This window comes from Pseudomonadota bacterium (assembly GCA_013285445.1).
Classification (GTDB): domain Bacteria; phylum Pseudomonadota; class Gammaproteobacteria; order Xanthomonadales; family Wenzhouxiangellaceae; genus Wenzhouxiangella.
This window is the reverse complement of sequence record CP053448.1, coordinates 916,489-974,159: the sequence shown is the minus strand read 5'-3', so window position 1 is coordinate 974,159 and position 57,671 is coordinate 916,489. Positions and strand designations below refer to the sequence as shown.

The 57,671-nt window shown below is 64.0% G+C and carries 39 protein-coding genes (2 of these 39 only partly in view); 15 read left to right on the top strand and 24 right to left on the bottom strand.

Annotated elements, in window-relative coordinates; translation table 11 throughout:
• On the top strand, window positions 1–494 hold the end of the coding sequence (locus tag HND55_04485; protein QKK01981.1) for a glycosyltransferase family 4 protein. It extends 1,870 nt beyond the left edge of the window; 494 of the gene's 2,364 nt are visible here — the last part of the coding sequence; the start codon falls outside the window, past its left edge; it ends in the stop codon at window positions 492–494.
• A 28-nt stretch (window positions 495–522) separates the two neighbouring features.
• On the opposite strand, the gene tsaB is transcribed toward HND55_04485, so the two are convergent.
• From tsaB to HND55_04465, 4 genes are read right to left on the bottom strand one after another with little or no spacing between them, the layout of a single operon-like run.
• The gene (gene tsaB, locus HND55_04480) at window positions 523–1,179 is read right to left on the bottom strand and encodes a tRNA (adenosine(37)-N6)-threonylcarbamoyltransferase complex dimerization subunit type 1 TsaB (GenBank protein QKK01980.1); all 657 of its coding nucleotides are present in this window, start codon (window positions 1,177–1,179) and stop codon (window positions 523–525) included.
• Entirely contained in the window at window positions 1,176–3,086 is a 1,911-nt protein-coding gene (locus tag HND55_04475; GenBank protein QKK01979.1) for an ATP-dependent DNA helicase, read from the bottom strand. The genes tsaB and HND55_04475 overlap by 4 nt, the downstream gene beginning before the upstream one ends.
• Before the next feature lie 8 nt (window positions 3,087–3,094).
• The gene (locus HND55_04470) at window positions 3,095–3,610 is read right to left on the bottom strand and encodes a tetratricopeptide repeat protein (GenBank protein ID QKK01978.1); all 516 of its coding nucleotides are present in this window, start codon (window positions 3,608–3,610) and stop codon (window positions 3,095–3,097) included.
• A 38-nt stretch (window positions 3,611–3,648) separates the two neighbouring features.
• A complete protein-coding gene (locus HND55_04465) occupies window positions 3,649–5,895 on the bottom strand; it encodes a penicillin-binding protein 1B (protein ID QKK01977.1) in 2,247 nt (748 codons plus the stop codon).
• 477 nt (window positions 5,896–6,372) lie between these two features.
• On the opposite strand from HND55_04465, the gene HND55_04460 reads away from it, so the two are divergent.
• The gene (locus tag HND55_04460) at window positions 6,373–10,959 is read left to right on the top strand and encodes a glycosyltransferase (GenBank protein ID QKK01976.1); all 4,587 of its coding nucleotides are present in this window, start codon (window positions 6,373–6,375) and stop codon (window positions 10,957–10,959) included.
• Between the two features lie 22 nt (window positions 10,960–10,981).
• Here HND55_04460 and HND55_04455 read toward each other — a convergent pair whose 3' ends face one another.
• From HND55_04455 to hrpA, 3 genes are all read right to left on the bottom strand, one after another.
• Entirely contained in the window at window positions 10,982–13,159 is a 2,178-nt protein-coding gene (locus HND55_04455) for a bifunctional (p)ppGpp synthetase/guanosine-3',5'-bis(diphosphate) 3'-pyrophosphohydrolase (protein QKK01975.1), read from the bottom strand.
• A 48-nt stretch (window positions 13,160–13,207) separates the two neighbouring features.
• Window positions 13,208–16,534: a hypothetical protein gene (locus HND55_04450; GenBank protein ID QKK01974.1), complete on the bottom strand. Its 3,327-nt coding sequence runs from the start codon at window positions 16,532–16,534 to the stop codon at window positions 13,208–13,210.
• 178 nt (window positions 16,535–16,712) lie between these two features.
• Window positions 16,713–20,561 (bottom strand): ATP-dependent RNA helicase HrpA, encoded by a 3,849-nt coding sequence (gene hrpA, locus HND55_04445; protein ID QKK01973.1) that lies wholly within the window; start codon window positions 20,559–20,561, stop codon window positions 16,713–16,715.
• Window positions 20,562–20,734: 173 nt separating this feature from the next.
• Between hrpA and HND55_04440 the strand changes: the two genes are divergently transcribed.
• Entirely contained in the window at window positions 20,735–21,763 is a 1,029-nt protein-coding gene (locus HND55_04440) for a low specificity L-threonine aldolase (GenBank protein ID QKK01972.1), read from the top strand.
• A 320-nt stretch (window positions 21,764–22,083) separates the two neighbouring features.
• On the opposite strand, the gene HND55_04435 is transcribed toward HND55_04440, so the two are convergent.
• From HND55_04435 to HND55_04420, 4 genes are all read right to left on the bottom strand, one after another.
• Entirely contained in the window at window positions 22,084–22,878 is a 795-nt protein-coding gene (locus tag HND55_04435) for a sel1 repeat family protein (protein ID QKK01971.1), read from the bottom strand.
• Between the two features lie 371 nt (window positions 22,879–23,249).
• Entirely contained in the window at window positions 23,250–24,878 is a 1,629-nt protein-coding gene (locus HND55_04430) for a hypothetical protein (protein QKK01970.1), read from the bottom strand.
• Window positions 24,868–25,245: a BlaI/MecI/CopY family transcriptional regulator gene (locus HND55_04425; GenBank protein QKK01969.1), complete on the bottom strand. Its 378-nt coding sequence runs from the start codon at window positions 25,243–25,245 to the stop codon at window positions 24,868–24,870. The genes HND55_04430 and HND55_04425 overlap by 11 nt, the downstream gene beginning before the upstream one ends.
• 388 nt (window positions 25,246–25,633) lie before the next feature.
• Complete coding sequence (locus tag HND55_04420; GenBank protein ID QKK01968.1) at window positions 25,634–26,203, bottom strand: hypothetical protein; 570 nt, start codon at window positions 26,201–26,203, stop codon at window positions 25,634–25,636.
• A gap of 298 nt (window positions 26,204–26,501) precedes the next feature.
• Between HND55_04420 and HND55_04415 the strand changes: the two genes are divergently transcribed.
• A complete protein-coding gene (locus HND55_04415) occupies window positions 26,502–28,127 on the top strand; it encodes a DUF3592 domain-containing protein (GenBank protein QKK01967.1) in 1,626 nt (541 codons plus the stop codon).
• A gap of 183 nt (window positions 28,128–28,310) precedes the next feature.
• Entirely contained in the window at window positions 28,311–29,480 is a 1,170-nt protein-coding gene (locus tag HND55_04410) for a cation:proton antiporter (protein QKK01966.1), read from the top strand.
• Window positions 29,481–29,483: 3 nt separating this feature from the next.
• On the opposite strand, the gene HND55_04405 is transcribed toward HND55_04410, so the two are convergent.
• From HND55_04405 to HND55_04385, 5 genes are all read right to left on the bottom strand, one after another.
• Entirely contained in the window at window positions 29,484–30,905 is a 1,422-nt protein-coding gene (locus tag HND55_04405) for an aminotransferase class V-fold PLP-dependent enzyme (GenBank protein ID QKK01965.1), read from the bottom strand.
• Window positions 30,906–30,934: 29 nt separating this feature from the next.
• Window positions 30,935–32,620: a potassium transporter TrkA gene (locus HND55_04400; protein ID QKK01964.1), complete on the bottom strand. Its 1,686-nt coding sequence runs from the start codon at window positions 32,618–32,620 to the stop codon at window positions 30,935–30,937.
• 7 nt (window positions 32,621–32,627) lie between these two features.
• Window positions 32,628–33,011: a hypothetical protein gene (locus HND55_04395; protein ID QKK01963.1), complete on the bottom strand. Its 384-nt coding sequence runs from the start codon at window positions 33,009–33,011 to the stop codon at window positions 32,628–32,630.
• Between the two features lie 63 nt (window positions 33,012–33,074).
• Complete coding sequence (locus HND55_04390) at window positions 33,075–33,566, bottom strand: hypothetical protein (GenBank protein QKK01962.1); 492 nt, start codon at window positions 33,564–33,566, stop codon at window positions 33,075–33,077.
• Window positions 33,567–33,881: 315 nt separating this feature from the next.
• Window positions 33,882–35,708, bottom strand: a complete 1,827-nt coding sequence (locus HND55_04385; GenBank protein ID QKK03984.1) for a DUF885 domain-containing protein — start codon at window positions 35,706–35,708, stop codon at window positions 33,882–33,884.
• A 261-nt stretch (window positions 35,709–35,969) separates the two neighbouring features.
• On the opposite strand from HND55_04385, the gene HND55_04380 reads away from it, so the two are divergent.
• Genes HND55_04380 through HND55_04365 form a run of 4 tightly spaced genes read left to right on the top strand, consistent with a single transcriptional unit; the run spans window position 35,970 to window position 40,391 of the window.
• Window positions 35,970–36,425 carry a hypothetical protein gene (locus HND55_04380; GenBank protein QKK01961.1) on the top strand — a complete coding sequence of 152 codons (456 nt, stop codon included), beginning with the start codon at window positions 35,970–35,972 and terminating at the stop codon, window positions 36,423–36,425.
• Window positions 36,426–36,448: 23 nt separating this feature from the next.
• A complete protein-coding gene (locus HND55_04375) occupies window positions 36,449–38,482 on the top strand; it encodes a toll/interleukin-1 receptor domain-containing protein (protein ID QKK01960.1) in 2,034 nt (677 codons plus the stop codon).
• Entirely contained in the window at window positions 38,482–40,167 is a 1,686-nt protein-coding gene (locus HND55_04370) for a hypothetical protein (GenBank protein ID QKK01959.1), read from the top strand. The genes HND55_04375 and HND55_04370 overlap by 1 nt, the downstream gene beginning before the upstream one ends.
• The gene (locus HND55_04365; protein QKK03983.1) at window positions 40,164–40,391 is read left to right on the top strand and encodes a hypothetical protein; all 228 of its coding nucleotides are present in this window, start codon (window positions 40,164–40,166) and stop codon (window positions 40,389–40,391) included. The genes HND55_04370 and HND55_04365 overlap by 4 nt, the downstream gene beginning before the upstream one ends.
• Window positions 40,392–40,438: 47 nt before the next feature.
• Here HND55_04365 and HND55_04360 read toward each other — a convergent pair whose 3' ends face one another.
• Window positions 40,439–41,317 carry a hypothetical protein gene (locus tag HND55_04360; protein ID QKK01958.1) on the bottom strand — a complete coding sequence of 293 codons (879 nt, stop codon included), beginning with the start codon at window positions 41,315–41,317 and terminating at the stop codon, window positions 40,439–40,441.
• A gap of 67 nt (window positions 41,318–41,384) precedes the next feature.
• On the opposite strand from HND55_04360, the gene HND55_04355 reads away from it, so the two are divergent.
• The 3 genes from HND55_04355 to HND55_04345 are packed head-to-tail and all read left to right on the top strand — an operon-like array spanning window position 41,385 to window position 42,185.
• A complete protein-coding gene (locus HND55_04355) occupies window positions 41,385–41,630 on the top strand; it encodes a hypothetical protein (protein ID QKK01957.1) in 246 nt (81 codons plus the stop codon).
• On the top strand, window positions 41,623–41,865 hold the full coding sequence (locus tag HND55_04350) for a hypothetical protein (protein ID QKK01956.1): 243 nt from the start codon (window positions 41,623–41,625) through the stop codon (window positions 41,863–41,865). The genes HND55_04355 and HND55_04350 overlap by 8 nt, the downstream gene beginning before the upstream one ends.
• Window positions 41,862–42,185: a YbjQ family protein gene (locus HND55_04345; protein QKK01955.1), complete on the top strand. Its 324-nt coding sequence runs from the start codon at window positions 41,862–41,864 to the stop codon at window positions 42,183–42,185. Before HND55_04350 ends, HND55_04345 begins: the two co-directional genes overlap by 4 nt.
• A 191-nt stretch (window positions 42,186–42,376) precedes the next feature.
• On the opposite strand, the gene HND55_04340 is transcribed toward HND55_04345, so the two are convergent.
• The 3 genes from HND55_04340 to HND55_04330 form a co-directional block, all read right to left on the bottom strand.
• Window positions 42,377–43,075, bottom strand: a complete 699-nt coding sequence (locus tag HND55_04340; GenBank protein ID QKK01954.1) for an alanyl-tRNA editing protein — start codon at window positions 43,073–43,075, stop codon at window positions 42,377–42,379.
• A 185-nt stretch (window positions 43,076–43,260) separates the two neighbouring features.
• Window positions 43,261–43,782: a hypothetical protein gene (locus HND55_04335; GenBank protein ID QKK01953.1), complete on the bottom strand. Its 522-nt coding sequence runs from the start codon at window positions 43,780–43,782 to the stop codon at window positions 43,261–43,263.
• The gene (locus tag HND55_04330) at window positions 43,770–45,485 is read right to left on the bottom strand and encodes a hypothetical protein (protein ID QKK01952.1); all 1,716 of its coding nucleotides are present in this window, start codon (window positions 45,483–45,485) and stop codon (window positions 43,770–43,772) included. The genes HND55_04335 and HND55_04330 overlap by 13 nt, the downstream gene beginning before the upstream one ends.
• Window positions 45,486–45,716: 231 nt before the next feature.
• On the opposite strand from HND55_04330, the gene HND55_04325 reads away from it, so the two are divergent.
• Together HND55_04325 and HND55_04320 are read left to right on the top strand one after the other, a co-directional pair.
• Window positions 45,717–46,034, top strand: a complete 318-nt coding sequence (locus HND55_04325) for a hypothetical protein (protein QKK01951.1) — start codon at window positions 45,717–45,719, stop codon at window positions 46,032–46,034.
• Between the two features lie 148 nt (window positions 46,035–46,182).
• On the top strand, window positions 46,183–47,250 hold the full coding sequence (locus tag HND55_04320) for a hypothetical protein (protein ID QKK01950.1): 1,068 nt from the start codon (window positions 46,183–46,185) through the stop codon (window positions 47,248–47,250).
• A 289-nt stretch (window positions 47,251–47,539) separates the two neighbouring features.
• Here the strand turns inward: HND55_04320 and HND55_04315 are convergent, their stop codons facing one another.
• The gene (locus tag HND55_04315; GenBank protein ID QKK01949.1) at window positions 47,540–49,678 is read right to left on the bottom strand and encodes a hypothetical protein; all 2,139 of its coding nucleotides are present in this window, start codon (window positions 49,676–49,678) and stop codon (window positions 47,540–47,542) included.
• 423 nt (window positions 49,679–50,101) lie between these two features.
• Here HND55_04315 and HND55_04310 point away from each other — a divergent pair, with 423 nt between their 5' ends.
• Window positions 50,102–52,768 carry a hypothetical protein gene (locus HND55_04310; protein QKK01948.1) on the top strand — a complete coding sequence of 889 codons (2,667 nt, stop codon included), beginning with the start codon at window positions 50,102–50,104 and terminating at the stop codon, window positions 52,766–52,768.
• On the opposite strand, the gene HND55_04305 is transcribed toward HND55_04310, so the two are convergent.
• The 3 genes from HND55_04305 to HND55_04295 form a co-directional block, all read right to left on the bottom strand.
• Window positions 52,751–55,714: a hypothetical protein gene (locus HND55_04305; protein QKK01947.1), complete on the bottom strand. Its 2,964-nt coding sequence runs from the start codon at window positions 55,712–55,714 to the stop codon at window positions 52,751–52,753. The two genes, HND55_04310 and HND55_04305, sit on opposite strands and share 18 nt — an antisense overlap.
• A 519-nt stretch (window positions 55,715–56,233) precedes the next feature.
• Window positions 56,234–57,121 (bottom strand): hypothetical protein, encoded by an 888-nt coding sequence (locus HND55_04300; protein ID QKK01946.1) that lies wholly within the window; start codon window positions 57,119–57,121, stop codon window positions 56,234–56,236.
• 462 nt (window positions 57,122–57,583) lie between these two features.
• On the bottom strand, window positions 57,584–57,671 hold the final stretch of the coding sequence (locus HND55_04295; GenBank protein ID QKK01945.1) for a hypothetical protein. The gene runs 887 nt beyond the window's last position; 88 of the gene's 975 nt are visible here — the last part of the coding sequence; its start codon lies off the right edge, out of view; it ends in the stop codon at window positions 57,584–57,586.

Sequence of the window (57,671 nt, the reverse complement as noted above, 5' to 3'; positions counted from 1 at the left end):
ATCAGGCATTGATGATCATCGTCGAGGAAATCCTGCCGCGTTTGGCGCGCCTCGGTCACCAGGCGCAGGTGCTGGCCATCGGCAGCCACCCGCCAAAGGCGCTGTTTCATTCCGACCTGTGTCTGACCGGCAGCCTGCCCGAACTGGCCGGCGCGATCAAGGCCTGTGATCTGGCGATCGTGCCGCTGATCGCCGGCGGCGGCACACGCATGAAGATTCTGGACTATTTCGGCGCCGCCCTGCCCGTGGTGAGCACCTCGAAAGGATGTGAGGGCCTGCCCGTGACCGACGGCCGGGAGCTGCTCATCCGTGACGATTGGGACAGTTTTGCCGAAACCGTGGCCAGGCTGCTTGAGGACCCGGAGCGCTGCCGTGAGCTTGGCGACAACGCCTACCGCTTCGCCAGCGCGCTGAGCTGGCCGGCGATTGCCGCTCGCTACGACAAACTGTTCAGGCAGCTGGCGCGAACCCGAACACCGGCCGAGCTCCGGTAGCCAATACCCCAACAGGGCCGAGGTCAGCTCAGCCGGTTACCCGGTCACGCAGGTACACCGGCTGCAGATGCCCGGCATCAACCGCCTCGACCTCCCCGGCGAGCGCCAGCAGCGCACGTGCGTGTGGATGGGATTCGGGTCGCACCGCCCCCAGCCCGACGCCAAGCGCGTCAGAAATCGCTGTCGGCCCGACCTTCAGACCCGAACCGACGACCAGCCAGGGACCTTCATCGGGCGGCGACAGCGCGCGCGGTGAAATCACCGCTTCGCGGCCGATCAGCCGCCGAGTTCGCCCATCGGTCCTGTACCAGCCGGCATAGACCTCGCCCATGCGTGCATCGAGCACGGCCAGCAACCGGCGAGCGCGACGGTGAGGGTCAGCCGCTTCGGCCAGAGCAGCCAGCGTGGATACCGGGTGAATCGGCAGATCGTGGGCCAGCGCGATGCCCTGCATCACGCCCAGCCCGATACGCAGGCTGGTAAAGCCACCGGGACCGCGCGTTACCGCCAGAGCGTCGAGGGCAGAAAAGCCGATGCCGGCCTGGGCGAGCAACTCGCGAATCCAGGGCACCACGACGGCGGCATGGCGACGGGGCACTGCCCCTTCCCGCACTCGCGTCTGCCTGTCAACCTGCAGTGCGGCCGAGCAAAAGTCGGTGGCCGAATCAAGCGCCAGGGTAATCATGCGGCCAGTCGCTCGCGCAGAAAATCGGCTGCCGCCTGGGCGCTATCGACCGGAGTCAGCGCGGGCAGACTGGCCAGGAACAGTCGCCCATAGCCTCGCGTAACCAGGCGAGGATCGCCCAGGATGAGCACGCCAAAATCCTCGGCCTGGCGGATCAGTCGGCCCGCGCCCTGCTTGAGCGCCAGGACCGCCTGCGGCAGCTGTACGGTCGTAAAGGGATTCTCCCCCGACTCCCGCACCGCCGCGAGCATCGCTTCGAGGACTGGATCATCGGGCGCGGCAAACGGCAGCTTGTCGATCACGACCACGCTCAGCGCGCGTCCGGGAACATCGACACCCTCCCAGAAACTGGCTGCGCCCAGCAACAGGCTGTTGGGTGTATGGCAGAAACGCTCCAGCAGCACATGACGCGGCGCCTCCTCCTGGACCAGCAGGTGAAAACTGCCATGAGCACGCAGCCAGGTCGCGGCTTGTCGCAGGGCGCGGTGCGCGGTGAACAGCAGAAAGGCCCGACCCTCACTGGCGCGCAATACGGGCAGGATTCGCTCCATCAGGGCCTCGGTATGCTCGACCTGACGAGGGTCGGGCAGTCCCGAGGGAATCCAGAGCCGGGTCTGGGTTGCATAATCGAAGGGACTGTCCACGACCAGCTCACGCGCCGACCCCAGGCCCAGGCGTCGCGTGAAATGCTCAAAGCGCTGACCCACGGCCAGGGTTGCCGAGGTCATGATCCACGGCGCATCGGTCCGCCCGCGCAGCTGGGCCAGCGGGCCCGCCACGTCAAGCGGGGTCAGATTGAGCTGGAATCGTCCTCGGCGGGCGCTGAACCAGCGCACGTGGCCTTCCTGACCGGCCAGGAAGGCCGCCAGCTCGCCATGCAGGATCTCCGCGCGCTGCGCGCAGCTGGCCAGGTCGCGGCTTTGCTCGGCGATCGGATCCAGGGCCGCATGCAGCGCCCCGAACGCCTGCATCAGATGCCGGAATTCACCGAGGCACGCCCCCAACAGACCGAACTCGCCGCGGGCCGGCAGCGTACTGCACGCGCTCATGGACTGTTCCAGGGCGCCGCGGGCGGATGCAACCGGCGCACGCAGCGAGTGCAGCGCACCGGCGACCTGACCGCAGGCGGCAAGCGTGTCGCGCAGTAGTTCGCGCAGCTGCCAGGCGCTGACCCCGCGCGAGAAAAAGCGCAGCGCGGTGTCGGGCACCTGGTGAGCCTCGTCGACAATCACCGCATCAGCCCCCGGCAACACCTCGCCGAACCCGCTGCGCTTCAGAGCCAGGTCGGCAAACAGCAGATGGTGATTGACTACCACCAGGTCGGCGTCCTGCGCGCGTCGCCGTGCCTTGACCAAGGGGCAGTCGGCCAGGTGCGGACACTCACCGCCAAGGCAGTTGTCCTGGGTCGAGGTCACCAGCGGCCAGACTGAAGAACCCGCAGGGATGTCGCCGAGTTCGCCAATCTCACCGCTGGTGGTTTGACGCGCCCAGCGAGCGACCTGACGCAGCGGTTCGACCAGGTCCTGATCGACCTGATCCGACGCGTTGAGGTGCCGCTCAAGCCGCTGCGGGCACAGGTAATTGGAACGACCCTTGAGCAGGGCAATCCTGCGCTCGAGGCCCAGCGCACGAAGCGTTAGGGGCAGGTCACGCCGGTACAGCTGATCCTGCAGGTTGAGCGTCCCGGTCGATACAATGGTTCGCACGCCACGCAGCAACACCGGTACCAGATAGGCCAGGGTCTTGCCGGTGCCGGTTGCGGCTTCGGCGACCAGGTCGCTGCCGTCGTCCAGGCATTGATCGATTGCCCGGGCCAGCGCCAGCTGTCCGCCACGTGGACGAAAATGTGGCAGCGTCGCCGCCAGCGGCCCGTCGCTCCCGAAGACACTCGTCAGCTCGTCGCGCATTGCCGCGCTCAAAAGCGCTCCGGCGGCAGCACATCGCACCCCCGCCCGCTTGCACTGGCCTGCTCGGCGGCCCGGGACCGCCCCTGCCGCTCACGCGCGAGCGCCAGCGTCTGCCAGTTGCGCCGGCACAGGACGCCGACACGCGGCCCCAGCTCGTAGGAACGGGTCGCGTAATACTCGGCCTGATCGAATTGGCCGCGGGCCAGGCTGATCTCGGCCAGGTGCTGCAACAGCTCCGGATCGCGCGGGGCAATGCGTAACGCTCGCTCGAGCAGCTCATTGGCGCGCTGATGATCATCCTGCTGCTCGGCCGCCCGCGCCGCCTCGCGCAGCTCGGTCACTGCCGGATTGCGCAATGGGTAGACTTGCAGCCCCCGAGCTTCCTCGCCACCAGGCGGCGCACGGGCAGCGAGCACTTCTGATTCGACGTCGGGCGTGACCGGTCGCCAGCCACAGGCTGCCGCAGCAGCCAGCAAGACGGCGGCAGCGGCGATCCGGACAGCGATCGAGATCCTGCTCATCATTGACTCCTCTTCCGGCAATCGTCGCTGGACCGAGTGGTTCAGCGCGGGCGCCGCGTTGAGCGACAGTCGGACGACACGGTCGGCTGGCTGCCGGCAATGAACGGCAGCGCCAAGGCGCCCGGGCAACCTTCACGCGACAGTTCCGGACGCGGCCAGTCGACCCAGTACCATTCCACATCATCCGGCCAGCCGCGTCGCACCGGCACCATCGGCCAGCCATCAAACAGCCGTGCCCAGATCGGCAACGCTGCCGCCGCGCCGCTGACACCCGCCGGCGCGTGGTCGTCACGCCCGACCCAGACGACACCCAGCGCATCCGGAGTATAGCCGACGAACCAGGCATCCCGGCGGTCGTTCGTGGTGCCGGTCTTGCCGCGCACACCCGGATCATAAGCCAGCAACGCCGGCATGCGCCGCGCCGTGCCGTCGGTGACCGTGTAGCGCAGCGCATAATCGACGAGGGCCAGGGCAGATCGGTCTTGCACCGGCTTCAGCCGCGGTCGATAGCGGGCAATGGTTCGATCTGCTTGATCGACCACCCGGGCGACCGCGTTGAGCGGGGTGGTGAAACCGTCGGCAGCCAGCGGCTGATAAAGCTGGGCAACCTGCAGTGGCGACAGACTGACTGCACCAAGCAGCGCAGCAGGATGCGGGGCGTGATCAATCGCTACACCCGACTGCTGCATGAGCGCATACAGCGGCCCGATACCGATGTCCAGACCAAGCCGGACCGTGGCCTGGTTGTAGGACTGGGCCAGCGCCTCCATCAGCGGCACCGTGCCGTGGCTGAGGCCGTCGTGATTGACCGGTTGCCAGCGGCTGCCGTCTGCAAGCGGCACCCCCAGCGCACGGTCTTGCAGCGGCGTCACCAGCGTGAACCGATCCGGCTGGGACAGGGCCAGAAGGTAAATCAGGGGCTTGATCACGGACCCAACGGAGCGGCGGGCATCGATCGCGCGATTGAACGCCGAACGGCCCGGAACCCGGTCGCCAACCAGCGCCAGCACATCGCCACTGGCCGGCTCGACCACGACAACCGCGCCCTGCAGTGTCGCCGGAACGCGTTCGATCGCAGCCAGCCCCTCCTCCAGCGCCGCCTCGGCTCGCGCCTGCAAAGACGGTGCAAGCGTGGTGAAGATGCGCAAACCGGCGCTGCGCAGATCCTGCTCGCGATAGTCGCGCAGCAGCTGGCGCCGAACCAGGTCAAGCCATGCCGTCGCCTTGCGCTGGCCGCCGCGCGATGGTGCCAGATTGAGGCCACTGGCTCGCGCCCGGGTGTGGGTGCCCTGATCAATCAACCCGGTTTGCAAGAACTGGTCCAGCACCTGGTCCCGGCGTTGGCGCGCCCGCTCCGGGTTGCGCAGGGGATGGTACCAGGACGCACCCCGCACCATGCCGACCAGCAACGCAATCTGCGCAACGTCCAGCGCCTCGACGGGGCGATCAAAGTAGTGCTTCGCAGCCCGACCGAAGCCGTGGATCGCCCGCTTGCCGTCCTGGCCCAGATAGACCTCGTTGAGCCAGGCCTCGAGGATCGCCGCCTTGTCGTAGCGCAGCTCGAGGCTCAAGGCGATGACGGCCTCGTTGAACTTGCGCCACCATGAGCGGCGGTGGTCAAGAAACAGATTGCGAGCCAGCTGCTGGGTGATCGTACTGCCGCCCTGCACGACCTGACCGCTGCGCAGGTTGACCCATGCCGCGCGCGCGATGGCGCGTGTATCCAGACCATGATGGTGCTTGAAGCGGCGGTCCTCGACGGCCTGGGCACCGGTCACCAGCAGTGGCGGAAACTCACTCAGCGGCAGCGGCAGACGATCCCGATTGTCCAGGGGCAGCAATCGATCAAGCTCAGCCGGCGGAAGCCGAACCAGGCTTCCGGCAGAACTGTCCATGTGGGCGACCCGGTCACCGGACAGCGTCAGCCTGACGCGTGATTGCGGCTGATGCTGATCAGGGAAATCAAATCCAGGCAAGTGGATCTCGAAGCTTGCATCACGCCTTTGAAATCGCCCCGGGACATCGGGTGTGCCGGTGCGCAGGCCGGCCGCCTCGAGCTCGATCATCAGGTCGTTTATGGCAATCGGACGCCCTTCATACAGCTCCAGCGGGCGCGCAAACACCTGCCCGGCCTGCGCTGGCGAACGGGCCTCGAAGCGCTCGACCGCCGCATGTGCCAAATACAGCGACCAGCCACCGACGAAACCGCAGATCACGCCCGCGAGCAGGGCCAGAGCTCCAACCACAACCCGCCGCAAGGCACTCAGACCATTGCGCAGTCCAGACATCGCCGCCTCAGTCCCGCACCGCCCGATCTGTGGGCGCCGAAGAGCCCGCGCAGTCCCGGCCCGCCCAGTTGGCCAAGGGCTTTTCTATATCAGCCATAGATCTGAGATAATACCCGGTCAGCCGGTCGAACAGGCCGGCCAGGCGGCAGGGTGCCGCTTGATGATCTCACAATTCAAAACGCTAACACAGACCGGATACATCGTGGACAGCAAGTTACCGAATGCCGGACCTGCGCGGCCCCGTCCTGCTGTGGCCAGGGCGCCACTGAGTGACGCTGCACGGCGACGGTATGCCGGCACACAGCGGCGAGGACGAGCAGCAGGCGGATGGCCGGTAGCGTCATGACACGTGACACTGACGTACCGGCGTCACCATGCGCACCCGATGTTAACGAGAGCTTTGCGCCCGCCGTCTGCTGCCTGCCTGATCGTTCGGGCTCACTGGATCGAAACTGGCAAGCGGGGCTCCAGGCGCAATTGCCAAAATCGCGCCTGATCGATGCCCGCGAGCTGAGCGGGATTGATCGGCACCGCCTGCGCCAGCCATCACTGGCCGACCTGAGTGCGCTGGTCGCTCGCATCGGCGCTTCCGGAACTGCTCACGGGCTGCTGATCATCCGCAGCAAACTGGCGCTTCCGAATCGCTTCGGGCAGCGTCTTGCGTTGCTGGCCGGCGATTCGCAGTGCCCCCCGGTCACGGTATTCCCCGGCAATCACGACCCACGTATCAATCCGGTTGCATGGTATGCGGGCAGCCTGAAACAGATCGACATCGACAGCCTCGTAGCGGCCGCTGCCGACCGATCGCTGACACGGCTGTCCGAGCCCCCGCTCGATATCGCCTACGTGCGCGCCAGCAGCGCTGCGGCTGGCAACAGCCTGCGCGAAAAGGACTGTTTTCTGGCCGATGACTTCTTCATCCTCGACCCCGACCAATCGCTGAGCGCTGACCCGCCGGAAAACCTGGCGGTCGGTCATACGGTCAGCCGGGTTCGCCGGCTGATCGAGGAAGGCATAGACCGGCTGCCGTCCATTTCGCAGGACAGCAAACCGGTCAGCCTGCATATCACGCACTCCTGGGGCGGAGGCATCAAGCGCTGGATTGCCGATCAGATCCGCCACGACACGCACTGCCACCACCTCGTACTGGCCTCGGTTGGCAGCCGGGATGAACATCGGTTCGGAGAGGGCTACAAGCTGTATGCGGCCGGTGTAGACCGTGGCTTGATTCGATGTTTCCATCTATGCGAGTCGATCGCCGACACGGCCGGGAGCAACCCGGAATACCGACAGATGCTGGACTGGCTGATCCGAAGGTACTCGGTCGGCCGAGTGCTGGTCTCTTCGCTAATCGGCCATTCCGTTGACTCGCTCAGGACCGGCTTGCCAACCGGCCAGATTCTGCACGATCACTATCCGGTCTGGCCGATCTTCAATCGTGATCCGCTCGACTACCTGGATCGACAGGGGCGATTGCAACTACGACGCGCAATCAGCGATGAGGGTGGGCGGTTTCGCTTCAGCCACACAGCTACAGCGCACTGGCAGGCGCTGCGCGAGCAGTGGCGTGCCGCATACCGCCGTCATGATGTGCAGTTGATTGCGCCAAGCCGTTCGGTCAGGCAACGCTGGCAGTCACTATTCCACGGGCACGATCTGACGGCCATCCATGTGGTTCCCCATGGATTCACCAGCCCGTACCCGGACACCGCCAAGCGCCGCCGGCGCCGCCCCAGCGCTCCGCTAAAGCTGCTGGTACCCGGCCGGATCGCCGCCGGCAAGGGTGCCGATCTTCTGTGTCAGGTGGTCGATCGCTTACCGGAAGAGGTCTCGATCACGCTGCTCGGTGCCGGCTCTGGTGGCATGGCGTTTTTCGGCAAGCCCCGGATCGACATCATTATGGACTTCGATCAGGCTCGTTTGCCGGAGCTTCTTGATCAACTTCAGCCGGATGCGGCGCTGCTGTTGTCGACCGTGCCCGAAACCTGGAGCTATACGCTAAGCGAATGCCGTGCCCTGGGCCTCGTGCCAATCGCCACTCGCATCGGCAGCTTTGCCGAGCGCATCGAGCACGGGGTCGACGGCCTGCTGTTCGAACCGGACGGCGAGGCGCTGCTGGCAATGCTCGCCCGCCTGGGAAAGAACCCGATGTTGCTTGCCGAATTGTCGCCGCACCGCCCTGGCGAGCCCAGCGTCGCCGAATCCAGTGCGCGCTACAGTGAAATCGTGCCGGCCGACAACAGCGTGCCCAGATATATCCGCTCCAGCGAGTTTGGTCTAGCCGATTTTCGCGCCGCGCTGCAGGCCGACGCGAACAAGGCCATTACCATCGACCGACTGCAGGATCGACTGGAAGCGCTCGAGCAGGATCTGCACCGGCGCACCACCTGGGCATTGAAGCTGGAGCGGCTCAAAGACGACAGAACGCGCTGGGCACAATCGCTGCAGGCCGAATTCGATCGGGCCCGTACCCGGCTCGAGGAGATCCAGACAGAACTGGTCGAGAGAACAAAATGGGCGCGCAGCCAGGAACGCCTGGCCGCGGAGCGCACCGAGTGGGCCAGGAAACTTGATGCGGAACTGGACGAACTCCGCAATCGGCATGGCAAGCTGCAGACCGACCTGGAGCAGTACCAGCACCTAAACGAGCAGCTGCGCCAGGAAATCGAGCAGCGAGACCTGCGGATTGAATCACTCAATGCCGAAGTGGCGCGACTGGAAGAGCAGTATGCCGCTTTCGCAAGACAACTGGCTGAACGAAATGCCGAAATCCAGTCGCTCCAGACCCGGCTTCAGTCCCTCCACACCGACTTTGAGCAAGTCACGGCAGACCGGGACCGTCTGGCCGCGGAACTGACGCTGGTCTACCAGAGCCACTCGTGGCGTTACACCCGCTGGCTGCGGGCATTTCGGCGTGTTCTGACCAATGCCGGCACTGCTCGCGCCTATAGCCCGCTGCGCTGGCCGCGCCTGCTCGGCAAGGCAACACATTTCCTGCGGCTGTACGGTTTCCGGGAAACCGTCAACCTCATGCAACACGTTCGCGAAGCCCCGTCCCATGAGCCGGACGATGTTCCGTTCACCACACCCGGCACCGCGGCCGCAATCAGTCCAATCAGCATACCGACCGCCGACAATCCCCAGGCCAGCGTCATCATCCCGGTTTTCAACAAAGTGCAGTACACGTTCGAGTGCCTGCAATCGATCGTCGAGCATACCGCGCCGGGCATCTGCGAACTGATCGTGGTCGATGACTGCTCCAGCGATGAGACTGCCGCCTTTCTCGACCAGTGCAGCGGCATCCGGGTGCTGCGCAACCCGGACAATCAGGGCTTCATTCGAAGCTGCAATGCCGGAGCCGAGGCCGCGAGGGCACCGGTTCTTGTGTTCCTCAACAACGATACCCTGGTCTCCTCGGGCTGGCTGAACGCGCTGCTGGAGTCCTGGTCGCTATTCCCCGAAGCTGGCGTGGTGGGCGCACGACTGGTCAATGCCGACGGCACCCTGCAGGAGGCCGGCGGCCTCATCTTTTCCGACGGATCCGGCTGGAACTACGGTCGCAACCGCGATGCTGCCGATCCTGAATACAACTTCGCCTGCGAGACCGACTACGTCTCCGGTGCCTGCCTGGCCATCCGTCGTGATCTTTTCAGGCAGCTTCAAGGGTTCGATGAGCACTTCGCGCCCGCCTACTACGAGGATACCGATCTGTGCTTTCGGGTTCGCGCGCAGGGACTGAAGGTCATCTACCAGCCGGCCTGCAGGATTCTGCACCACGAAGGCATCAGCTCGGGCACCGACGAGAGCAGCGGCACGAAGCGGTTCCAGGCGGTCAATCGGGACAAGTTCCTGTCGCGCTGGCGCGATACGCTGAGTGCACACCCGACACCACCCGCTGATGCCGACGCCCTGGACCATGTCCGGCAGGCGCGTCAGCGCTACTGCCGCGGTCATGTGCTCGTGATCGACGCCACCACGCCCGAGCCCGACAAGGATTCCGGTTCCGTGCGCATGCTGGCCATCCTCGAAATGCTGCGGGAAATGGGCTTTCTGGTCACGTTTGCCGCCGAGAACATGGCTCGCATTCCAGGCTACACGCGCAACCTGCAGAAGCGCGGTATCCAGGTGCTCTACCATCCCTGGGTCCGCGATCTCGACCCATGGCTTGCCGCCTTCGGGAGCGGTCTGGATACTGTCTTTTGCAGCCGACATTACGTGCTGGCTCCGCTTATCGATACCATCCGCCGCTTCTGCCCCGGAGCCAGGCTGGTATTCGACACGGTCGATCTTCACTTTCTCCGGGAAGAGCGCAAAGCCAGGCTGGTCAACGACCCGGGTGCACTGCGGGCTGCGCGCAAGACACGCGATGCCGAAGTCGCGCTGATGAGGAAATCCGACCTGTCGCTGGTCGTCAGCCCGGTGGAACAGCAGCTGTTGGCCGAAATTGTCCCGGACGCAGATGTTCGCGTTCTATCCAATATTCACGAGGTCGTCGAAGAGGTACGGCCCTGGCGGGAGCGTCGCGACATCTTTTTTATCGGAGGATTCCAGCACCCGCCCAACATCGATGCCGCCGACTGGCTGGTTGACGAAATCATGCCGGCATTGCGCACAGACAGCCCGGATATCCGGCTGCACCTGATCGGCAGCCGCATGCCAGAGAGAATTCGCCAGTTGCACGCTCCCGGTATCGTGGTTCACGGTTTTGTCGAGGACGTGACCCCGTTCTTGAAATCATGTCGACTGTCCGTGGCGCCGCTGCGATACGGCGCCGGGGTCAAGGGCAAGGTCAATCAGGCCATGGCCTGGGGCGTGCCGGTCGTGGCGACCAGCTGTGCCGCCGAAGGCATGTTTCTGAAAGACGGTACCGATGTGCTTGTGGCCAACGATACCCGGGCTTTTGCCGCCTGTATTCGCCGCGCCTACAGTGACGAAAATCTGTGGAACAGGCTTTCAGCCAACGGACAAAACAACGTCAGGCGTTATTTTTCCCGTCAGGCCGCGCGCCGCGCGTTGCACGATATCTTGGCCGGCGAGGTCGAAACCGTCGCCGCGGATTCCTGATGAAGAACCCGAAGCACCCGCGCTATCGAATGCGGGTCACGTCGAAGACGTTCGGAATCTGCTGCATCCTGGCCATTAGATTCGACAACTGCTCGAAGTCCATGACCTGAACGGTCAGCTCGATCGCCACCCGGTCGCTGGTCGGGTCGTGGCTGGCGTTCATGGCAGTCACGTTCACTTTTTCGCTGGCCAGAAGCGTACCCAGGTCCTTGATCAGGTCACGTCGATCCCAGGCGTCGATGCGGATGGCTGATGGATAGCGGCTGCGGCCGGCATCCGCCCAGTGCACTCCGAGTACGCGCTCGGGGTGCCGCCGCCTCAGGGCAAGGAACTGGCGGCAGTCCTGTCGATGGATGCTCACGCCCCGGGTGCGCGTAATGTAGCCGGCAATCTCGTCGCCGGGAACGGGCTGGCAACAACGCGCCATCTGGTGCATCAGGCTGCCGAGCCCCTCGATCCGGATGTCTTGGTCACTCGACGGTTCGGCGTCGGCCTTGTGCACGGCGATCGAGGCTTCGCCGCGGTCATCGCGGCGAAAATAGCGCTCCACGGCATGGGCGACCTGTGTGGCAGTCAGGTCTCCCGCCCCGATCATGGCATACAGCTCCTCGATGCGATTGGCGTTGAACCGGTCGAGCACATGACCGATCATCCCGGTATCCAGGCTGAGGCGTCTGAACTCGGCCTCGACGGCCTGGCGCCCGGCCGCCTGGTTTTCGCCCTGGTCCTGCTGCCGGAACCACTGGCGGATCTTGGCCCGGGCGCGTGCGGTGCCCACGTAGCCCAGGCTCGGCAACAGCCAGTCACGTGACGGATTGGGTTGCTTGCCGGTCAGGATTTCGACCCGGTCGCCGTTGTTGAGCTGATAGGTCAAGGGCACGATACGGCCGTTGACCCGAGCCCCACGACAGCGATGGCCGACCTCGGTATGGATCAGGTACGCGAAATCCAGCGGGGTGGCACCCGCAGCCAGGTCGCGCACCTCGCCTTTCGGCGTCAGCACGTAGATCCGGTCCTCGGTGGTCAGATTCCGAAATTCTTCCAGCAGGCTATCGTCGTCGCTGTCGTCTCCGTCCGAACGCTCGAGCAGCCTGCGCATCACGCCGATACGGTTTTCCAGCGCGTCATCGCGCGGCCCACCTTCCTTGTATCGCCAGTGTGCGGCCACTCCGAGTTCGGCGTGACGGTGCATTTCATGGGTGCGGATCTGCACTTCGACAACCCGCCCGCTGTCGGTACGCACTGCCGTGTGCAGCGACCGGTACAAATTGGCCTTGGGGTTGGTGATGTAGTCGTCGAATTCACCGGGCACCGGCTGCCAGCGCGTGTGCACCAGCCCGAGCACCGAGTAGCAATGCTCGACGGTGTCAACCAGCACGCGTACGGCGCGCACATCAAACAGCTCGTGAAAGTCCAGCCCCTTGCGCTGCATCTTGCGCCAGATGGAGTAGATGTGTTTGGCGCGGCCGCTGACCTCGGCATCGATGTGCGAATGCCTGAGCATCTGCTCGAGATCATTCATGAAGCGCTGGATGAAGGCCTGGCGATCCGATCGTTTCTCGGCCACGAGTCGAGCGATGCGCTGGTAGGTCTGTGGCTCCAGATAGCGAAAGGAGACATCCTCGAGCTGCCACTTGAGCTGCCAGATGCCCAGCCGGTTGGCCAGCGGCGCGTGAATGAGCTGTGTTTCGCGCGCCAGCTCGCGGCGCAGGTCTTCCGGACCACTTTCGGCAGCGCCCAGGCGGGCAATCTGCCAGGCCAGCGCGACCAGCACGACCCGCACATCGGCCACCAGGGCCATCAACAGCCGGCGCAGCCCCTCGGCGCGACTGTGGTCATCGGGCAGATAGGTGCGGCCGAAGTGGGTCAGCGTGCGCAGCTGGCCGAGCAGCTGCAGGACTTCTTCGGGCAGGTCATCGCGCAGGGACGCGAGTTCGGCCTCGTCATCGAGCGCCAGCGGCAGCACCAGGGTGGCAAGCACCGTGGCGGTGTCCGGCGACAGGGATTCCAGTGCCTTGAGCGAACCGGCGACCAGCTGCAGCTGCTGTTCATCGGTGTGCTCGAACAACCGCTCGCCGGCCCGCAAGGCCAGTGATTGGTCCTTTCCGGCTGCCGGCACCGCCTTGAAGTAACGCTCAAGCCAGCGTTCGACAACCTGCCTTTGTGTGCTACCGGGACGTCCGGTCGAACGGGGTTCCATGAGGGCTCGGGCCACTGCCGGGCGTCGACCGGCCGGCAGCGGCAAATCTCAGGGGACCGCTACGCTGTACTCGTGCGTGCCCGCGCCCAGCCATCCCGGGTTATTGTTGTCGGTCCAGTCGTACAGCGTCAACTCCAGCCGCTGACTGCCGCCCGTAATCGGGGTGACGAGGAAATGCGACGTCGTTCCCCCCGGATCGGTGATGCCGACCGCTCCGGCCGTCACACCCGCCGACGGGCCGAACCACGCAAAACCGCTGCTATCGGTCGGCCCGATCGTCTCGGTTTGCGTGCAGCCCGGGCCATCCATGCAGTGGGTGAACGACTGGCCGACTATGGGGCCGCCCGCGGCATCGGTCAGAACCAGCCCGTAGCGGATCAAGGTCGAGGGATCGAGGTTGCCCTCCGCATCCACCGTCACCGACACAGCGCTTTCGGTGTCCTTGGTCAGTGAACCGAAATCATGGAAGCTGAATGCCGCGGCGCTGACGTCGAACGGGTCACTGTCGACGAAGCGGTTGGGCGAGCTGATCGAGGCCCGCAGCTCGTAGCCCTGACCCGAATCGGGAACGCTGAGGGAAGCGAACGTCGCGACTCCGGCAACGGCGGTCTGGGCGGCCTGGAAGGTGCCGCCACCGTCGATACGTCGCTCGAGGCTGACCGTCAGGGTGCTGCTGGTCACGACGTTGCCTTCGGCATCGACGATCTCGACGGCAACCGGCGGATTCATGGTCTCGTTGGCGACGACATCGCTCGGTTGCCCGCCGTCGGCAAAGCGCAGCTCGTCCGGGGCACCGGGCTCGAGCGTGACAATGGCTGTATTGTCGAAGGCCGAACCATCAAGCAAGGGCACGATCTCGACCGGGTCGGCGATCGTTCCGGCAGTGTAGATCGCGGTGTAGCTGCCGTCACCCAGGTCCGTCACCGGGCCGATACTCCCCTTGCCGGTGTCGAGCGACTGAAAACTGACGGCATCGCCGCCGCTGATCAGCGGGTTGTTGTAGAAATCCCTGAGCTCGACGGTAAGCGCGCTGGTCGAGCTGCCGTCGGCCGTCAGGGTATCCGGCTCGGCCGTGACCGTACTGGTCTGCGTCGAGGCGCTGCCCGGCAGCAGGGTAATGCTGGTGGTATTGGCAAAGTCCACGCCATCAAGTCGCGGAACGATATCAACCGCTCCGGTTACGGTGCCGGCATAGTAGGTGGTCTGGTAGCTGCCGTCACCATTGTCGTCGATCTGGCTGTCTATGCTGCCCTGGGTCGGCGTGACAAAGCTGATCAGGGCGCTATCGCCGCCGCTGTCCAGGTCATTGCCGAATTCGTCCCTGAGCTGGATGTCAAGCTGGCTCGACGACTCGCCGTCCGCGGTCAGCTCAGCGGGTGTGGCGATGACCGTGCTGGTCGTTGCCGATGCTGATGCCGGTTCGACCGAAATCGAGGTGGTTTGGGTAAACGGCGTGCCGTCGAGCAGCGGCACAATCGCAATCTGGCCGGCCACCGTGCCGGTTGTGTAGGTGGCACTGTAGGTTCCATCGCCCTGGTCAATCACGGTGCCGATCGTGCCTTCGCCGGCACCGAGCGGCTGGAATCCGACCGGATCTTCGCCGGCGACGAGGTCGTTGCCGAATTCATCCCTGAGCAGAATCTCCAGCGCGCTGGGGCTTTCGCTGCCCGCAATCAGTCCGTCATTGGGTGATGCCGTGACCTGGCTGGTCAGCGGTGATGCCGGGCCGGGAACGACGTCGAAGTCGGCTGTCCAGACCGGATCGAGACCGCTGGCCTGCAGCCTGAGCGCGTAACCGGAGCCGACCTGGTCGACGCGCACATCCGACAGCGTAATCAGCCCGCAGTCATAGCTCTGGCTGACCGGGTCGATGATGTCGCCGGCGGGATTGCCATCGACCAGGTCGATGCTCAATGCAGGCGGCGTGGCCAGGTCGCAGGCCGTCTGGTTGCCGAACTCGTCCCGCACCATGACCTCGGCGCCGAAAACCTCGCCGGCCTGAACGGAAGCAGGCGGAGAGGCAACCGCCTGCAGGTAGTCCGGCAGGCCGGGCATGAACTCAACCACCACATCGGTCTGGTCGGCGCCACGATCAAATGATGCGTTGAGTCCGGGATCGTTGAGCGAATCGTCGGTGACCTGGAAATCGATCCGGTATTGGCCGGCAACCGTCGCGGCTACCTGGAACTCGGCAACGCCGGTCAGGCCGGTCATGCCGACCCCGGGCGAAACCACGACGTCAAAAGGGCTGACTGGGTCGCAGGTCTCCATTTCCAGGTCGATCCGGCAGACCGAGGCGACCTCGATCTCCAGCCCGACCAGGGGGATTGGGTCATCGCCAACATTGTCACTGTCGAAGGCTTCGACCTGCAGGGTGAGGCCGTCGGCGGTGTCATCGGTCACCACCGACTCATGCGTTCCATCTGCGACACTGATCCAGGAACCGTCACCTACCACCAGAATCTCGGCCTGGGCCGCGGCATTCTGGGGTACCTGGCCAACCCCGTCGAGCGCCACCGCGGCACCGAGCAGCTCGATCGTGCTGCCGCGAGTCGATTCCTGCCATACATCGCGCTCGACCTCGATGACGATCTCCTCACCGGCACCGAGCCGCAGATCCTCGACCCGGATGAACGTCAGCGGGGAACCCTGCGGCGGCGACAGGCCATTGCCACAGGAGCTATCAGGCCCGGCAGTACACTGGATGCTGCTGATGAAGTTCAGCTGCGCGTCGAAAAACTCTGGGTTGGCCGGATAGAGCTCCTGAAAAGCCAGCGGGTCGATCGCGCTGTCGCCCTCGTTGAAAAGCCGGATCTCGTAGCTGGCCGTTCCATCGATACGCGCCTGCTCCGGCGTCGGCGTAATCGTCAACGACAGATTGTTGCTGGGATCATCGCTCTGGAATCTCGAGGTGAACAAAACGCCCGGATCCAGGCTGCCCTGCAGTTTGAAGGTCTCATCCGGTCCCTGCCGGAAAAAGCAGTGCGTACCGGCACTGGTCGGGGCCAGCAGGTCATCATTGACCAGCGCATACTCGAAAAAGTCCTCGAACTCGAAATCGATCACCAGGTGTCCGTTGACATCGGTCACCTCCAGGCGCGGCACGCTACCGGTCTTGCCGGCGTCAAAACAGACCACCGGTCCGACTACGCTGAACTCCACCGTGTTGTCGGCCACGTTATAGGCCACGCCATCCGGCGAGGTCACGGGAAAGCGCGGCGAGTCACTGCCGATCAGCAGCCCGAACGAGGTCTGCTGCAGCCCCAGCTGATCGAACAGGTACCCGGCATCGGGGTGCCGCTGTGAACCCATATCGCCCAAGGCGAGCATCGGCCATGTTGCCAGCAACACCAGGATATAAGAAAAATGCATCAATCGCGGTTTCAAGATTACTCTCACCTATTGAATGACCTGCGTCAAAAATCGCACTTCACACGAATAATCAGTAGTTTAAACAAATGGCTTGTTAAGAAGTTCATTAGTTTTCGACAAAATTCAGTGGTTGAAGCGCCGTTATCGCCAAATGCGCCCGATTTCTTGCAATCCGTCACATTCACGCACGTCCGCCGCTCCTGACAACCTGCTGCCAGGCCGCTTCCAATCGCTGACGTGAAACCTTGACCGATGTCCCGAGCGACTGGGCGAAAGTCTGCACCCGGTACTCCTCGACCAGCCAGCGATAGTCATCCAGCGCGTCGGTATACCAGCCGCCCGATGAAAGATAATCCAGGTAGCGTCGCCACCAGGGCGCAACCGCCTCCATGCGCTGACGATCCCGGACCGGATCGTGCTCCAGGACATTCAGTCGCTGACGCATGGCCGCCAGATAGCGCGGATAGTGCACCAGCCGTTCGGCTTCGATATCGTTAACGAAACCGGCATACATCAGGTCATCGAGCTGATCGCGCATATCGGCCACAGCCCGTGGCACCGCCTGCTCGAGACTGTTCAACCCGATCGACAGTTCGTGCCACTGCCGCAGACTGCTGTCTGCAGTGTTGGCGATTTCGGCATAGCGGCCCAGCAATTCCCGACGAACGGCGGTAACCCGCTGATTGAAGGCTTCGTGATCCCGCACCGCCCAGGCATCGCCCATCAGGTCGCGCAGAACCAGATCGCGCAATGCCCCGGCGAAGGCCAAGACATCCTCGACCCGGGCCCAGGCAAGCTGTGCTTCGCGCGACAGTCCGTGATGCTTGTGCAGGTACTTCCACTTATCACGCAAGGCCATGCGCAGCAGAGCTGCCAAACCCGCTCGATGGGCAAATTGCGCCTCGCTCAGGGTATCGAACAGACGCACGCCGGCGCGCTCACCCTGCCCGACCAGGGCCGGCCAGGCCTCGTGTCCCCCGCGAGTCCTGATGGTCTCGGGCAGTTCCGGAAACTGCTCCGGGCCCAGGGCGTCGCGCTGCCATTGCCCGGCCTGGCGCTCCATGAACTCACGGCGAGCCTGCTCGCTGAAGCGATCGACCAGGTCCCTGGCATCGCGACTCTCACCAAGCACTTTGCCCCCGTCCCCGCGCACCCGTACCCGGAAACTCAGATGCTTCGGCAGTTTGTCGAGCTTGAAATCGCCGGATTCGACGGTCATGCCCGACATGCGCGACAGTTCGGCGGCGAGGCGCTCGAGCAGGCTGCCTTCAGGTGAGCCGAGCGACTCCAGCGCGGCACGAGCGTACTCGGCTGCCGGCACCAGCGAACGGCGCTTGGCCTTGGGCAGGCTGGCGATCAGGGCCGTAACCTTGTCCTCGAGCAGGCCCGGCACCAGCCATTGCATCCGGTCGATATCAAGCCGGTTGAGCAGATGAAGTGGGCAGTCCAGGGTGACGCCGTCACATTCGCTGGCCGGATCGAAGTGATAGCGCAGCCGAAAACGTTCCCCGCCCAGCTCGAAATACTCGGGAAAGGCGTCATGCCCGGCCAGCGGCGCATCGTCTCTGAGCAGCGTGGCGCGATCATAAAGCAGGCGCTCGCGCTCGGCCGAGTCAAGACGCTCGTACCAGCGCGCGAACGCTTTGGTCGTATAGACGCCCGCCGGCAGGCGCTCGTCGAAGAAGGCTTCAAGCTCGCGCTCGGCGGCCAGCACGTCGCGCCGGCGGCGCTTGTGCTCATGCGTGGCCAGCTCCTGCCTCAGTGCGGCGTTGCGTTTGAGAAACGTCGCCTTGGAATCGATCTCGCCGCGCACCAGCGCATGACGAATGAAGATTGCGCGGGCGCTTTCGGGATCACGGGGGCCGTAGTGAATACGCCGCTTCTCGACCAGGACCAGTCCGTGCAGGCTGACCTGTTCGTAGCCCATCACCCGGCCCGAGCGCCGGTCCCAGTGCGGATCGAAAGCGTGGCGCCTGAGCAAGTGGGCGCCCTGCTCTTCCAGCCATTCGGGCTTGACCGGCGCGACCATGCGCGCATAGGGCCGCGCGGTCTCGACCAGCTCCGCGGCCATGATCCATCCCGGATTGCGTCTTGCCAGCACCGAGCCGGGGAAGATGCGGAACTGTTGACCACGCGCGCCCTGGTACTCGCCGGCTTCCTGGTGCTGACCGATCATGCCGAGCAGCCCGGCCAGCAGGCTGCGATGTACCTTGTCGGCCTCGGCCGAGCCGAGATCTCCCGACCGCCAGCGCTCGTCGCGCGCGATCTGCCTGAGCTGGCCGTGGAGCTGGCCCCACTCGTGCAGGCGCTGGGGCGCCAGAAAGTGAGCCCGGGCTCGTTTGTCGGCCTGGCTGCGGGAGTGCTCGGTACGCATCGCCTGCCACCAGCGCCAGATCTTGAGCAAGGTCGAGAAATCCGACTCGGGCACGGTGAACTCGGCGTGGGCCTGGTCGGCGGCCTGCTGCCGGTCGAGCGGCCGGTCGCGCACGTCGGCCACCGCCAGGCCGGCGACCAGTACCAGCACTTCGGCCAGAGCGCCACGCTCGGCCGCCTCGACGAGCATGCGTCCGTGACGGGCGTCGACCGGCAGGCGGGCAAGCCTGCGGCCCAGCTTGGTGAGCTTTCGGCCGGTGTCGACCGCACCCAGTTCGAACAGGCTCTGGCGAGCCTCAGCGATCAGGCGCTTCGGTGGCGCATCGATGAAGGGGAAGTCCTCGGGGTCGCCCAGGCCCAGCGACAGCATTTCCAGCACGACGCCGACCAGGCCGGCGCGCTGGATTTCCGGCTCGGTAAACTCCGGGCGCAAGAGAAAATCGGCCTCGTCGAACAGCCGGATACAGGTGCCCGGGGCGACGCGTCCGCAGCGCCCGGCGCGCTGGTTGCACGAGGCCTGCGAGATCGGCTCCACCGGCAGCCGCAACACCTTCGAGTGGGCCGCGTAGCGCGAGATTCTCGCCAGGCCCGAGTCAATCACGAACCGGATGCCGGGCACTGTCAGCGAGGTTTCGGCGACGTTGGTAGCCAGCACGATGCGCCGCCCCTGGCCGGTGCGGAAGATGCGGTCTTGCTGGGCGGCCGGCAGGCGAGCGTAAAGCGGCAAAACTTCGGTATGGGACAGATTGGCGCGCTTGAGGGCGCGCGAGACCTGGAAAATTTCGCGCTCACCGGGAAGGAACACCAGTATGTCCCCCCGAGCGTCGATGCGGCCGACTGTGTCAACGGCGCGGTGCACTTGCTGCGCCAGGTCCTCGCCCTCTTTCGGTGTCTGGTATCGGACATCGACCGGATAGCCGCGGCCCTCAACCTTGATGACCGGCGCGTCGTCGAAGTGCCCGGCGAATCGCTCGGTGTCGATGGTCGCGGAGGTGATGACGATCTTCAGGTCCGGCCTGCGCTGGATCAGGCGCTTGAGGTAGCCGAGCAGGAAATCGATGTTGAGACTGCGTTCATGCGCCTCGTCGATGATCAGGGTGTCGTAGGCATCGAGCAGGCGGTCACGATGGATCTCGGCGAGCAGAATGCCGTCGGTCATAAACTTGATGTAGCTGTCTGCCGAGACCCGGTCGTTGAAGCGCACCTGGAAGCCAACCGTCTGGCCCAGCTCCGTGCCCAGCTCCTCGGCCACGCGCCGGGCCACCGAGCGCGCCGCTATGCGCCTGGGCTGGGTGCAGCCGATCAGCCCTCGCATGCCCTGACCGGCGTCCAGGCACAGCTTCGGCAATTGCGTCGACTTGCCCGAACCGGTCTCGCCGGCGACGATGACCACCTGGTGGTCACGGATCGCTTTCACGATGGCCTCAGCGCGGGCCGAGATCGGCAGGTTCGGTGGTTGACCGGTGTCAGGCCGGTTTTCGGCGCGCGCACGGCAGCGCGCCACCGACGCGGTCAGGCGCTGCTCATAGTCGCCCAGCAACATCGCGCGCTTGTCGGCCGGACCCCGAAACCGCGCCAGCTGCTTGTGCCGGCGTTTCAGGTCAACGATATCGCGCTGCATGACCTCGGCAGGATCAAAGGTCGGTATCTTGCTCATGGGTGCGTATTGTCACCCGTCGAGATTGGGAGTGCGAACAGGTGGTGCCGGCAAACGGCGGGCTTTAACTCCACCGTTTTCCCCGCGTCTGCCAACCGATGCGCCCACCCGCCACCGATCCCCACACCTTGATACGCTATGCGGCGAGCTCCCGCCCCCCAAGAGACCAAGCGATGAACTTCAAGAGCGACAACGAGGCCCCGGCCCATCCGGCCATGATCGAGGCAGTCACGCGCGCCAACGAGGGCTTCGCCACGGCCTATTCCGAAGACCGCTGGAGCCGCGAGCTGAACCGGCGGTTCTCCGAGCTGTTCGAGACCGACTGCCACGTTCTGCCGATCGCCACCGGCACCGCGGCCAACTGTGCGGCCATCGCCGAACTCAGCCCGCCCTGGGGCGCGGTCCTCTGCCATGAACTGGCGCGTATCCACAATGACGAGAATGGCGCCCCGGAGTTTTACTCGGCCGGCGCCAAACTGATGCCCCTGCCCGGTGAGGCCGGTCGGCTCGACGCCGACGTCGTGGCCCGGGCCGCCGACGGCGCCGGCACGCACGGCGTGCACAACGTCAAACCGTCGGTCGTGTCGATCACCCAGGCGACCGAATGCGGCACGGTATACCCGACCGAGACCGTCGCCGCCATCGCCCGAGCCGCCCATGAGCGCGGTCTGCACCTGCACATGGACGGGGCACGCTTCGCCAATGCCGTCGCCTCGCTGGAGTGCAGGCCGGCTGAAACCACCTGGAAGGCCGGCGTTGACGTACTCTCCTTCGGCGCCACCAAGAATGGCGCGCTGACCGCCGAGGCGATCGTCGTGTTCGACCACCCCGAGTGGCTTGAGGGCATGGAACGGCGCCGCAAGCGGGCCGGCCATCTGCTGTCCAAGATGCGCTATGTGTCTGCCCAGCTCCTGGCCATGCTCGAGGACGATCTCTGGCTGGAACTGGCCAGGCACGCCAACAGGTGTGCCACCGCGCTGGCCGAAGGCATCGAGGCTTGCCCGAACGCCTCGCTGTTCTGGCCAGTCGAGGCCAACGAAGTCTTCATGCAGGCCAGACCGAACATCCTGGCCGCGCTCAAGGCCGAAGGCTTCGAATTTCATATCTGGCCCGGCCACGATGACCTGGCCAGGCTGGTCTGCTCCTGGTCCACCACGCATGAACAGATCGAGCGCTTTCTCGAGGCACTCAAGAGCGGGTAAGGCAGGCCATCACATCGGCTCTTCCCATCGGCACTGACGATTACCGGCTGAAACGGCTCAACTGAAGGGTCCGCCGATTGCCCAATTGCATCGGTCAATGGAAGCGCGCGCCCTAGCCCGCATTATTCATGAATCGCCGCGATGATTGCGCAGGGGATTGTTCGCACAGCGGATTTTCCGACCGAGCGGAATACCAGGCTGTATTTCCGAAGCGCGCGCCCTAGCCCGTAAGCCGGGCAGAACACCGCCATCCCCGGGCAAGATCCCGGGGATGGCGGGCTCAGGGATAATACGGGCAAAACGTCCGGCCCGATCCATTCTCAACGGTTATCGTCTTTCTCGCTATCGGATGCTTCGTCGTCGATCAGCCTGAACTCGCCCAGCCGCACGTCCCCTCTGTGTTCTGCATCGAACAACCGGGATTCGGCGGCAATGACACTGTAGATGTCGAAGTGCGCGGGATCGTAGTACTCATCGCCAGTGAATTGTCTGCCGCTGATGATAATCGCTGTTGAATCCTGCGGCAGTGTACGATTCCAGCGCGCATGATCGACCTCGAAGACCCGCATGTTGCTGCCCCGGAAGCCGACCCGCGACCCGGTGGCGCTGCGCTGCGCCCGGCGCATGAAACTGGCTGTTCTGGGGACCGCGACCGCATCACCGAATCGAGGCATGAGCTCATCGTCGTAGATGCGGCGCGCCTGGGCCCGACCGGGCTCATCCAGACTGGCCCAAACCTGGTCTGCAACCTTTACCATTCGCGGATACCGGCGCTCTGCGGCGAGCTCGAACCACGCCCAAGCACGCGCCGGTTCCGGATCCGAACCCTGACCATTGAGGTACATCACCCCGAGGTTGAACTGGGCCAGCTTATCGGCCCAGCGCGCGGCACTCCTGAACTTGTCCATGGCGCTGAAGTACTGGCCGGCCGCATACGCATCGAGCCCCGCTGAGAGGTGTTTGTGACCGGGCGTGCGTTCGGCATAACCCATGCCGACAACCGCGCCCGGCAGTGACAACACCAGCACGACCATCAAGGTGAGCACGGTAGCGTGACCCGGGAGGTAACGGCGGGTCGAACGTTCTTCGCAGATTGTGTTCGCTTTTTTCCTCATTTCAAATTCCTTTGTTTCAAGACAGGTTCCCGAACGTGGCGGGGCTCCACTGTCGCCGGTACCGCCTGTTTCTTCTATGGAACGGAAGTGAAACCTGGCCAAGATCTGGCTGAAACGCGCTGAAAACAGGGTTTCAGACGCGTCAATCCGGCTGACAATCTGTGGCATATGCAGAGTGCGGCGGCAGCGGCCGATGAGGCCGTTATCAGCCCGGCAATCATATAGATCACATTCAGGGCTGCAGGAATGGCTTCAATGAGATGAATGGAAATGAGGTCGCCGTGTGCACAGCCGAGCAGGTAAGAAGACGGGGCAAGAGCCGCCGCGGGCTACGGTCGTCAGACCGTACGCCCGCGGCGGTCGATGTGCCGCTACCGATTGGTGGCGCGGCGAGTCGCTTCATAGGTTCGACCGATTGGTCTGTCGTGCGGGCTGGTTCCGAAGTCGTTCAGTCCCACCTGGCCCAGCCTGGTATCGAAGTAGAACGACATCAGCATCTCGGACGGCACGGGCTCGCCGTCGATCCGTGCCGGTGCGTATTGCCAGCCCCGGACCGCGCTCAGCGCGAGCCGCTCGTAGCGGCGCACCAGGCCGACATCATTGAGCTGGTTGTCGGCAATCGACGCGTCGACTAGCTGACCGCCCTCGTCGAGCGTCACGCGGACCTTGAGTTCCCAGAGCCCATGCTCCGGCATCCACTCCGGACCGGGCCGTTCTGCATCCGGCATTCCCGGGTAACCCACGAGTCGGGGCTTGGAGCGCGATCTCGGGAAGCTCGGCCGATCGGCCTTGACCAGCTCAGCCGGCTGGACATCGACCATTACGGAGTTTTCGGGACCGGATGAGGTATCAGTCGCCGAAGCGCCCGGAGCTGATGCGGCGGCGACCGGCAGCCGGGGTGCACTCCGGGATTCATCGGCATCACCCGCCGCGGCGACGGCGGCCGGCGGTGGCGCGATGGCAACGTCCGGAAACGGAACTCCAACAGCAGTCAGTGCGGCCGAGCCGCCGGTCATCGAAGCCATGCGCTGATCCTGCCCGGGCACGGCAACTGCCAGCTCCAGCTTCGGCAGATGCGTTGAGGTGTAGAGTCGCTGTGGCTCCTGGGCACTCCAGGCTCCCGCCGCAGCCGCCGAGCTGGCGGCCACGGCCAGAAGCGTCCCGATCAGCAGACGGGTTTTTCCAACGGGATGGGCATAGAGCATGGTAATCCTCCTCTTGAGTGGATGGCCGGTCAGCCAGGTACATCCGACCGGCGGTTGCGTTGAACTGAATTGGGTAAAGAGCATGGCCTCGGCATACTCGCGCCGCAGTCCCGGATAGCGGCGCACCACGGCCGCGTCACAGGCCAGCTCCTGATCGATGCGAAACCGCGGCCAGGCCACGTGCACCAGCGGGTTGAACCAGAACATTGTTCGCATGAAGCAGGCCAACAGCGTGAACTGGGCGTCGCCCCGGCGCAGGTGACAGCGCTCATGCTCGAGAATCAGGGACTGCTGCGGCGGCGAGTAACGCCGGTCGAAGTCGGCGGGCAACACGATCCGCGGCCTGAATGCGCCGACCACGGCCGGGCCGGCTGCATCGGACGCACTCAAAAAGCTGCCGTCAGGCCTTTCAGTCAAGCGGCCCAGGGAACGCAGCAGCCGTCGCTGGCTCGATACCAGCCAGGCGGCCATCAAGACCGCCCCGATCAGCCAAATCGCAATCAGCAGGCTGCTGGTGTCGAGTGCGAACGCGGGCTCCGGAAGCATCACTGGCGCTGCCATCGGCGCTGCCTCCGGCATTTCGCCGAGTGGTTGAATGGCCGCGCCTTCGATCCGACGGACCGGGGCAGGCAACAGCAGTACCAGCAGGGTCGCCGGCACGCTCAGCCATAGCAGAAAGGCGTTGTGCGCACCGAACCAGCGCAGCCAGGGTCGGCGCAACAGCAACACACCAGCAAGCGCCAGGGACAGCATCAGCGTCGAATAGCACAGCAGATTCAGCAGCTCACTGGCCATGATCAAGCGCCTCGATCAACCGGCGCAGCTCGTCGAGGTCGGACCTGGACAGCGCCTGGCGTTCACTGAAATGCGCGACCAGCGGAGCCACGCGCCCGTCGAACAGTCGCTCGACCAGCGAACGGCTCTGTTCGGCCACATAGTCGGCCCGGGTCAGCACCGGGCGGTAGCGATATCGACGACCCTCCCGTTCGGCCTGTATCGCGCCCTTTCGGAGCAGTCGGTTGAGCAGGGTCTTGACCGTTCCCTCCTGCCAGCCGGTGTCTTTGGCAACGGCCTGATGCAGTTCCTCGGCCGTAGCCTCGCCTTGCTGCCACAATACCTGCATCAGGGTACTTTCCGCTTCGCTGATTGTTCTCTCTTTCATGAGTGCTTACAGTTGTAAACGTAGCTTCAGTTTACATATGTAATCGCCATTGTCAAGCCCCGATCTGCCGCTGCCGGGTTCAGGTCGGTCTGAACAACGCTGCTCAGGCGCGATGATTCAGTGACCGACCCCCGCAGACATTGCGTCCGCGGGGCACAGAGCGAATGGAAATGCCTGATTCCGGCTTGCAAGCTGGTGCGAGCCGAGCGACAGTAGCCGGAGCGCCTTTGTGCAGGAAGGTTCAAAACGGCGCTCGCCCAAGCCAGGCCGGAGCCTCCCGCAAAGGCACGCGCAACGGCTCCACTCCAGGGCTACTTGCCTTGCGGGCAAAACGCCCTTGCGTTCTCGCCTGCGCTGTCGCGCCCGCGCAGGGTGGTTCGGAGGTTCCCTAATCGAACCGCTGCTTCAACCGCTCCAGCGCGGCTTGAATCGCAGGCGGCACGTTGTATGCCAGGCCATCGAAATGATCCGGGCGAGAGGGAATGTCCGGCAGCCCGGGGGCCTGAACCGTATCAGGAAGGACGACCGGCAGGTAGACGCTCTGGTCCCAGTCATTCGGGTCCAGAGCCGAATTGCGCGCCACGCGCACCTCGACCCGGGACTGGTCAGGAAAACCAACGATGACGACGCCATCCCGGTCATCTCGACCCCGCACGAGGAAGCGGCGAATCGCCCGAACGCGGGGGTCGTTCAGGCCCAGGGCCGAACAGCTTTCGAGGCCGTCGACCCAGCACTGAAACCGGCGGACCAGCTCAGCGCGACTCTGGCCCGCAGAACCCTGTTCGGGCCCAACCAGATCGATGGCCGACGGGATCTGCCCCTCAAGCCCGAAGTCTGCGATCGACAGCGGTTCGCTCAACAGTTCGACCGGTTGCTGCGCGGCCGACGGCTGAACGGCCAGAAGGACAAACCATGACCCGACGAAAAGGACGGAAAGCGTCTGGATCCACCGAGACATGTTCGGATTCCCTCAACAACTGACTATCTACGCTAGCGGCCAGTTCTAGAGCAGTCACTCTAGAAACGCATTCGCGCACGCAGCCACGAATACCATCCGACTTAGGCTTTCCGGTTGTCCCGTCGACGGCCACCCGGCTCGGACCACGTCATCAGCGGCTCTTTGGGCTGAAACCCGCACCTTGTATCATTGTTCAGGAGTCAGGCGGCATTAAGATACGTTGTGAGCAACGAAGCCCGGCGCGGGTCAAGCGCGATTGACCTGGAGCAGCACCTGGCAAACAAGGGAAGTCAGCGCAATGGATGCCTTTGATGTCGCCATGAACGCCATGATGGCATGGAACCAGATCGGGCTCTTGGCCGGCGGTCTGGTGATGTTCGGTCTTGGCGCACTGTTGTTTGGCGATGCGATGCGCTGGCGGATCACGGGCAGGCTGGTGAAGGCGCGGATCGTTGATGTGCGTGCCCTGGGACAGCCGAAGGTCAAGAAACCCGGCGCGGTCAGGGAGCAAAAGAACCAGGAAGCAACAGCGGGCGTCGGGTGGGGGCCGTTTATGAGAGCGGCGAGGAAATCGCCGGGCGCCGCGACGGGCGGCGTTGTCATCGCTCTGGTGGTGCTCGGTATCCCGTCGATGCTGGTCTGCGCGGGCCTGTATTTCGGCTATGACTATATGTCTCTGAGAACGGCGGGGGTCGAAGTACCGGGAGAGATTGTAGAGATCAAGAACGAACATGATTCCGAAGGCGGGACGACTTACCGCCCGGTTATTGCGTATGAAACGTACAATGGCATGCCCATGCGTGAAGAAGGGAGCCTATCGACCGGATGGCGAGTTTTCAGGCGCGGGGAGCAGGTTGCAGTTTTTTACGACAAGGACGATCCGGCGCGTTTTGTGGTCAAGGCCTTCTGGTACAACATGGCGCTTCCAATCGGTCTGACCCTGATGGGGTCAATGCTCCTGCTGATCTTCAGCGGCAAGTTTCCGAAGATCAGCCGGAAGGGACGGCCAAAGAAAAAAAATGTCAGCTACGCGGGGGAAATGTATTACCCGGTATTCGAATACAAACTGCCCAATGGCGAGCTTGGCCGTTATGAGGGTGATACAGGCAGTAACAGTTTTCTGAGTCAGCTTCCGGGCACGGAGTGCGCGGTGCTGGTTCATCCTGATGACCCGGAGAAGATCAGGAAGCCGACATTCGCGATACCTTTCATCGGGCTGGCCCTGGCTATGCCGGGCGCGGTAATGCTCTATATCGCGGCGGCGAGCTATGAGTTCACACTGATCAGCATTTTGATGTTTCTGGGCATAACCGGCTTTGGCGCCTATAAAATCGGCCGGTTGGTCAAACCGCGAGCAGAGTGGGAAACCAAGGCCGCGTTTAGAGCACGGATGGCAGAAAAATCGCGGTTGAAGCGGCAACAGGGCCGAATTCTGACGCCCGACGAGATAAGCGATCGTATTGTTTATTATGTGAGTTTGCAGAAAATGTGGCTGCCGGTGATGGTGCTGATCGGGGCTGGTTTGATCGCTGGCGGCTATTACTGGGGCGTAAACCACTCCGCTTTCAAAGCACGGGCACTGGCGACGAAAGGAACGGTCGTTGAGGTGGTCAGCGATTACAATTCCACATCGGATGGCAGTTCATATACCTATCATCCTGTCGTTGAATTCGAAACTGCGGCAGGCAAGCGAACTGAGTTCACGGATCGCTCCGGCAGCAGTCCGCCGGCCTACAGTGGCGGCGAGCAGGTTGCTGTTCTGTATGATCCCGACAACCCGCGCAAAGCGCAAATCGATCGCGGCTGGCTTGACCGGCTGCCGATGCTCGGGCTAATGGCGGTGGGCATCTTGGTCTTGCTGCAAAGCATGTGGACGTATTTCCGGCTGCGCCAACACGCCGGTCAGCGCTTTCCCGTGGCCTGAGTCCAGCTATGGCGCAACCCGGGCGCCTGGTATCAGGCCTTCGATAGCGGCTCGGTCACCGGGCTCTGCCTGCTGCCGGAGGGTGATGTCAGCATCTGCTGGCCCCGACCCGGCGCTGCCCGTCGTGCAGGGTCGGCACATTCTTGTTCTATACTCGACTTGGCTATCCTGAATTCGCGCCGTATGCATGCCGATGCCTTCATCCAATCGCTGTTTCTGATCTTCACCGGTGCGGCCGCAATCGCCACGGTTGCGCTGTATGCCCGCCAGGCCCTGCCCGTGGCCTATATCATCCTCGGTGTGATCATCGGCCCCTGGGGCCTGGGGCTGGCCGGCGACAGCGAAACGATCGACGGCATGGCCGAGGTCGGCATCATCTTCCTGCTGTTCCTGCTCGGCCTGAATCTCGAACCACGCGAACTGCTGCAGATGCTGCGCGAGGCCGTGCTGGTCACGGCGATGACCTGCCTGCTGTTCGCGCTGGTCGGCACCGGCATCGGGCTGGCGTTCGGACTGGAATGGCTGCAGGCGGTGCTGGTGGGTGCGGCCGTGATGTTCTCGAGCACCATCATCGGCCTCAAGCTGCTGCCGACCTCGACCCTGCACCACCAGCGCATGGGCGTGGTCATCGTGGCGGTGCTGCTGCTCCAGGACATCATCGCCATCGCCCTGATCCTGTTCATCCAGGGCTTTGCCGACAGCGCCAACCCGGTCTTCGACGTCGGCATCCTGCTGCTGAGCGCCCCGCTGCTGTTCCTGGGCTCGTTCTTCTTCGCCCGCTACGCGCTGATGCCGCTGATGCAGCGCTTTGACCGCATCCAGGAATACATCTTCCTGCTGGCCATCGGCTGGTGCCTGGCGATCGCCTGGATCGGCAACCTCATCGGCCTGTCCTACGAGATCGCCGCATTTCTGGCCGGCGTGAGCATCGCCACCAACCCCGTTTCGCGCTTCATCGCCGAAACGCTCAAGCCGCTCAGGGACTTCTTTCTGATCATTTTCTTCGTCGCCCTGGGCGCGGGCTTCAACATGGGCATGCTGCCCGAGGTCATCGTGCCGGCCATCACCCTGGCTGCGGCCATGCTGCTGCTCAAACCCTGGGCCTTCGGTTTCATCCTGTCGCGGCAGAAAGAGCGCCCGAAAGTCGCCCGCGAGATCGGGCTCAGGCTCGGACAAATCAGCGAGTTCTCGCTGCTGGTGGCGATCGTCGGTCTGCAAAGCGGCATGATGACCGAGCAGGCGTCCTACATCGTCCAGGCGGCCACCATCCTCACCTTCATGGTGTCGACCTACGTCATCATCATCCGCCTGCCCAGTCCGCTGGCGGTGCGCGAGGAACTGCGCAAGGACTGACCTTCAGCCATCGGCCAGCGAGGCCGCCGTTTCGGTGAGCAGCCGCCAGGCGGCGCCGACGTGGCGACGCTCGACGCGCGTCTGACCGGGAACGACACGAATCGCATAACGCCCGGCCAGGCGGGTATGCGTGAGATACAGCCGGCCGCTGTCCTGGATTTCGGCCAGGAGGCGGCGGTTGGCCCGCTCGATGGTTTGCTCGTCCTCATGGCCGGGCGGCAGCCAGCGAAAGCACACGCAGTTGAGCGGCGCCGGCGCCAGGCGCTCGAAGTCGGGGTGGGCGTCAACCTGGGCAGCCAGCCACTGGCCAAGCTCGATATGGCTACGAAGCATGGCCTGCAGGCCTTGCAGGCCGAACGAGCGCATCACGAACCATAGCTTGAGCGCGCGGAAGCGACGGCCGAGCTGGATGCCCCAGTCGCGGTAGTTGCGCACCTGCGTGTCGGCGCGGGTCTTCAAGTACTCGGGCTGGATCTCGAAGGTCCGGACAAGCGCTTCGGCATCGCGAACGAAGTAGGCGCTGCAGTCGAAATTGGTCGCCATCCACTTGTGCGGATTGACGACGAAGGAATCGACGTGCTCGGCCGAGCCAAGCATCCAGCGAAATTCCGGCAGCAGCAGGGCCGTTCCGGCATAAGCCGCATCGACGTGCAACCAGACCCCGTGTCGTGCGCAGATCTCGCCAATCGCATCAATCGGGTCGATGGCGGTCGAGCTGGTCGTGCCCAGGGCAGCGATCACGCACAGCGGCGTGACGCCCTCGGCCAGGTCGGCGCCGATTTGCTCGGCCAGTGCCTGCGGCTGCATTGCGAAGTCGGCATCGACCGGGATCTTGCGCAGCGCCGCCGAGCCAAACCCGGCGATGCGCACATCCTTTTCAATCGAGGAATGGGCCTCGGCCGAACAATAGACGGCAAAGCGCTCCCCGGCAAAGCCGCGCGCGTTGATCGCGAAGTCGCTGGCGCGCTCGCGCGCGCTCAGCAGGGCGCAGAGCGTGGCGGTCGACGCGGTGTCCTGGATCACGCCTTCGAAGGCTTCGGGCAGGCCCAGCCACTGGCGCAGCCAGTCCATGACCCGCCCTTCCAGCTCGGCGGCCGCCGGCGAGGTCTCCCAGCTCATGCACTGGGCCCCCAGGGTCGCGGTGAGCATTTCGGCCAGCACCGACGGGGCCGAACTGTTGGCCGGGAAGTAGCCCATGAACATCGGGTGCTGCCAGTGGGTCATGCCCGGCAGGATGGTGGCCCTGAAATCCTCGATGATCTCTTGCATGGCCTCGCCGGTATCCGGTCCGTTCGCCGGCAGCCGTGCGGCGACCTCGCCCGGCCCCACCTGCGCCCTGACCGGCCGGTCCTCGATCGAATCGAGATAGTCGGCCATCCAGTCGACCAGGTCGTGGGCGTGGCGTCGGAACTCGCTGCTGTCCATTCGCGAAGTTTCTCCGGGCGATTGATGACTCAGGAAGAAACAGCCTTGCGCCACCAGGGCCGGCGAACCAGGCTCGGCTGGCCGGTCTGCAGGTAGTGGACGACATCGTGATCCACCGCGACTGCCCAGATCAGGTCGGCCGAGCGCGGGCTGCCGCAGAACAGGATCCGGTCACCCATCTCCAGCGGCTCGTCGTCGTCGGGCAGCGGCAACGGCTCGCCGTCGCGAATGATCATCAGCACCACGGCCTCGAGGTGGCGATGACGATCGCGCGGATCGAGAGTCAGCATGCCCACGGTGAACTCGTGGCCGGATTTGACCGCGGCGGCCAGGGGCGGCGTGCGCTTCTCGCTCACGCGGCTACTCCAGTACTGCAGGCGACCGTCGCCCGTGCGCTCGTGCAGGCATTCGAGCACCTGGCGGTTCCAGGCCTCGTCGCGGCCCAGGCAGAGCTCGATGAACTCCGGCACCAGCGAGGCTTCGAGCACCGGCCGCGCGGCGGCGGCCACCATGCCGCTGACCGAGCTGGCCAGGTGGGTACCGGCTTCCTCGAACAGATCGCGATTGTGCAGATGATTCTCGCGCGCGATGACGACCAGATCGGGATTGAGCCTGCGTGCGGTCATGATGGTCGAAAGGTTCTCGGCGTCGCTGTCGTGGGTTGCGACCAGGCCGGTGGCCTCGCCGATCCCGGCGCTCTCGAGCACATCGCCCTCTGCGCTCCTGCCGGCCACGCTGTCATCGGGCCAGCCGTCCTCCGGGGGCTCGGTGGCGATGATGCGCAACTTTAGACCGGCCTCGCGCAGCCGGTTGGTCAGCAGGCGGCCGTAGTCGTCCTGGCCGCAGACGATCCAGGTACCGTCGAGATCACCGCCCGGTTCCCAGCGCTGCGGCGCCCCCGACTCGGTCAGCCGGTCGTAGAGCCGGTAAGCGTCCGGGCGCGTGATCGCCAGCGTGACGCGGCGGGCGAACTCCTCGGCGGGGCGAATGACGAAGCCGGTTTCGAAAGACGCGAGATTGCGCGCGGCTGCCGCGCTCTCGGCGCGGGCCACCACGCCCAGCTGCTGATTGAGCAGGCGACCGGCCAGCGCGATCTTGACGTTGATACTGTCTTTGTCGGTCATTGCCAGCAGCCCCGAACACCAGCGATGCTGCAGGCCGGCAGAGCGCAGGTTGTCGGGAATCGAGGCATCGAGCCGAAAACCCGGGACCTCGACGTGGTAATCGCGCAGCTCGAGTTCGCGGATGGCCACTTGCGATCGTTCCACCACGACCACGCGACGGCCGCTGCCGATCAGGTCGTCGACCAGCTTGCGGCCGGCACCACCGTAGCCGCAGACGATGTAGAACGGCTCGCCGATCGAGGCAACGGCCCGACTGAGCCGCCGCCGACGCAGGACCTCGTGGAAGTTCTCGTCACGCGCCAGGGCCACCAGGCTGCCGATGGCGAACAGCCAGGCGAACACCGTCATGTACATGCAGACGATCGTCCACAGCCGCTGGGCGTCGCTGAATTCGGCGGGAATCTCGCCGAAACCGATGGTGCTGCCGGTGTAGCTGACGACATAGAAGGCGTGCAGGAAATCCATCGTCCAGGCATTGCCGTTTTCGTCGTATCCCGGAATCAGTGTGAAGCCGACAGTGGCCAGGGCGTAGACGCCGATCAGGATGATCAGCGGAATCCGCATTCGCTCGAGCAGCAGGGACAGCGGCATGTTCGGCTCAGCGGCGGAAGCGGCTGGTCTCGATCAACACCACGACGGTGGAGACGATATTGGCCAGCAAGGCCCCGCCTGAGAGCGAAACGACGCTGGCCATCACGGCCGGCGTGAGTCCGGCCCCGCTGACGTGCACCGCCATGACCCAGACCAGGGCCGCCGCAATCAGCTGCAGATCCGCGACCAGGCTCGATGCGAGCAGCACCGCGCCGATCTGCGTGCGCTCGCCGAGCTTCATCACGGTTGCGATCAGGCTCACGACGATGGCCGCGAACAGTTCGTAGGCGTTGTGATGATCCGGATTGTCGATCTCGCCGACGAAAAACCCGAAGTTCAGCGTCAGCGCAAGCAGGATGAAGAAGCCGAAAATGACTTTCTCTGGATTCATGGGGCACTCCCCGGCGAACTGGATAGCACGGTAGCCGACCCGGCGAAAAGCGTCAATTGCGGCTCACCCGCGCCCGCTGCGCCAGATCGAGATCAGCAGCCACACGCCGCCGATCGCCGCGCCGATGAAGCCGAGCAGGCCCAGCAGCGGCAGGCCGAAGGCCTGGTCGCCACTCTGCACGTTGAGCACGATGGCCGAGCCGATGATCAGGGCCGCGGTGACGATGCCCAGGGTCAGTCGGCTGGCGGCCTTGTCCACCCGCAGCGACACCTCGTGCAGCTCCTTGATGTCGACATGCACCTCGATGCGGCCGCGACGCGCCCTGCGCAGCAGCCGGCTGAGGTCGTCGGGCAGGCCGCCGAGCAGGCGCAGCGTCTGGACCAGGCCGTCCTGCATGCGGCGGGCGACATTCAAGGGAGAGTAGTGGCGGCGCAGCACGCTTTCGAGAACCGGCGCGGCCTCTCCGGCCATGTCGAAGTCCGGGTCGAGCGAGCGGCCCATTCCTTCCATGGTGATGAAGGCCTTGAACATCAGCACGAGGTCGGCCGGGAGCACCAGGTGGTGATGGCGAAGCTGCGTGACTTACCGGCCATGAGCCGCTACCTCGAAACGACCAGTAGCGCACTGTCCCAGATCAACCCGGGACATGGAACCGCTCTGGCCGCCAGGCGCAGATCAGGACAACGGGCTGACCAATAGGCACAAGACCATCAAAGCGGACTTGAGGTCGTGTCCGACGCGACCCTGGTCAAGCCCCCAACACCTTCCCTCGAGGTTGTGATCCAGGTCCGTCAGAGGCTGTCGGGTACAGTCGCTCCGTGAAAGCGATCCGGCTTCAGACGCGATGGGGTGAGCGGTGGTTGAAGATTGTCATGCCGTGCGCTTGCGCTCGATCCAGTCGTTGACGACCTGCTCGAGCAGGGTCAATGGCAGGGCGCCGTTGCGCAGAATCTGATCGTGAAATTCGGGCAGGCTGAAGTCCTCACCCAGTTCCCGTTTCGCCCGCTCGCGCAACTCCAGGATTTTCATCATACCCACTTTGTAGGACAGGGCCTGGCCCGGCATGACCAGGTAGCGCTCGATCTCGGCCTCGACCTCGCCTTCGCCCATACCGGTGTGGGCCAGCATGTAGTCGATGGCGTCCTCACGGCTCCAGCGCTTGTGGTGCATGCCCGTGTCGACCACCAGCCGCACCGCGCGGAACATCTCGGCCTGGAGTCGTCCCAGGTTGTCGAGCGGGTCGTCCTGGAAACCGATTTCCCAGGCCAGGCGCTCGGCATAAAGCGCCCAGCCCTCGGAGTAGGCGGTAAAGGGCACCAGGCGGCGGAACATCGGAATGTCCTCGAGCTGCTGGGTGATCGCGATCTGGAAGTGATGCCCGGGGATGCCCTCGTGGTAGGCCAGCGTGCGCATCCCGAACTTCGGGATCTCGGAGACGTCGCGCAGATTGACGAAGAAAGCGCCCTTGCGCTTGCCGTCGAGCGACGGGCGCTGGTAGTAGGCGCCGGCGGTAGTCTCCTCGGAGAATTCAGGCACGCGCTTGACCTCCACCCCGGTTTCGGGGCGCAGGTTGAAGTATTCGTTCATGGCCGGGTCGATCTCGTCGAGAATCTTCTGGTAGTCGGCCAGAATCTGCTCACGACCTGCCTCGGTGTCCGGGTAGAGCTGATCCGGGCGTCGGGCCAGCTGTTGCACGCGCTCACCGATGGTGCCCTCAGTCAGGCCTTCGGTGCGCAGGATGGCGTCCATCTCGCCGCCGATCCGCTCGACTTCGCGCAAGCCGATTGCGTGGATCTCTTCGGCGCTCATCTCGGTGGTCGTATGCTGCCGGATGGCCTGTCGGTAGAACGCATCGCCGTCGGGCAGGCGCCAGACACCGCCATTGGAATCGGCCTTCGGCTCGAGCTCGCGCAGGTAGGCCAGCAAGCCCTCGTAGGCCGGGTAGACCGACTGCTCCACGGCCGCAACCGCCGCCTCGCGCAGTTCGTCGCGGCGGGCCGGATCGAGCTCTGATGCGTCGATATCGTCCATCTTTTCGTCGAGATTGACCACCAGCAGGTGCGCCTCGGGCGCGCTTTCGAGAAAACCATCGACCTGGTCGATGACCTTGGTCACGGCAAAGGACGGTGGCAGGATGCGCCGTTCCTCGCGGATTCGCAGGCCCTCGAGTACGCCTTGGAACTTCTCGTCGAACCGGTTCAGGCGCGAGATGTAGTGCTCGGCACCCAGCTCATCCTCGACCATGTGCTGCTGCACCATGAAGTCCGGCAGATTGCTCTGCACGCCGAAGAGCTGATTGACCGGGAAGTTGTGAAAACGCCAGCGGTCGGCGTCGGCCATCTGGTTCGACATGAAGAAATCGAACACGTCATAGGAGAGCAGCGCCTGGCCTTCGTAATCCGAACGGTCATAGCGCTTGAACGTCTCGTATTCGTCGCGCCAGTAGGCCAGCATTTCCTCGCCGGCCTCGGGCGAGGCGTCGCCCAGCTCGGCGTTGTGGCCGCGAATTCCGAACTGGTCGAGAAAGCGCAGCGAAGTCAGCATCTCAGGCTGCTGAAGGCTGAACTTGAGAAAGGCCCGGGCATAGAACCAGTCAATCGACAGCGGCTTGAAATACCAGAAGTTGGCAAAAAGCAGGCCGCCGGCCAGCATCAGGACGGCGAGCCCGAAGCCGCCCCATTTAAGAATCTTCTTCATTGTGCGTCCGAGCCAGTGGGTGGTGATCTGCAGCATACTTGCCTCCCAATCCCTGCGCACCGGCCAGAAGTCATGTCTTGCCTGGATCACCTCTTGCATGGACACCGCCCCGGACACTTCCCCAGCTCATCCGCGGCGAGCGCGCGTCTTGCATCGTTCGCCACCCTGAAGCGCTGGGCCGCGGCGATGAATAGTGCTATATTCGCCGAACAAAAATTGATATAGATCACTTTTCAAGGGGCTTTACAAGGGCACTATCACATGTCAGGCCGAAAAATCTTCGCGCACATCCGCACCGACCAGCCCCGCGGCTACCAGCCGACGGACACGCCAGGCTACTACTACATGTTCACTGGCGGCTATCCCTTCGATTACGCCCATAACACGATTGGCGCCAAACCGGTGGGCGACGACGACGGCCCGGCCGGTGAGGTCAAGCTGTCCGACCGGAACGACTCGTGGACGATCAAGGTCAAGGATCACACCGGCCAGGGCTTCAAAATCGTGCGCTGGAACCTGGGCGAGGAGAACATTCCCGGTATCGCCTTCGACCCGGCGCCCAATGCCGATATCGAACTGAGCGACAAGATCAAGATTGATGCCTCCAACGTGCCATCGGGCCACCACGGCGCCTGGGACGGCTATACGGTCACGCTGGCCAGCGGCGACGGCACGCGCGTCAAGCTCGACCCGCGCATCTACGACGTGCGCGAGTAGCCCGAACCGCGCCCGGCCGCACCATGCACTATTGGGCCTATCTCAGCTACTCACATGCCGATGAGCGGCATGCGCGCTGGCTGCATCGGCGGATTGAATCGTTCCGCGTCCCCAGGCCGCTGCGCGGCACCCGCGTGGCCGGACTTGCCCTGGGCGATCGCCTGCGGCCGCTGTTTCGAGACCGCGACGAGCTGTCGAGCTCGGGCGACCTTCAGTTGAGCCTGGAGCGGGCCCTGTCGGACTCCGGCGCGCTGATCGTATTGTGCAGTCCCGCCGCCGCGGCCTCGCGCTGGGTCAACCAGGAGATCGAGTTGTTCGTCGCCGAGCACGGCACGCGCCGGGTGTTCGCAGTCATCATCGACGGCGAGCCCAACAGCGGCGACGAGCGCGAGTGCTTCCCGCCGGCGCTGCGCGGGGCCGTGGACGGGCTGGAGCCGATTGCCGGTGATCTCAGGCGCCACGCCGACGGCCGTCGCGATGGCAGTCTCAAGGTCATCGCGGGGTTGCTCGGCGTGGGCTTCGATGTCGTCAAGCGCCGCGACGCACAGCGCCGCCAGCGCACCGCCCTGGGCCTGGCTGCCGCGGCCTCGATTGTGGCAGCGGCTACCACGGTCATGGCCGTCTATGCCGTGCAGCAGCGCGACATCGCCCAGCTGCGGCGCGCCCAGGCCGAGGACCTGATCGGCTTCATGCTGGGGGACCTGCACACGCGGCTGCGCGAGGTCGGGCGGCTCGACGTACTCGATGCCGTCGGCAATCAGGCCGAAGCGTATTTCGCCTCGCTGCCGGCCGAAGAGGTCAACGATCACGCCCTGGAAAAACAGGCGCTGGCGCTGCGCCAGATCGGCGAGGTGCGCCTCCAGCAGGGCCAGCACGCCGCCGCCGAGCGTGCCTTTGCCACCTCATTGCTCCAGTTCCAGACGCTGGCCGGGCGCAACCCGGCGAGCACCGGCGTACTGTTCAAACGCGCCCAGGCCGAATTCTGGCTCGGAACCAGCCACTATCGGGCGCTCGAGCTCGACCGGGCCCGCCCGCTGTGGGAACGCTACGCGCAAAGCGCCGGCGAGCTCGTCACGCTCGATCCGGACAACCCCGACTACCGCCTGGAGCAGGCCTATGCCATGTCCAATCTCGGATCGCTGGCCGTCGACCAGGGCGACCTCGTCGCGGCCGAAAGCGCCTTCACCGGCGCCGGACTCATTTTCACCGAGCTGGCCGATGCAGCTCCGGATGATCCCAACCTGCGTTTCGAGGTGGCGGCCAACGACTCCTGGCTGGCGGCCGTGCGCGAGGCGCGTTTCGACTGGCGCGCTGCAGCCGAATACCGCCGCGCTGCCGCTGACGCGCACGCCGAAGTCACGGCCGTGACCGGCCATCCATTCCACCGCCGCATCGAGGCCGAAGCCTGGATCAAGCGCGCGCGCATGGAATTTGCCCTGGGGCAGGTCGCAGCCGCACTCGATTCACAATCGCGCGCCATTGGACTCTACGATGTCCTGGCCGAAGGCGACGCCGAGAATCTGGAATGGCGGGTGCACTGGCTGAGCGCCCGCATCCGCCTCGCCCTGCTGAGGCGCTTCACGGACCAGGGCGACCTCGCAGGAGAAGACAGCACAGCAGACTTCGAGCAGCTGCTGGCAATTGCCGCCGGCGACCCCGGTAACTCAATGTGGACCGGACAGGCTGTCGCGGCCGGGCTGGACCTGGCCACCATCCGACTGCTGCGCGGCGACCCGGGCAACGCCGGCGCATTCCTGCTTCGCATCGCTTCGATGGCGCAAGCCAATCTCGACGCCGCGCCCGGCGACAACATCAGCGCGCGCCACTACTATCGCCTGGCCGTGCTGCGGCAGCTGGTCGACGGCGAAGGCGCGGCCGAGGCGGCAGCCCGGCTGGCCGAACGCCCGCGCCAGCAGCAGGCCAACCCGCACCTGGCCGCCCTGCTGGCGCGACTGGTGGGCGATCGCGAAACGGCCGATGAACTCGATGAGCAACTGCTTCAAGCCGGATTCATCTCGCCCCAGTACCAGGCGCTGAGCGCACTGGCTGCCCCCTGATGGGCGCCAATCGCAGGGTGCCGCTGACGCTGGGTGTGACCGGACATCGTGATCTTGTCGCCGAGGAAGTGCCGGTCATCGCCCGGCGCCTGCATGAACTGTTCGACCTGCTCGAATCGCGCTATGCCGGTCTGCCGCTGCGCCTTGTCACTGCGCTGGCCGAAGGCGGCGACCGGATCGCAGCCGAAGTCGCGCGCAAGCGCGGCATCGAACTGCTCGTGCCCCTGCCCCTGCCGGTCGAGGACTACGAGCGCGACTTTGCCGACGCGGCATCGAGGCATGCCTTTCGTGAACTGCTCGCCTGTGCAACCGTCGTCAACATGGCCGTCGCCGGCGACGCCAGCCAGAGTCGCGAACAGGCCTACGCACGGGCCGGCATCTACAGTTCCGACCACTGCCAGATCATGATCGCGATCTGGGACGGCAAGCCGGCCGAGCACGGCGGCGGCACGGCCGACGTCGTCGAATACCACCAGTTCGGCGACATGGCGCGGCTCGGCGCGAGTCCATTGAACCGTCGTGGCCTGGCCAAGGATGATACCGACCTGGTCTACCACATCGTCTGCTCGCGCAAGCGCCAGCACGGTGCGCCAGCCGCAGGGCTGCAGCCCGGTACCGCGCGCTGGCTGGTTGCCGACCCGGAGCGCCTGACGGTCGACGACATTCCGGCCGGTCTCAGCCGCATGATCGAGCGCACCGCCGAGTTCAACCAAGACGTCGCGGGCATCACCGGGCAGATCTCGCCGGCCGGGGTCTTGCCGGGCTGGCGCGCCCGGTTTGCCGAGCAGCCGGACCTGGCGCGGACGGCCAAATACTTTGCGCTGGCCGACCGTCTGGCCACCCGCTACGCGCAGCGCTATCGCACGGCCCTTCGTGTCCTCTACCTGCTCGCTGCACTGATGGGCATCTCCTTCATCGCTTACGCCGACCTCAACCGCCCGTCGATGATCGCCGCCTACTTGCTGCTGTTCTTCGCGGGCTTCGTGCTCTATCGGCTGGTTTCACGCTTGCAGTGGCACCGCAAGTTTCTCGATTACCGCGCGCTGGCCGAAGGACTCCGCGTGCAGTTCTACTGGCGCCTTGGCGGCGTCTCGGGCCAGCTGCGCAACGACTTCGCCTACGACAACTTCCTGCAGAAGCAAGACGTCGAAATCGGCTGGATCCGCAACGTCATGCGGTTCGCTGGCGCAGCGGAAGACCGGTTGCGACGGCGGGCAGCCGACGTCGAAGCCGTCGTCGAGCACTGGATCGGCCAGCCCGGTGGCCACGGTCAGCTCGGCTACTTCGAAAACCGCTGCCGCAGCCACCGCCGGCACGTCACCCGGACGGATCGAGTGGTGGCCGTCACCCTGTGGGCCGGCATTGTCATCACCCTCGCCCTGGCCCTGCTCCAGCACCGGCTCGACGATCTGCTGGTCACCGGCATGGTGGCTGCCATGGGCATTCTGCCGCTGCTCGCCGCCGTGCGCGAAGCCTACGCCCACAAGGTCGCCGAGAAGGAACTGCTCAAGCAGTACAGCTACATGCTCGACATCTACCGAATGGCCTGCTTTCGCCTGTCGCGCTGCAAGACTGTCGAAGACAAGCGTGAACTGCTGCGCGCCCTGGGCGAAGCCGCCCTGGACGAGCATGCCGAGTGGATCCTCATCCATCGCGAGCGACCGCTGGAGCCGGGTAAGCTCTGACCACGGCCGCCGGACTGGTTGGGGCACCAGAGAGTGCGGCCTGTGCCGATGAAATTGCGCACAACCATCCCTTCGCTGGCGGCAACAAGCGCACAGCCGTCGTGCTTTGCGAGGTCTTGCTCGAGATCAACGAATACCGGCTGGTGGCCGGGAACGCGGGTCTCTGGACGATTTTCATGGCCCTGGCCGCCGGCGAGATCGAAGAAGACGAGCTGACCGACTGACTGCGCTCAGTCTCAGGGCCTGAACGCGCCAGCAGGGATCAGGCCTGCTACGCCTGATCCCCAGGGGCTTCGACCAGTTTCTTGCCGTCCTTGTCCGGGTCAATCAAGGCCTTGACAGCCGACAGCACATCAGCCTCGCCCTTCTCGATCAGCTCCGGAAAGCGCTGTCGACAGGCCATCCAGGCCGCGCCGATCACCGCGCAGTAGACCGAGCCCATCAGCAGCGCGTAGCTGAACTGATCCACGATCTGGCCGATCCAGGACGGCAAGCGAATGCCGAACAGGCCGAAGAGGACCGACACCACCGCACCCACAATGCCGAGTTCGACAAACAGGATCACCATGATGAAGACGATCACCTTGAAAGTGATGAACTGGACAAGAAGCTGCTTCAGCGCCCCGGACCAGCGCTTCGAATAGCACAGGGCCGCCACCGCGATTGTCAAACCGGCTGCCAGTGCCAGCGAGTCGGCAACGACCACCAGAAAGCTGCCCACAGTCGTCCAGCCTGGCGCGCCGGCCAGCACGCTGACCTCGCCGTCGACCATCTTGCCGACCAGTGCCGCCAGCGTCATCAGCGCCGCCCCCGGAATCAGGGTGGCCGCCAGCCAGGGGAAATCCTCCGGCCCGGGCTCGCGCGGCCCGAACAGGTAGCGCCTGAAGGCCAGCGCGAAGGCAGCTGCCATCAGCAGGGCCGAGGCATCCAGCACACGCCAGACCGCCAGGTCCGCGGTCGCCCATTCCACGATCTGTCCGCCGATCAGACAGGCAAGGATCAGACCGACGATCACCCAGCGTGGCCGCGGACCGAAAACCTCTTCCAGGCGATCGTCCTCGCGGCTTCGATTGAAGGCCTGCTCCAGCGCCGGGAGCATGTCGGAAAAGCTCTCGGCAGTGAGCACGATCAGGTGGCGGATCGAATACATCGTGCCATTATCCCCGAAGCCGTGGCCGGCTGGTGTTTGCTTCGATCCGGTGACTATACTTGGCGTCATGCGTTCTGCCGATGCGAACCGATGGCGATGGGCCGGCCTGATCCTGTGGCGCGGCGGGCTGGCATTCAGCGCCGCCTACGGCTTCTACTGGGGCGCATGGAACCTGATCCGCAGCCTCGACTGGCCGTGGCAGCTGACCAGCGGCACGGCAATTGCCACGGCCGGCTTCGGCCTGGTCGTGGTCTCGATCGTGCTCGAACGCATGGAAGCCAGCAAAAAGGAAGGAAACCTGCTCGATGATTAGTCTGTTGCGCTGGGTCGGCACGCTGCTGATCGTCGCCGGTCTGCTGCTGGCCGGCAGCTGGTTCATCGAACCGCTCAGAAATCTCTGGCCGCTGATCCTGGACCTGCCCCTGCCGATCCGCATCGGCCTGGTCATCGCCGGCCTCGGCCTGCTGGTCGTGATGGCTACAATCATCCAGGACTTACGCGCCAGCGACCCCGAATCCATCAAGGAACACCTGGGAGACGACTCATGATTCTGTCCACTACTGAAACCGTGCCCGGGCGCGACATCGAAAAGAGCCTCGGCATGGTCCGCGGCAACACCGTCCGCGCCAAGCACATCGGCAAGGACATCCTGGCCGTGCTGCGCAACCTGGTCGGCGGCGAACTGAACGAATATACCGACATGCTCACCGAAGCCCGCAACGAGGCCATTAACCGGATGGTCGAACAGGCCAGGTCACTGGACGCGGATGCCGTGGTCGGTGTGCGTCTGGTCACCGCCCAGGTCGCCTCGGCCTCGGCCGAGATGCTGGCCTACGGGACCGCAGTGAAGCTCGAGGCGCCGGATTGAGCGCCTGAATGCGGGAGATCAGGACGTAGACGGGCCCATATGCTGTTTTTCTGCAGCACCCGGTACCGCACCCGCTTGCCTTTCGAGCCCTACTGCAGCCCGCTGGAGACCGCATTTATCCGACTTTCCCTACCATGAGCGTCGAGCCCTAAACCGGCGCAGGCAATACGGAACCGGGGACGTGGCATGGCTCAGCTGTTCAACAATATGTGCACGCGCCGGTTCTGGCGGCCTTTGTTTTCGATCTTGGTGACTTCGGCCGGGCCGATTTCGGCGGTTGAGCGGACGTGGGTGCCGCCGCAGGGCTGAAGGTCGACGCCGGGGATATCGAGCAGTCGGATGCGCCCGACGCCGGTCGGTGGCTTGACCGACATCGTGCGAATCAGCACCGGGTCGAGGTCGGCCTCGTCGATCCAGCGCGAGGTGACCGGGTGGTTGGCTGCAATCAGGGCGTTGAGCGCGCGGTTGACCTGCTCTTTGTCCGGCGGATCGGGCATGTCGAAATCAAGCCGGCTCTTGGCAAAGCCGATCTGGCCGCCGGTAACCGGGAATTGCAATACCGATCCGAGCAGGTGCAGGCAGGTGTGCATGCGCATGTGGCGGTGGCGCACCGTCCAGTCGATCTCGGCCTCGACCTCGGTGCCGGACGCCGGAAGGGCCGCCCCCGTTACCGCGACATGAACGATCGCGCCGTCGCCTGGGCGGTAGCGAGTGGTTTCGATCTCGATCTGCTTTCCGTCGAAGCGCAGCCAGCCGCGGTCACCCGGCTGGCCGCCGCCGGTCGGGTAGAACACGCTGCGGTCGAGCACGATGCCGTCATCGCCGGCTTCGATCACCCTGGCCGGGCAGGTGGTGAGGTAGGCGTCTTGCTGAAACAGGGCTTCGGTCATGGCGGTTAAAAGGTGACTTCTCTGTTGATCGTGTGGGTCGACTCAACCGAAAAAACCCCGAGTGGTCTTTCCGGCCTGCACGTGTCGTTATCCCCCGGGCGCAGCGCCAGGGTATGCCCCATCCTAATGCACCCGGCCACCGGCGTGGGAAGCACCGGGTTGGCCCGACGCGATCAGCCGGGACTTTAGGGCCTGTTCAACCAGATAGTGCCGTAGACGACCAGCGAGCCGATGACGTAGAGCGCGTCGACCAGGCCCCGGCGTGTTGGGTTTTTGCGCGCGCCACTGAGGTCGAGAACCATTTGGTGGAGCAGGAAAGTGTAGAGCACATAGTAGAAAAACGGGATGAAGTGCACGGCCGGGCCGAAGTCAGCGGCGCGCTTGCCGAACCACGACAGGATCCACTCGATCTGCGCGTAAATACCGAACAGCCCGAGGCCGGCATTGATGAACATCCACTTGACCCGGTCGACTCCGAAAATGGCCAGGTAGAAGATCACGTAGACCAGGCAGGCGAATCCGCCATGCAGGTACAAGAAAAACAACCCCGGACCGTCATCCACGTAGGCCATCACAAAACCGGACAGCCCAAAGCCCCCCATATGAACCATGAAAAACGGGTAGATGATGTACCAGGGGATCGCATCCCCCTTGGCGTAGAACTTGCCGTTGATGGTGATTCCGCCTTGCGTCGTCATCCTGGCCATTGGTTGTCCTTTTCGGGTTTCTTTTTGCCGGGTTTCTCGGCGGTTTTCTGCTCGGCCTTCATCCACTCAGCGACCTGCGGGCAACGGTGCAGGCGGGCTCTTCGGATCAGGGAGCGGCGCCTGGACGGGTGCAGACCGGCCTCCATTTCGGCGTAAAACAGCAGTTTGACTACGCCGACCTGGGGGTCCTCCTGCGGTGTTTTCGGAACAATGAAGCGGCGGTCCTGGTAGGGGTCGGGAACCGGCTTTTCGACGGCCAGATCGAGCGGGCGCTTGCCGGCGGCGGACCGGCTGGCCAGCGCCGCGCCGTGGGCAAGTAATACCCGCGCCGATTGTTCGTGGCCCGAGTCGGCGGCATGGTGCAAGGCGGTCCAGCCGTTGCGATCGGCGACATCCAGTTCGGCCCCGTGAGAGCAAAGCCACTCAACCACCGCGGTTGCCGTTGCGTCCTTTTTCCAGTACACGGCGGTCGAGGCGGCGACCATCAACGGCCGCATGCCCAGGCCGTTTTGCGCCTCGATGTCCGCGCCGGCGTCCGCCAGGGATTCGACCAGGTCCAGGTGGCCGCGGCTGGCGGCCAGAAACAGGGCGCTTTCTGCGCTGTTGGTCGTGGCATCGATGCGCGCGCCACGGCTTAGCAGTCGCTCGACGATGGCCAGCTCGCCAGTCTCGACCGCGCTGGCAAGAACCGTGGCACCGGATCGTTCGTCGCGGTAGTTGACGTCGGCACCGTGGTCGAGCAGCCAGTCGACAATGGGGCGTTTTTTAAACCCGATGGCTGCCTGCAGCGCCGAGCGGCCCTGACCATCGGGCGGCTCGATCGGCCGGCCCTGTGCGACCAGCTTTTCGAGCAGTTCCAGATCGCCCGAGGTTGCCGCGGCCACGGTAATCAAGGGGGCATGGCCGGTCTGGTGGTCGAGATCGGCGCCGGCTTCGATGAGCAGGCGGAGCACCTCAGGCGCGGATGGACTGGCCACCTGGACAACGGTCTGGCCGAACTCATCGACCGGGTCGAGGCGTGCACCGTGGGCCAGCAGCACACGCACCGCTTCGACCTGCCCGTATTCGGCGGCATGGAACAGGGGCGTTCGGCCTTGCCGATCGGTGAGGTCAACGTTCGCCCCCCGGGCGAGGAGATTGCGTATGGCCGCAATCTCCCCCGCTCTGGCCAGCCAGTGCAACGGTGCCCGTCCGAGGTCGTTGGGGTTGCCCTGGTCGAAGGTCGCGCCGTGTTCGACCAGCGCCACGAACCCTGAGAAAAATCCGCGTCGCACGGCTTCGAACGCTGGCCGGTCACCCTGCTTGGGCCGGATGTCAACCGAAGCGCCGTGCGCAAGCAGCCAGTCGAGCACTTCAGGCCGGCGCATGTAGGCTGCCTCGCACAGCGCGGTGCGCCGCAAATTGCTGACCTGATCGCAGTCGAGCCCACGGCGGACCAGTTCCCGCAGGCCGCCCAGCGAGCCGCCCAGCGCGGCGTCGTGACACAGATTGGCCCCTTGCTCGTCGCGTTCGAAGGCCAGGGTCGGGTCGCTTTCGAGGATCGCCAGCGCCTGCGCTGGTTGGTCGTTGAGCAAGGCCAATTGCAAACGACACAGGCTTCCGGCCCGGTCGGTCCGGTCGTGGTTGGCCACGGGATCGCGGCACACCGTATCGACGATACGGAGTTTCCCCTCGCGGCATCGGATGTTGATCGCTTCGGCCACCGCTGGTGGTCCTGGCTGTCGATACGTCAATTCTACCCTTTGGTTTCCCGTACACTGTTCGATGGGCGTGTGGCGACATGCATCAAGCATGCTGGACAGTGTGAACCATGCTCCGGGTGAAAAATCTCCGCGCCACGTCCCGGAAACACCACTCTCCGGGCTCCTGCATCCGGGAATTGATGCAATAGCCGGGTAAACTGGCAGGCCAAGCAAGCATCGTGTGGGTCCGATATGAAGGAACGAATCTGCGACTGCAGCGTCGGCTCGGCCCAGTCGCTGGTCCCGCCCCAACCCGACCGCGATCTGCCCGGCCCAGGGCCGCAATTCTTCTTCGCCCCGAACTGGATTGCCAGGCGCCACAAGGACTGGGGCGCCGGTGAATTCAACCGGCCTTCAGGCCAGGCCAGCAAGGCATTTTTCGACTACGTCACCGACAACGCGCTGATCGAGCCTGCCGAACACAGCGGCCTGGAATGGGCGCGGCAGGTCATCATTGAGATGGTCCGGGGCCGTACCGACCCGGCAGTGGGACACGTCATCGACCTCTGACCGCGCCGACTGTTTTCCCTTCAAAGCGCAGGAAACCAGGCGAATCCTGGAACAGTGGAAAGCGCAGACCGGAATTCCCTGACACGATCCGACCATGCTTTGCGCTTATTCGGGCAAATCTGACCTGAATAAGGCACGGTGAAAAAAAATGGATCGATTCATCAGATACATTGCAGCAATCGTTGTGATCCTGGCGCACGCATCAGTACCCGCCGAGACCAAAGTGCAGTATCACGAGGTCATCGACCAGCAGCGCGGCATCGTCCAGGCCGCGTTTCCCTACCCGGCATCCTGGCGGATCAACGGCGAGCACGCCCCGGTATTTGCTTCCGGCCCCGGCGGCATTCAGCTCTACCCGGCCGACAACAACCAGTTCTTCTGGTCCAGCGACCCTTCATGGCAGCAGACGGCGTGGCAACAAGGCCGGCAGGTAATGGCCCCCATGCCGCTGAACCAGGCATTGCAGCAACTAATCGTTCCAGCCGCCCAAGCCCAGGGCAATCGCTTGCTCAGGAGCTACCCGGTGCCTGAAATCAGCGGCTTCTGGCAGCGCTTTATCGCCGGTATGCCGCAAACCGGTGTCCAGCGCAGCGTCGACGCGCTGGGCACCGAGTGGACCGACGACCTGGGACAACGCACCTTCGTTGCCGTTGTCCAGATGGTTTCCCGTGACCGGCAGGCAACGACCTGGCAACTAACCACGCAGAGCCTTTCAGCGCCCGAAGCTGTATTCGAACAGGCGCTGGCCGACTACCGCCACGCCATCGGAAACGGCCGGATCAACCCGCAATGGCAGGCGATGATGAACAACCGGCATATCAGCCAGCGTCGTCACAACGAAGCCTTCTGGGCCGAGGCTTCAGCACGCAGTCGGGCAGCACATCAGCAGCGTATGGCCGCGATTGCCAGCGCCGGCCAGTCCGCGCGCCAGGTGGGCAATACCTACAGCGATATCCTCGATATCAGCCACGCGGGGTACTTGAAACGCGACGCCATTCAATCGGGTGGTCACGCGGCAGGTATCAACCAGATCTCCGGGCACACCGTCATCGGCAACCACGAAACCGGCGAACATTACCGGGTCGAAGACGGCAGCAACCACTACTGGGTCAACCCGGACGGCCTGTACATCGCCACCGATAGTGCGCTGTTCGACCCGCGCACCGACCCGCGCATCAGTGATCAGGAATGGACCCGGTTCGTCAAGGAACAGTGAGCCCACAGGGTGATCCTGCACATCCCAACCGCAACAATCCACAGACAGCCTGAGCGGATGCTACCGAGCGGACTCACCCCCCCCGCAGACGGATTCGGACCTCGCCTAAGCCCGCCTCATTCACCACCCGCACGTCGCGAGACGTCGCCAGGGCGTGTAGATGGGGCGTTTCGCGACCGAGCGCACCGGAACCGCACTCACCTGTACTGTGAGGATGCGTGACCGAGCGAAACGGCGCAGATGCGGGCTCTGGCGGCGTCGCAGTAGAGCGAGTGGTGAATAAGGCGGGCTAAGGACAGATAAAACCGCCACTGAGCGAGTCCACGTCATCGATCGTCTGCACGACCGCGCCACCGTAGCCATCCTGCACGACGAGCGACGCGGTGTAGTTGCCGCTTCCGCCGGCGCTGGTGTTCCAGTCCCGTCCGAACGCGATTCGGTACGTACCATCGGCCGAGATCGACAGCGGTGGTGGGCTCGCATCGCCATTCTGCCCGCCACAGGAATAGTCAAGCGTCGAGCCGGTCCACAGGTTGGTCCCCGACAGCGGCTCGCCGGGCGCGAAGGCAGCCAGTCGCACGACCGAAGCACCGGTGACCGCGCTCACTTCAGCGCTCAGCGTCGAACCGGCTCGCAACCCGATGTCAAAGACATCCTGGCAACTCTCCAACACGGTACAGGCCCAATCCGAGCTGGTGGTGAACAGCCAGCCGCAGCGCCCGCCCGGCGCCAGCGAGTCGACATCATTGTCGATGAACAGCGGCGGAACAAAATTCTCGCCTCCCGCAGAAATGGTCAGTCGGAAGCCGCCGCTCGAACCGGCGCTTAAACTCCAGTCACGCGTCACTGCAAGGGTGTGCGTGCCAGTGCTCGATACCGGATAGGGAGCGGGAAAATCCGAGTCATCCTGCCCGACGCACTGGCGATCTTCATCGGTGTTGGTCAGCAGGTTGATATCACCGAGGCCGACTCCGGGCGCATGCAGCGCAAGCCGGGGCAGCGAGTTGCCGGTGACTTCGGTGACCGCCAGCTCCACGTCGCTGCCCGCTTCAAGACCGAGCGAGAAGACGTCCTGGCAGCTCTCTCCCGACGTGCAGGCCCATGAAGAATCGACGACATAGGACGCATCACAAAGCACGCCCCCAGCTTCGCTTTCCACGTCATCGGCCACGGCCGTCAGCGCTCCGGGAAACTCGACCGAGGAGGTGATCGAGAGCGAGTAGGTTCCCGAGGCACCGCCGCTGCGCGCCCAGTCCCGCCCGACCGCGATCTGCCAGGTGCCGGCCTGGTCGGTGAAGAACCGCGCTTCCTCTTCGGCGCCTTGCGCCGCGCACAAGCGATCGCTGTTGGTTCCCAGCAGCGCATTGTCGCCATCCAGACTTCCGCCCGGCGCGAACGCGGCAACGCGCGCGTTCGAGCTGCCGGTCAGATCGCTGACCCTGATGGTCACCACGGCGCCCGCCTCGAGATCGAGCTCGTAGACATCCTGGCAACTGGTGCCAATAGCGCATGTCCAGCTGCCACTCGTACTCAGCTCATCCTGGAAAAACCGGTCGCTGAACACTCCGTCTGTCACCAGGCCCGGGATTTCGTAACCCTGCCAGCCCTCGCGGACATCGTCGAACACGAACAACTGGCCATTGGCGAAACCGGGCCGGCGCGAGCCGCTGTTGACGTCAATATCGAGCTGCGCGGCCGATTCGAAGTTCCCGCTGGTGTCGAACAGGGCAACAACGTCGGTCGCTTGATCCACGACGCCCAGCAGGTCGAAGCCCGGCAGGTGGACAATCCCGTCATCGGGGACACTCGAGATGCCGGCAGCGACGAAATCGAGGTTGATCGAGCCGGCCAGGGAGCCGTCACTTCGATTGACGATGTTGACGGTGTTCGAACTCGAGCGCGAATAGAAGACATCCGCACCGGCGTCATAAGCGGGCGCTGTCTGGGATCCCAGCAGACCCGGCAGATCGGAAAGCAGTTGTGTGGTCGCGCCGGTGAGGTTGCCGGAGGCGTCGGTGCCGGGAAGAATCAGGCCACCGGGGCCGTTGACCGCATTCCAGGAGACAACCTCCAGTTGAGCGGTATTGGCGTTGTACACCCAGGACCTGGGGTCGATGTTCAAGGGCGCGACGGTCGATACCGGGATCCCGCCGGATGGCCCGAACACCATGCCGGTCACGCCGGGGCCCCCGGTACCCGAGCCGTAATAACGATCGAAGCCGGGATGATAGGTGATCGGAGAGGCAACGCTGACGGCGTTGCCATCCAGATCGAGAAAAATGGTGCGCGTTGCGCTGTTCAGCGTTCCCCTGAACGACGACGCTCCAGCCACGGGAAAATCCGACCGGTTGGTTTCGGCGCCAGCGGGCAGCACCAGCGCAGCGAGACAGGCCGCGAACGCAGCCGCGGAGCGAGTCATTAAGGTCATGCAGCAACTCCCTTTTGAAAGCTGTCCGGCACGACACTCGCACCGCTTGATGGTGAACATTATCATGAAATAATTTCCAAAACGTGACATTCATCAAGTTTGCACGCACAGCCCGGGCGCCCTGTTCCCTGAATTCGCGCAGTATCCGGAGCGGCTCAGAACTCTGCCCTGCCCCGGTCAGCCTGGTGTTGGACCTCGCTGCTTTTCGGTCGGTCGGGCTTGACCGGCGCAATCCCGGTTGAATCAGCCAGCGCCGGGATTCGGGGACTGACCGCCACATCAGCGGTGACATTGTTCCCCGGCGTGGCGCTAGAATGAGAGCCATCGCCTCACATCCGCTGGTGCCCATGCGTTGCAGGCTGCTGGCTCCATTGTCGATTCTGGTTACTGCGGGATTCGCCTCTGCACGGTACTTGAGCATCGATGCCGGCACGGGTCGATAGTCCGCTGGTCGCCCGGTTCCCCGGCGCCGAAGGCATGACCATCGTCGAGGTGGGCGGCAAGGCTGACTCACTGATTCGGATGATCAACGCCGGCCTGCCCGTACCATCCGGTGCGGTGCTGACGGTCCGGTTCTTCGCCCCCTGGCTGGAGGCGGTGAGACAATCCAGAGCATGGCGCGAGCTCGTCGAGGCTGATCCGGCGCAGTTCGTACCGCATTGCGATGCGGTGAAGAAGTCGGCGCTGTCCTATCCGATGACGGCTCAACAGAAACGGGCGCTTGCGGCCTTGCATCAGGCACTCGTAGTCCCGGGCGGTGCTGAACGCTTTGCCGTGCGCTCGTCGTCGCCGGACGAAGATCTGGCCTCGGCGTCATTTGCCGGTGGTTACGAGACCGTGCTGGGCGTTCATGCGGACGAATTCGAAACGGCGCTGCGCCGTTGCTTTGCGTCGCTGTTTGACCCACGGGTTTTGAGCTACAAGAAGGCGCTGGGCGTCGACCTCTGGTCGCCGCGGATCGCCGTAGTTATCCAGCAGCAGCTTGCCAGCACCGTCGCCGGCGTGGCCTTTTCGCTCAACCCCGTGACCAACGATTACGACGAAGCGGTCATCACGGCCAACTGGGGCCTGGGGACGTCGGTCGTGGATGGCGCCACCTCACCCGATCATTTCGTTGTCGACAAGGTGGCGGGCCGGCTGGTGGAGGAGACGCCGGGTGACAAGCAGGTCTCCTACTGGCTGGACCCGGACAGCGGTGTGATTGAGCGTACCGGTCACCGTTGTGCCGAGCGCAGCCTGAGCGACGCGCAGCTGCGGGAAGTGACCGACCTGGTCTGCCGTGTCGAAGACCTGTACGGCCTGCCCATCGACATCGAGTGGGCCTACACTGCAGACGGGCTTCATGTGCTGCAGGCGCGGCCCATTACCCGCTATGTGCCACTAACTGCGGAGATGATGACCGCGCCGGGTGAACGACGACGGCTCTACGCAGATGCTGCGCTGTCGAAAGGCATGACCACCAACACGCCGATTTCGCCACTGGGGCTCGACAACCTGGAGCACCTGTTTTCGATGATGATCGAGAACTGGCTTGGCCCGCTGGAACAGAATGTCGCGCCCAGGGACTCGGTGTTCTTTTTTGCCGGCGGGCGCATGTATGTCAATTATTCCAGCATTCTGTGGCTGGCGAGTGCGGACACAATCGCCGGCAGCGCGGCACCGACCGATGTTTTGATGGCGCGCATCCTGCGCAGCGTGGACAGCAGGCGCTACCGCGCCCGCCAACGACCGGCCTGGATCAGTGTCCGGCTGCTGTGGCGGATCCCCCGCGCGCTGTGGCGCGCCCGTCGGTTCTTCGGGAATCTCTTGCGCGCCGTGCTGGCCCCGGAGCGCGCATACCGCGTCTATCGTCAGCAGGTGGATGCATTCGAAACGGAACTGAAAGGGCAGATCGACTCCGAACTGGCTCTGGATGAGTTTCGCAGCCGCTACGCAACGCGCATGGCGCACGAGATGTTCGATGTGCTGATGCCGGCCCTGCTCGTGGGCATGGTCTCGGCGGACCGGCTCGTTCGACGCCGCAACGGGGCATCACGAGCCCTTGCAGCCAGGATCAAGACCGGCACGCCGGGGAACATCGTTGTCGAGATGGGCATCGCCCTGCATCGCCTGGCCAAGCAACTTGAACACGAGGATTTCAGCGACCTCGAACAACTGGCAGAGAGGATCGGGCATGGCAACATGCCGGCGGAATTCCTGGGCGAATGGAAGGCGTTCCATGCCCGTTTTGGATGGCGCGGCCCCCTGGAGATGGATCTGGCCAGCGCGCGCTACGCTGATGACCCGCGTCTCATGCTGCGGCAGATGTCCTTCATGGCCGTGGACGACCCGGAATTTGATCCGGACAGCGCACATCAGCACCGGGCCGCGGAGCGGGACGCAGCGTATCAGGCGCTGATGGCGCGCTTCGGCCCGATTCGCCGTCGGCTGTTGCGGCGGATCTACCGCCTCAATGAGCTGTTCACCGGCACCCGCGACCTGCCGAAACACCTGCTTGTACTCTACAGCTACGGCGTGCGCAAACGCGCCCTGGCGGCAGGCAGGCGTCTGGTCAAGCAGGGAAAACTGGACGCGGCAGACGACGTGTTTTCGCTGGCTTTCGAGCATTTGCGCGATGATGAGCCAGGCCGCCGGGCCGATCTCAGGGCGATCAGCGAGCAGCGCACCCGCTTTCAGAAGAAACTGAACCGGCTGGTCACCTCGTTTCCGCTGGTGATTGACTCACGCGGGCGAATTCCGCGCCCTTCGGCAAGCGAAGCGACGCCTGGCGTGCTGACGGGCATGGCAGTGTCGCCAGGGGTCGTGTCCGGCCCGGTCAAGGTGCTCAACACACCCCATGAGAAAGCCGTGGAAAAGGGCGATGTGATCGTGGCTTATACGACCGACCCCGGCTGGACGCCGTTGTTCGTGAATGCAGCCGCCATCGTGCTCGAAGTCGGCGGCATGCTGCAGCACGGTGCACTGGTCGCGCGCGAGTACGGCAAACCCTGCGTGGTGGGCATCGACCGTCTGCTGGAACAGCTGCAAGACGGCCAGCACGTGGAGGTTGACGGTGACACGGGCATCGTTCGGCTACTGGAATCGGCTTGAGAAAATCTCGTCGCCCTGGGCCTGCGGACGAAACTCGACTTCAACGGGTTGATCGGAATACAGGCTGATGTAGCAGGTGCTGACACTGGTGCCTTCACCAATGACCAGCGTGCCCGGCCCGTTGCAGCCGACCCAGTGCACGGTGTCGTTGCCGTTGGCCTGGGCGAGTAATTCCAGCTGGGTTCCGTGATTCAGGAATGGCGTACTCACCACCGAGTCAAGTGGATAGTCCAGAACCAGATGACCGTTGAGCTCAACGACCGTGCCGCTGCCAGTGCCGCTGCCCGACAGCGTCAACATGTATTGTTCATAAAAGAACATGACGTCCAGCAGGGCATTCTGATTCATTGTGCCGATCTCGCAACGCGCGGCCGTGCTGGCGTTGTCATAAACGGTCATGTTCATGGACGGGTCGTCACAATTCAAGAACCAGGCATACTGCCCAGGCCCGGTCGTGGCGGTGATGGTCACCGGGCCACCATCGTTGTGCAGGGCCTGGTAGGTGGAAACAGCCGGGTACTGGACAAAGTTCCCGGCGGTCTGATCAGCAAGCGTCTCTTCCCCATCACCATACATCTCGACTGTCAATTGCCGGCCCTGCTCGAACTGCGCCTGACAGGTTTTGTTGTCATCCATCACAACCGTCGTGCCGCCGGCCGTTCCGGTGCAGTCGCCGGACCAGCCGGCAAACCTTGATCCGGAATCGGGTATGGCGGAAAGCTGGACTTGCGTGTTCCAGCCGAAATCGTGCTGGCAGGTCGCACCACAGTCGATGCCGGCCGGTTGGGAGCTTACCGCGCCGCTGCCGCTTCCGGTCTTCTGGATGGTCATCGAGCGCAGCGGGAAGAGAATGGTCCAGTTGTTGAAAGTGACGTCGAGATTCATATTGGACGAGATATTGGTCAGCGCACAGGTCGCCTGATTCGAGTAGTTGCCGGAGACCTGGCCGCCGAGTGACTCACAGTTGCTCCAGATCAGGTGATGCAGGGAATCGGACATGCCGGCAGTAAACGTCACGTTGCTGCCCAGCGGGAGATCGGTCAGCTCCTGGTAGATTGCAATCGGATAAACCAGTCCGGGAAAGCCCGGATGATCGGCGCCGACGCTGCCCATACCCGGCCCGTTGCCGGTTACCCGGATTGAAAAGCGCGCTTCGTCGAATTGGGCCGTGCAGCTTTGGTTAGTGTTCATGACCACGGAAGTCCCCAGCATGGTGCCGGTGCAATCACCACCCCAGCCAACGAATTGCGATCCGGTATCGGCCAGGGCCATGAGCCCCACGGTGGTGCCCTGATCAAAGCTGCCGCTGCTCGAGCCGCAGCTGTACCCGCAGGCCACGCCGGCGGGCACGCTGGCCACTGACCCCTGTCCCGTACCCACCTTGCTCAACGACAGCGTGCGCAGCGGCAATCCGGAGAACTCGTCGGCGCCGACGTCGATGTCACCGTTCTGTATCCGGGTTTGGCCGTCCATATCGGAAGTCGGCAGGTAGCTGCTCACCGCGGTTCCGGCATCGATCAGTGCCGATCCAGCAAGCAGATGCAGATCACGGTTGGCGTCATCAACGAAGCCGGGATCCGCGCTGATCCGACCGACGTCGGTGAGGGCGGTGGGCGTTTGTCTTGGAAAGACTCTCTGTACGCCGATATTGTTGTTTCGCAGCACGACGGTGGCATTCGGGTCGCCCTGGATCATCAGATCATCGTCTTCGAGCATGTACACGGTCGTGCGATTGTGGCGCAGGATATTGTTGTGCAGAACGACCGCGGTATCCAGACTGGCAGAGTTGACGTGCATCGCTCCGCTATTGGAGCCGTGGGTGGTGTTGAACGAGATTGTGTTGTTGAGTGCGCGCAACTCCTTGGCGACATGGGCCCTGACCGCAGCGCCTTGAGGCGCCCCACCAGAGAGCGTATCAACTTCGTTGTCGAAAAAAACATTGTTGCGCATCAGAACCCGGATCATCGACCCGGTAGAGAGGTACAGGCCACCGCCGGAACGGGCCTTGTTGCCGCGAAACAGATTGTGATCGATTTCGATTTCGCCCAGATACTGCGTATGCCGCTCAATTCTCACGGCGCCGCCCGAAGATGAAGTGTTATTGTCGATAAAAACGTTGCCGGTCAGTCGAGTGGGTTGGCCGGTCACCGTCGGCAGGCCAACCAGCGACATATCAAGATCGAGCGCGCCGGGCGCCTGGACGCTCGCGCTCTTGTTGCCCTGGAAGTGGCTGTTGATAATGCTAGCAGAATACCCGGCAAAATCCACTGCCGCATAGGACAGGCCGTTGTAGTCACCGTTCTCGACAAAGCTGCTGCCACTGATTTCCATGCGATCGGCTCGTGCCCGCACGGCTGCGGTGGAAATGCGTTCGAAACGGCTGTCCTCGATCCGCAACACGCGGCCGGCATCGGCCAACAGCGCAGCCGGATGGTAGTCCGGCGGGTCCGGCGGCCAGACGTATTGAATATCGATATCACTGACCGAGACGTTGCGGACCGTGACATCGCCGTCTGAGGCCAGAACCAGTCCGATAAACGGAGACGGTTGTCCCCCTGCATTTCTGAGCGTGATCCCATCAACGCTGATCGTGCCGTTGCCGGCGGTTGTCAGGCTCAACAGAATACCTTGGCCGCTGCCATCAAACAGTCCAAGGCCACCGACCACCTGCAGGCTCAGGTTCCGGTCCCGATCGGATGGAAAAGGCGAATAGTAGAAATAGTTCTGGCCGACAAATGTGGATGGCCCAGCCAGAAGAACAGAGTCGTCCTGACCGTTGTTGGCGGCCAGGCGCAGCGCGTCGTTCAGATGACAGGGGGCGCCGAGCGTGCAAACGGTGACAGCCGGATCCTCAATGGCCGTGCTGGTCACATAAAAAGTGGCTGCCCTGGCCGACACCGAGAGGAGAAGAAAAAGGGTCAGTAGGACGATTTGCTTCAAACGCATTTCAAGTTCTCCGTGGATCTGCTAATCGGCTGAATGTGCCGCGTCAGAAGGAGAAATAGCACAAAACATGCCAAAAGCTAGAAAAGCTTTTTAAATCAGCGTTATGAAGATCAGGCGGTCGTGAATCGGTGCCATTCCTGAGACCGTTTCCATTCGATTGACCGGTCCAGTCCCGGGTTTGAAACAGCGCCGCGTCCGCCGGCCGCTCCGGAAGTCAGCGCGCGGCGTCCGTTACAGCTCTTATCTCACCCTTGTAAGGTTCTGAATCGAGATCGACATTTTGTGCAGCGGCGCGGGCGAGGCTGCGGCCCAACCGTTTTCGACCGGATCGGCTGGCAGCCCCAAGGCAACGGCAACGTTTGTAAGCTGTGGGAAGTCGGGCCGGACGAAAGCCGGCTGGGCGCCATCTTCAAGGGATGCAACCGACGCATTGAACCCTGATTCGGGCCTGCAGACTGGAATTGGCACGCTTGATGCCCGCCCTGGATACGTCGACTGTCAGCGTGACCCAGTACGGCTTCATTCCAGCAGACCGACCAGCACGTCTGCGTTCATGCGGCGGGCATGATCCAGCGCGGTCAATCCCTCGTCATCAGTCAGGGTCCGATCCGCACCTTGTTCGATTAGATGCGCCACCACTTCGGGCCGGCGTTTGACCGTTGCCTCCAGCAGCGGCGTATGGCGATAAACCGTCGTCTGCCGGTCAATATCGGCCCCGGCAGCCAGCAGGGCGCGAACGCAGTCGAGACAACCCGCACCGGCCGCGTCGATCAACGGCGCCCGATTCTGGGCATTCGGCCGATCCGGTTCAGCACCGAGGTCGAGCAACAGGGCAACCATCGCGGGGCTGGGCCGGGCCGCCGCACGCTGCAGAGCCATTATCCCGCGTTGATCGGTCGCGTTCGGTGAAAGACCATTCTCAACCAAGAACCGGACCCAGTGCTCGTGACCCAGATGGGCAGCCGTGCCCAGCGCCAACGCACCCGTCAGACTTTGAGGGCTTAGATCAGCGCCATGCGCGACCAGCCGCTGGCCAAGCTCTACCTGGTTGGTGATCACGGCACTGACCAGCGGCGTCTCGCCACCTTTCGATGCGCGATTGACATCGGCACCGCGCTCGAGCAGCAAGTCCACTACCTGAGGTTTGCGCATCGCGATGGCGACCATCAACGGCGTGGCCCCCTGGTCGTTGGGCGCGTCGATATCGGCGCCCTGATCAAGCAGGCGCGAGATGGCGCTAACCCGTCCCTCGTCGATCAACTCGCGCGCGATCGGCTCACCTGCGCTGGCCGCGTCATCGGACACACCACTAACGCTCAACGATGAGTCGTCGTTCGGCGCCTGCGAACAACCCGCCAACAGTCCCACTGCCGCGAGACTCAGGATCAAGAACGTTCTCATCTTCATGACACCCTCCGGAGTTTGCTGTTCAGGTCTGGCTGCTCGTGAGCCAGTCTACCCGATGCTGTGCGACAGACAGTTGACAGCCGACCTGAGGTGCATCCCTGGGCCCGTGACCGCTGCAGGACGAAGATGCTGCCGGGGCGGCAGACTCCGATTCACATCAAGGGCCAACAGAATCCGGAGACAATTCGGGACTTTATATGGACGCCTGCGGTCTGTCAGCTTAATGGAGGTGCGGCTCGCGGTTATGCAAATGCACTCTGCCGCTCATGGTGTAACTTCCGGCGAGTCGGAGCGCGTTTAGCTGCAAGGCCTGACTCGCAGGCAATGGCAGCGCCTGTTCCCGCGCCCGGCCGCAACCCTGGTCGCTGCGCCCGCTTTGCCCCGAGTCGTTCAGAAGTTCAATCGTTTCCCCATGCGCAAGACCTGGCTGAGACCGGTCAGACCAGGTCGCAGGCTGGACAATCAACGACGCTTGAACAGCGGGCTTTGGTGATAGGCGATCACGAACAGGGGCAAAATCTCGCTGCGCCGATAGAAGTCAACATTGGCG

Bases quoted from the DNA above. Each gene is read 5' to 3' on its own strand.
- tsaB (QKK01980.1), bottom strand. From the start codon at position 1,179: ATGATTACCCTGGCGCTTGATTCGGCCACCGACTTTTGCTCGGCCGCA.
- HND55_04475 (QKK01979.1), bottom strand. From the start codon at position 3,086: ATGCGCGACGAGCTGACGAGTGTCTTCGGGAGCGACGGGCCGCTGGCG.
- HND55_04470 (QKK01978.1), bottom strand. From the start codon at position 3,610: ATGATGAGCAGGATCTCGATCGCTGTCCGGATCGCCGCTGCCGCCGTC.
- HND55_04465 (QKK01977.1), bottom strand. From the start codon at position 5,895: ATGTCTGGACTGCGCAATGGTCTGAGTGCCTTGCGGCGGGTTGTGGTT.
- HND55_04455 (QKK01975.1), bottom strand. From the start codon at position 13,159: ATGGAACCCCGTTCGACCGGACGTCCCGGTAGCACACAAAGGCAGGTT.
- hrpA (QKK01973.1), bottom strand. From the start codon at position 20,561: ATGAGCAAGATACCGACCTTTGATCCTGCCGAGGTCATGCAGCGCGAT.
- HND55_04440 (QKK01972.1), top strand. From the start codon at position 20,735: ATGAACTTCAAGAGCGACAACGAGGCCCCGGCCCATCCGGCCATGATC.
- HND55_04435 (QKK01971.1), bottom strand. From the start codon at position 22,878: ATGAGGAAAAAAGCGAACACAATCTGCGAAGAACGTTCGACCCGCCGT.
- HND55_04430 (QKK01970.1), bottom strand. From the start codon at position 24,878: ATGGCCAGTGAGCTGCTGAATCTGCTGTGCTATTCGACGCTGATGCTG.
- HND55_04425 (QKK01969.1), bottom strand. From the start codon at position 25,245: ATGAAAGAGAGAACAATCAGCGAAGCGGAAAGTACCCTGATGCAGGTA.
- HND55_04420 (QKK01968.1), bottom strand. From the start codon at position 26,203: ATGTCTCGGTGGATCCAGACGCTTTCCGTCCTTTTCGTCGGGTCATGG.
- HND55_04415 (QKK01967.1), top strand. From the start codon at position 26,502: ATGGATGCCTTTGATGTCGCCATGAACGCCATGATGGCATGGAACCAG.
- HND55_04410 (QKK01966.1), top strand. From the start codon at position 28,311: ATGCATGCCGATGCCTTCATCCAATCGCTGTTTCTGATCTTCACCGGT.
- HND55_04405 (QKK01965.1), bottom strand. From the start codon at position 30,905: ATGGACAGCAGCGAGTTCCGACGCCACGCCCACGACCTGGTCGACTGG.
- HND55_04400 (QKK01964.1), bottom strand. From the start codon at position 32,620: ATGCCGCTGTCCCTGCTGCTCGAGCGAATGCGGATTCCGCTGATCATC.
- HND55_04395 (QKK01963.1), bottom strand. From the start codon at position 33,011: ATGAATCCAGAGAAAGTCATTTTCGGCTTCTTCATCCTGCTTGCGCTG.
- HND55_04385 (QKK03984.1), bottom strand. From the start codon at position 35,708: ATGAAGAAGATTCTTAAATGGGGCGGCTTCGGGCTCGCCGTCCTGATG.
- HND55_04380 (QKK01961.1), top strand. From the start codon at position 35,970: ATGTCAGGCCGAAAAATCTTCGCGCACATCCGCACCGACCAGCCCCGC.
- HND55_04375 (QKK01960.1), top strand. From the start codon at position 36,449: ATGCACTATTGGGCCTATCTCAGCTACTCACATGCCGATGAGCGGCAT.
- HND55_04370 (QKK01959.1), top strand. From the start codon at position 38,482: ATGGGCGCCAATCGCAGGGTGCCGCTGACGCTGGGTGTGACCGGACAT.
- HND55_04360 (QKK01958.1), bottom strand. From the start codon at position 41,317: ATGTATTCGATCCGCCACCTGATCGTGCTCACTGCCGAGAGCTTTTCC.
- HND55_04355 (QKK01957.1), top strand. From the start codon at position 41,385: ATGCGTTCTGCCGATGCGAACCGATGGCGATGGGCCGGCCTGATCCTG.
- HND55_04350 (QKK01956.1), top strand. From the start codon at position 41,623: ATGATTAGTCTGTTGCGCTGGGTCGGCACGCTGCTGATCGTCGCCGGT.
- HND55_04345 (QKK01955.1), top strand. From the start codon at position 41,862: ATGATTCTGTCCACTACTGAAACCGTGCCCGGGCGCGACATCGAAAAG.
- HND55_04340 (QKK01954.1), bottom strand. From the start codon at position 43,075: ATGACCGAAGCCCTGTTTCAGCAAGACGCCTACCTCACCACCTGCCCG.
- HND55_04335 (QKK01953.1), bottom strand. From the start codon at position 43,782: ATGGCCAGGATGACGACGCAAGGCGGAATCACCATCAACGGCAAGTTC.
- HND55_04325 (QKK01951.1), top strand. From the start codon at position 45,717: ATGAAGGAACGAATCTGCGACTGCAGCGTCGGCTCGGCCCAGTCGCTG.
- HND55_04320 (QKK01950.1), top strand. From the start codon at position 46,183: ATGGATCGATTCATCAGATACATTGCAGCAATCGTTGTGATCCTGGCG.
- HND55_04315 (QKK01949.1), bottom strand. From the start codon at position 49,678: ATGACCTTAATGACTCGCTCCGCGGCTGCGTTCGCGGCCTGTCTCGCT.
- HND55_04310 (QKK01948.1), top strand. From the start codon at position 50,102: ATGCCGGCACGGGTCGATAGTCCGCTGGTCGCCCGGTTCCCCGGCGCC.
- HND55_04305 (QKK01947.1), bottom strand. From the start codon at position 55,714: ATGCGTTTGAAGCAAATCGTCCTACTGACCCTTTTTCTTCTCCTCTCG.
- HND55_04300 (QKK01946.1), bottom strand. From the start codon at position 57,121: ATGAAGATGAGAACGTTCTTGATCCTGAGTCTCGCGGCAGTGGGACTG.